Genomic DNA, 45292 nt, shown 5'->3' on the forward strand with positions numbered 1-45292 from the left:
GTATTCCAATGAGATAGAAAAGAACTATTAACTACCCACAACCAACTGCTAATTGCTAAAAGCTAAATGCTAATTGCTAATTAACAACTATTAATTCTACAATTAACAACAAGCCAAAACACAAAGATAAAAATAAAACCGGCGCAACTCTGCAGAGAACAGATAAGAGATCCCTTGTAAAAGGTGTCAATGATGTCGCTTAACATAGTATTAGCTTATCAAAACGATACTGAAAAAGGAGAAACCATGGTTAACAGTGAGAGCGGCAAGGGGCTGTGGTTAACCGGTAAAGAAAAGGAGGCCAAATGGCCTCCTGATTAATATGCGGTACTAGTTACCGAAAGTCTTTACTCAAAGTATTGACCAAAAAGACGACCGGCAGTTAAAGCATATTCTGCACGAGTGACTTTATAATTTCCACCAAAGCTAGCATTCAACTGTGGCGTTAAGTCGTAAGTACCTTGAGTAACATCAAAGTGAACATTCAATAATGAAAGCTGTATAGCAAGTTGCACATAACCTTTCATATCGCTGTCAATGTTGTCTTGATCTGCTAGCACAATAGTCTGACCATTATAGTCAACCGTAATGTCATCTTTGGGATCAAACGCTGTAGCCGTTGATTCAAGTCCTAGAATTTGTACTAAACTGTAAGCTAGGTCTACTTTAGATACACGTCCGTTATGTGCAAACTCACCATTTTGACTAAGCATAACTGGCTGCTGTGTACGTAAGCTATCTTTCAATGCACCACCGACAACCGATACCGATTCAATAAACGCTTGGTAACCATTAGGTACTGTATTAAGGGTTGGCTCTGGCTCGCTGTCTAATGAACGGTATTGACGAACAGCGCCCCCCATGACTAGGTACTTAGCTAAGTCTTTACGTTTTAACTTTGCGTCAGGGTTGAAATTACCTTTATTCAAGCCATCCATTAGTCTTTTGCTTACTGCATATTTTATCGCATTTTCATAACGATGAGCGGCTATATCGTTTACCCCTTCAAAGCCAATTAAGTCTTCAAAATTTATGCTAACGTCGAAATTTTCAGGAGCCATTGGACCATTAGTTAGATTAAGTGGATCTGGATTTACGCCAGACAAAGAGGTTAGTCCGTCAACTCGAACCGTCCACTCACCTGCCATTGCAGGTGCCGTAACACGCATACCAGTTTCAAGCACAGGTAAAGTTAAATTACCAAAGTATTCAGTGCCATCGGGGTCAATTAAAACTAATTTAGCCGTATTAGCCAATGAGCTCGCAGAGCCCTTAACCCACAATGCATCACTATCAACCATAAATGTAAATGAGTTTTGCAGTCCTAGTGGCTCTGTGACGCCATTGGGTGTTGACCAGATAGAACCTTCATAACTTGTGTCACTAATTTCAACTAGCGTATTAGCATTGAAAACTTTACCGCGTAGGTTATTCACCGTGACACTGTGGTTCATATCATAGTTTTTGGCTGCGGCTACTGCTGCACGGGCGTTTACAAATCCAGCACCGACTTCAAAGCGCTCGTAACCTGGCATATTAGTCGCAGATTCTTGTAACAATTTTTTGATGGCCATGTTATCTAAGTCAGGATTAGCTTCTAACATTAGCGCAATAATACCAGAAACATGAGGCGTTGCCATCGACGTACCTGATATCATGGTATAGAAAGGTAAATGAGTAGGGTCCATCGCGTCTACATCAGCTTCGCCACCATTTGCGCCAGCATTAGTAACAGCACGCGTAGAAATAACGTCTACACCAGGAGCTACGATAGTAATTTCATTATTGTAGGTCCACTTTGTACCATCTGGCATATCGAGCTCGCCAGATTCATACTTATAACCACGTGAAGAGAAACCAGCAAGTGTGCCATCTTTTTCTCCTGCGCCAATAGACATGCCCCAAGGAATTTGTGCATAAGGATTGTGCGTATCTTCACCTGAGCCTGAGTTACCTGCTGCAAACACAGATAATATTCCCATTTTATGGGCTTTATATGAAGCTAGAGAAACGGGGCCAGTCGGGTCGAACTTTCCACTTGAACCCCAAGAGTTGCTCATAACGCGCAATGGATTTTCGTAACTATCACCTTTAGTAATGGCATAGTCATAAGCGCCTATAGTATCAAGAATAAGAATAACGCCACCTGAGCCATAGCCTACTAATTTAGCATCTGGCGCTGCGCCTGGGTAAAGGCCATCTGACATAGTACCGTATCCAGCAATAGTGCCAGCAACATGTGTACCATGGCCTGAATTAGTATCTGTGTTAGGTTGGTTCTTAAGTATTAGACCTTCGGTTACACCCGTTATGCTTAATAAACTTGCATGCGTTAGACCTTGCACGTTATCAATCACTTTATCGCCAAAGAATAAATCCTGATGGGTAGCATCAATACCCGAGTCATTAACCATTACAGTTACGCCTTTACCGGTATATTCAATGCCATTTTGTGTTTTAAACTCTTCACCTTGAACCGCATCAACCCCCGTGATCTGACGAGCATCAGAATTAAAGTATTCAAGTTCACGATTTAACCATACCGAGCGCACATCGCTTCGTTGAGCAATGGCTTTAATTTGATCTAAGTTAGCGACTACGCCAATAACAGGAACCGAAGCAAACTGAACAGCCTGACTAATACCTAGTCCAGAAAGATGCTCTAGTTGAGTTGTTGATACCGGCTCTAATTGGTTATAAGTTACTACGGCCATAACCGTTTGAGAACCAACCATAGTCGGTAAAAACTCAGCTAACTGCTCGCCAATGGCAGCGTTAGCGAAAACTTGAGACGGCATAGTTAATGCCATGGTTGCTGCTGCTATTGCACTTAAGGTAAATTTTTTCATTATTTCACTCGTTCTAGTTATTATTAAGGGGTGTATATAATTCACTCAAGCACTCTATCGAGTTAATGGGGGCTGAGTAAATAGGGGGTTCCCCCTATCTAAAGAACTATTAGCTAAATTAAAATCGCTAATACGATCAACTCACTGATACTTTGTTTCTAAAATGATTCACCTTATAGGTTTGCTAATTACGCAGTTATTTATCCAATATTAGGGGTAACCCCCTATTTTCATCTTAGTGGTTTGTCGGGAGACTAAAGGTGATAAAAATATTTTAATAATTAAAAACAATTAGAAATATTTAAGATATTTAACCTACAAGTATGAAACATATTGGAGTTTGAAATAAAATGAAAAAATTTACCTTAAGTGCCTTGGCTGCAGCCTCTTTGGCAATGACATTACCTACGCACGCTTTAGCTGACGCTGCTATTGGCGAGCAACTGGCACAAGTGCTTCCGACGATGACCGGCGAAGAAACAGTTATGGCCGTGGTAACCTTTGAACAAATGAAGCCCATATCAGTGAGTCAAATACGGGCGTTAAAAGCCTTAGGTATAAGTAAGGGTGTGCAGTTTTCTGCCGTACCTATTATGGGTGTTGTTGCTAATGTCGCACAAATCAAAGCGATTGCCGGACGAGATGATGTCCGTTCAGTATGGTTAAACCGTAAGCTTGAATATTTTAATGCTAACTCTCGTGAAATTACCGGTGTTGACAAAGTTCAAGGTACCGAGTTTGCAAACCGCAATGGCGGCACAGAATATACCGGTAAAGGCGTAACCATTATGGTTAATGACTCGGGTATTGATGCAACACACCAAGATTTATTCTTTGGCGACGTAGTGGTTGATAACGTGCAAGCGGCAACACATTCACTCGATCTCGCTGAAACCGGTATCACAGACGGTTTTGTTATTAAAAACCAACCTAATACCGACTTGAATGTCGGCCACGGTACTCACTGTGCTGGCACTATAGCGGGCTCGGGCGCTATGTCTGATGGAAAATATAAAGGCGTTGCACCCGATGCTGATTTAGTCGGTTACGGCTCAGGGTTAGGTTTATTTATTTTAGATGCGGTTGGCGGCTATGACTATGCTATTAACCACGTTTATGACTATGAACATCCTCTGCGTATTATGAGTAACTCTTGGGGTTCAAGCGGTAAATTTGATGCTGATGGCCCTGTAGCCTTGGCGTCATATAAAGCTTACAAATTTGGTATTTTATCGGTATTTGCTGCGGGTAACTCGGGCTCTGGCGAAAATAGCAATAACCCTCATGCTCAGATCCCTTGGGGAATGTCAGTAGGTGCTGGCGATACCAATGGTAATTTAGTCGACTTTTCATCTCGTGGTTTAGAATATGAAAGCGGTGATTTCACCATGCCAGATGGTAATGCATGGACTTACACTAACGAAGTCACAATTGTCGCACCAGGGCGCAACATGGTATCAACGCGTTCATCAACCAATATGGCTGCCAATGGCGGAGATGCTGATTTGGTGCTTGACCCAGCACATATTCCTTTTTATACCCGTATTTCGGGTACATCAATGGCAACACCACACACTGCTGGTGTTGCAGCGCTGATGATGGAAGCTAACCCTTCGCTAAGTATCGATGAAATCAAGCAATTAATGAAAGAATCTGCGACGAATATGCCAGGTTATGAGTCTTGGGAAGTCGGTGCAGGTTATATTAATGCCCATGCTGCAGTAGCTGCAGCTAAAGGGAAAAATGCAGATCATAAAAAATCTGTTAACAACAGCGCTGACTCTCGTTTCACGGCCAGTATCAATATGCAAGCCATGAAAATTGCTGAAGGTGCTTTAGCGTTTGAAACACTAGAGTCGCAAGTAATTGAATTTAAAGTCAATGCCAATGCAAAAACCGTACATGTCGGCTTAACGGCCTTAACAAGTGTTAAAGCTGTACTTGTAGCACCTGATGGGCAACGTTTTGAAGGCGACTCTACCGACCCAGTTTGGGACAGTAACTCGTTTGTAACGGCTCCAGCACAAGCGGGTACTTGGCTCTTATCTATGGAAACTGACGCCTTTGGTTTATCAGTGCCACCTGCTGCTGCAGTTTACGACGAACAGGCACAAACTGAAGAAGCCAGTGATAACCATATCAGTTATTGGGTGTGGCAAGATATTTTAACAAGCATAGAAGGTATGGATGACGTAGCAGGCCATAGTCAGCAAGCAGCAATAGAAACTGCTGTACTTGAACGCCTTATGGATGGTCGTTCAGCGACATCTTTTGCACCTGATGCGATGTTAAATCGTCAGGAATTGGCTAAAGCCTTAGTCATGGGGACATCGGTACGTCAGTATCGCCATTTAGATGGGGAAACAGAAATAAGCCTAAGTGGTGTTAACGCTAGATACCGTATTTTTGCTGAATCAGTTGCTATGTCAGGTGCCGCGTTGAAAGATGCTAAACAACAATTTGGTCCCGTGATGATGGTTGATAATAATGGCGACTTCCACGGAAAATCTGCTGTGACTCGTGCTGACTTAGCTTATAGCCTAATACAAGTTATTGGTAAAACTCAAGAGGCAATAGACTTGGGCGAAGCGCATGAAATCACAGTTAATTACAAGGGTGAATCAATCGTGATTGCTGACCAAAGTGATATTGCTGACGATATGCGCGGTTATGTGCAAATTGCTTTGAACGAAGGTCTGTTAGGTGTTCGCTATAGCCTTGAGCAAGGTCAATTTGATTTACAACCGACAATGGTTGCTACATTTAATCCAGAAGACGGTGTAACTCGTGCTAGCTATGCGATTATCGCTAATCAAATAGATAAAAATTACTTTGTCTCAGGGACAAGTTCGAACGCAGAGTAATAACAGCTAAATGTAGAGCAGAGTACGTATAACATCTACATTCATTAAACGCCCTCCTTGTAGGGCGTTTTTTTGTCTCTAGCAAAGTTCAAATGAGATGAGATAAAATAAACACTATTCAAGAAGACCTGCTTTATTAGCCATTCTTAGTAGTTCTGCCACACTGCCAACCTGCAGCTTTTTATATATTTTGGTGCGATGATTTTCCACCGTTTTTACACTCATATTGAGTAATTCTGCTATTTTCTTACTGGTATTTCCGGCAATTACTGAGAAAAACACTTCTCTTTCTCGCCGAGTTAATACTTCTAATGGGTTGGACGCCGGCTGACAATTATTGGCAGATAAGTTCGGAAAGAAGGTTTTACCGTTATAAACATCTTTAATCGCATGAATAAGAAGATCTGAGGACGACTCTTTGAGGATATAACCTTTAGCACCCGCTTTTTGCATCGCTAAAATATACTCAAGTTCGTCGTGCATGGATAAAACTAATATTTTTGTCGTTGGCCGTTGCGACAATAGTTTGTCAATTGCCACCAGTCCGCTCATATTTGGCATAGAAATATCCATCACCACAACATCAGGATCGGTTTTTAAGGTTTGACTGATTAATTCTATTCCATCTTTACATTCAGCCAAGATAGTAAACTCGTTACCTGCCTTTAAATAGTTTACTAATGCTTGGCGCATAAGCACATGGTCATCAGCAACAACAAGTGAAATACTCATAACGAAAGAGCCATGGTATGAACGCTATCATCTTGAGCATCTTTGACAAACATGCACCTGTACAAGCGTTTTACTAATTGACTTAATTGACTTTTTTCAAGTTTATTCAAATTAGCCTCTGTGTCCGGGTAAAGAAAAAAATAATGCGATACACCACTAATAATAGAAGGATGCATAGTGTTGTTCTGCAACTTTTCATGTTTTCTTAACAAGTAATAAAAGTTATTTACCCTGTTCGCCGTAAATTTGATTATGGCATAATTATAAACTTTAGCATTGTATAAAACATTTAAAAAGCATCAACTTATTCCTCAGCCAAGTAAACCTTGCTGTGGCTAATAATGGCCATAAAGTTTGATCAGTTTGTCAAAGCGGTCGACTAACTGCCGCTAAAAAAGCTAGATACAGAAACTTTATCAGCCGAAAGTCAGCTTAACCATTAACCCAAGCATTTAAATTATCAAGGCTATATATTAAGTGAGCTTTAAAAAGACCTGTTTTAATTGACGAAGTGCGATAATATAATTTACGACTAAATAATCTATACCTTATCCTTGTCACACTTCTTTATGTTATAATTGTAGCCATTAAATTTAATATCACTAGGCTAACGTTACATGTCTGCACACCCTATTATTAATATTTCGGTTGAACCAATCGAGCTTTGTAAATTACTAAAAATTGCCAATATGGTCGGTGGTGGTGGCGAAGCCAAAATAGTGATCAGCGAAGGTTATGTTCTAGTTAACAATGAAGTTGAGTTTCAAAAACGAAAGAAAATTCGTCATGGAGATACCGTTGAATTTGATGGCGAAATTTTTGAAGTTGCCCATACTCCAAAACAAAAGTCATCAACGACTGCACAGCCCAGTGGAGCTGGAACTAAAAGCTCGCTTAAAAAGAGTAAATCAAACACTAAAGAAACCTTTGTTTCTGCAGAGCAAGCAATTGAACCATCATCTTTGCCGGCGAAGAGAAGACCTATTTCCTTCTAATTTCAAACAAATTTGATGATATACCCCCAGAAAAACACTCCTTAAATGGGTGGAAAATCAAGCCACCCTACTTTACTTTAGTAATAAAAAAGCTATGCTTATCGAACAGTTATGGCGCTTATAACAATAAGAGCTGTCATTATTGCTGACAACGGCAACATCTTTTTGGCGTAGTATTTCTTAATAACAATGATATGCTATTGTTTTAGCACTTGTGCCGTAAAATATAATTTTGTCTGCTACAACAACATAATGAAATGGATAATATGAAAGAAAAAATACTTGTCGGTGCTAGAGAAACTATTGATTTACCCGAATTAGAGCTATTTGAGGTTGCAACCCGCATTGATACTGGCGCGCAAACTTCATCGCTCCATGTTGACCATATTTCTGAAAATAAAGTCACTGGCATGTTGGACTTTGAATTTCATCCTGATTCTCACGATGTCACTAAAACGATTAAATGTTCGGCAAAGATAGTCGATAGAAAACGTATAAAATCGTCTAACGGAGAAAAAGAACGTCGCTATATCATCAATACGTTGGCGGTAATGGGCGAATTAACATGGACAGTAAGACTGTCATTAACCGACCGGTCAAGCATGAACCACTTGATGCTATTGGGACGTGAAGCGATGAAAGGTGAAATGTTGGTCGATCCAGAATTTAGTTATCTCGCCTCAGTAGAAAAAATATCACCGAGTGTTGAGTAACGTTGAATAACATTAATAATAGTCAATAATCAATGATCAATAAAGCAAAGGCCTTAATATGACCTTAAGGTTAACATTTTATCATAGATAGTTTTGTAGTAAGCGGAGTAATAAATGCGCATATTAATCGTCGAAGATGACAAGATCATCGGTGATGGTTTAGTTCAATGTCTATTGATGGATAATTACGCCGTTGATTGGGTTGAAACTAAAGAATCCGCTGAAACAGCATTTAGCCTGCCACTAAATTACAGACTAAAAAAATGATGACTCTCTATTCAAAAAATGTCATTACTTGCGCTGAAGATGAAGAAATAACCGACCTTTGTGCCAATACTCTACGAAGTTAGCTTGGGTCTGAAGTCTATCAGACCAGATATCGTTACCACGAAAACCTTTTGATTGAAGATCAACACTGCCATTAAACCATGGACGATATAAATCTTTATCTTTACTTGAAATTCGTATAATTATTTCATCAGCAAGATTAGCGGCTGCCAGTTTAATCCAAATATTTTCTTCCTCAGCGCGAATATCTTTCACTAAGTTTGTATCTTGCACTAGCACGTTGAATATATTTTGCGTTGCGTGAACAGGAGCAACCATGACAATAGCAATCAGTAAAATTAGAGCTTTCATATCTTTCCTTTAAATGTTTTGTATTCTTAATATTGTGATCATAATTTTCCACCTCTATCTAGACTCGTGAAAGTAAAATAAAGTCACATTAACCGTAAACACAAAAAAATCATTGATAATGCAGACAGAGTAAAACCTAAAACCAGTCAGCACATCGCTTATTTTCAGTCTAAATAAAACACCCGAATAAATTTTTAACACTTCGCCTATTATCAATAAATATACTTTGATTACTTGCCCACTATTTGATTAAATTACTTTGTGACTATTTGACTAACAGCCTTGTCTATAAAGGCATTATTATTGCAAAATGAAGAGATAAAAAATGAGAATCTTACTATTTTTGGCCACTAACATTGCCATTATGATGATTTTGAGTATTACCTTTAGCTTATTTGGTATTGAAGGCTTGTTGGCAGAAAATGGCGTCGACCTTAATTTTCAATCATTACTCATTTATGCCACGGTTATTGGCTTTAGTGGTTCGTTTATCTCCTTGTTTATTTCTAAGTTTATGGCGAAAAGAAGTATGGGCGTCGAGGTTATCGTGACGCCGAATAATCAAACCGAGCGCTGGCTACTCAAAACAGTACAAGAACAAGCCCTTAAAGCCAATATTGGCATGCCTGAAGTCGGTATTTTTAATCATCCTTCACCGAACGTTTTTGCAACGGGTTGGAGTAGAAATAATGCTTTAGTCGCGGTAAGTACCGGCTTATTAAGTCACATGAGTCAAAATGAGGTAGAAGCGGTTCTTGCTCATGAAATAAGCCACGTCGCCAATGGCGATATGGTAACAATGACACTTCTGCAAGGGGTTTTAAATACCTTCGTGGTGTTCTTATCACGCATTATCGGTCATGTGGTTGACCGCAATGTATTTAACGTAAAAAGTGGTCACGGACCTGCCTTTTGGATTGTCTCATTAGTTTCTCAACTCGTATTGGGCTTATTAGCGACTATGATAATGATGTGGTTTTCTCGCTATCGAGAATTTAGAGCAGATGAAGATGGTGCAAGCCTTGCGGGCCGACAAAATATGATTTCCGCACTCAGTAAACTAGAGCAACTACAAAACTTGCCCCAGCTACCGACCGAAATGTCAGCTTTTGCCATTAGCTCAAGTAAAATGAGCGCACTCTTTTCGAGTCATCCGCCATTAGCAAAACGCATAGCATCGCTGAGCACTAAATAAATAAGGGAGCTATTGTGTTGTCACGTTTGTATGATTTTATGCCAGGTTTAAACACCTTATTTAACTATGAAAGAAGTTGGTTTGCTGATGATGTTAAAGCGGCATTATCGGTTGCAGCCGTTGCATTACCGGTTGCTATAGCTTATGCACAACTCACCGGAGTTAATGCCGTAGTAGGCTTGTACTCCTGTGTATTACCTATGATGGTATATGCATTATTTGGGACCTCTAAGCAATTAATCGTTGGGCCTGATGCGGCAACTTGTGCAGTTATTGCGGCACTGATCACCCCTTTAGCCGCCGGCGACAGTACTAAGCATTGGCAGTTAGTTATTACCATGACAGCGATGACCGGTTTTTGGTGCATTCTGGCCAGTCGTTTCAAGCTTGGTGTATTGGCTGACTTCTTGTCTAAACCTATTTTAATGGGGCTGTTAAATGGTGTTGCGATAACAGTTATTGTTGGTCAATTTTCTAAAATATTTGGTTTTACCTTTGATGAAAGGTATCTGCTCGAACGTTTGGGCGGTGTGCCTGATTACTTAGCACAAACACATTTCCCAACATTAACTATCGCCTTATTTACCCTGGCTATTTATTTTGGTATGAAACGCCTAAAGCCCACTTGGCCTGCTTCAATGTTTGCCATTGCGTTGGGTGCAGCCTTAGTATGGCTTTTTAAATTAGAGCAGTTTGGTATAAAAACCATTGGCGTTGTCGAGGGGGGCTTACCCTTATTTCAAACACCTGAATTTAATGTCGGTGTTATTCGTGAGCTTGTTATGCCAGCACTTAACTTAGCGATAATAAGTTTTGTTAGCATGATGCTCACCGCTCGCAGCTTTGCCGCAAAAAATGGCTATGATGTTGATGCAGACAAAGAATTTATGGCCTTAGGTATTGCTAATTTAGCGTCGGCTGTATCACAGGGCTTTGCCGTCAGTGGCGCCTCTTCTCGCACCGCAGTCAATGATGCCAATGGCGGAAAAACCCAATTAGTCTCTATTATAGCCGCAGCCATTATTGCAATTATTGCTATTTTCTTTACTGCACCCCTTGAATTTATTCCCAGTGCCGCCTTGGGGGTTGTCTTGATTATTGCTTCTGTACACCTACTAGATCTGAAGATGGTCTGGAAACTCAGACTAAAAGACCGACAAGCATTTTACTTAACCTTAACCACTTTATTGGCGGTGTTATTTATTGGTGTTATTCCCGGTATTACCCTTGCTGTATTACTAGGTTTATTCCAATTTATTAGGACAGTAATGCGCCCCACCGACCATATACTCGGTGTTGATATCAACGGTGTAGTGCGAAGTTTAGATGCCAGTGATAAGGCGAAAGCGGTGGACGGTATTTTTATTTATCGTTTTAATTCGCCTTTAACTTACTTTAACTCTAGTTTCTTTAAACGCCGATTGTTAGAACAATATGCCAGACAAAAAGATGACATTGAGTGTGTAATTATTGATGCGGTGCCATGTTTTACTCATTTAGACTTAAGTGTGATGGCGATGCTATCAGATTTAGAGGTTATTTTTAGAAAGCGCGGTGTTCGCCTTGAGCTTGCTGGCAGAAAAAGACAGTTGTTGGCGTGGTTTGTAAAAGCAGAGATTAAATCAGGTCACGAAGGAATTTATGTGCATTCTGATTTGTATTTAGCCTTGAGAATGAACCAACGTAAACAAATCACCGAAACCGTCAGCAGCGCAGAAGAAATCACGCTTTAGCGTAAAATAATGCTATTCTTTTTATGGTAGTCCTGCAATAAACAGCATCACTCAATATGATAAGTACAAAGCCTGTTTAACAAAGATTAAACAGGCTTTTATTAAGGGTTACGCCATGACTTAGACTTGACCACGTCATCTGACTTCATTACAAAATCAACAGCTAATAATTCATTAATATCAACGAAAGGGCTAGCGTGCATGGTAATAATGTCAGCAACTTTTCTGATTTCAAGTGTTCATAAACGCTTTGATATAGCCATTAAATCAGCCGAGTTAAATGTTGCTGATTTTAAAATTTCTTGTGATGTCATATCGGCTTTATACCTATCATTAAAGGCTCGCGACCAATTCAACACAAACCATTGAATTTGTAGTTTTATAAGGCTAATCCAAAAGAAGACGGTGCTTTATCATCGGTCTACTATATATGCTGTACTTATCAGATGAAATTTCAAATGGTCATATTGACATGCACAATAAAGTTGAGCTTGTTTACCGCCTTTGTCAAAAATCTTTTATTTTTTGTGACTATTTAGTAAACAGTCTAGTCTATAGATTATTGTTCTTTATAAAAACAGGAAATCAAACATGAAAATAGCAATCTTATCTAGAAACAAGAAGTTGTACTCGACTCGTCGCTTAAAAGAAGCGGGTGAAGCGCTGGGTCACCAAGTTGACGTTATCGATACACTGCATTGTTATATGGATATCACTAGTGATAGATCTGTTGTGCGCTACAAAGGTAAAGAGCTGCCACAGTACGACGCTATTATACCGCGTATTGGCGCATCAATTTCTTTCTATGGCACCGCAGTAGTCCGTCAATTTGAAATGACCGGTGCTTTTAGTGTCAATGAATCTGTAGCGATTAGTCGCTCTAGAGACAAGTTACGCTCTATGCAACTCCTGTCAAGAAAAGGCATCGGCTTACCAAGAACAGGCTTTGCTAATCGTCCTGATAATGTAAAAGATTTAATTAAGAACGTCGGTGGCGCACCTTGCGTGATTAAGTTACTTGAGGGTACACAAGGTATTGGAGTCGTACTTGCTGAAACAACTAAATCAGCAGAAGCGATTGTTGAAGCATTTATGGGTTTAAATGCTGATATTTTAATTCAAGAGTTTATCAAAGAAGCCGGTGGTGCTGATATTCGATGTTTTGTTGTTGGAGACCGTGTTGTTGCCGCAATGAAGCGTCAAGGCGCCGAGGGTGAATTTAGATCAAATTTACACCGCGGCGGTTCAGCGGTACTCGTTAAACTTACACCAGAAGAAAGAGCAACGGCCGTATCGGCAGCAAACATTATGGGGCTAAACGTTTGTGGTGTTGACTTACTGCGCGCCGAACGTGGCCCTGTGGTCATGGAAGTTAATTCTTCGCCGGGTTTAGCCGGTATTGAAGCCGCGACTGAAAAGGATGTTGCCACCATGATCTTCAAGTTTATTGAGAAAAAGTTTATTGAAAAGAATGCTAGCGCTAAATCCAATCGAAATCGCACCCAAGGTAAAGGGTGATCTCCACGTTTAATCTCGATAACTTAGGGTCGTGACAGCCGATATTTAGTCTTCACGACCACAACATTATCTGTGTTCACTCAGTACAGGTCAATGCACTGACATACCGCATGACTTTAAAGTAATGATAAGAATATTTACGGTTTTCTGCTTTCAAACCAACGACAAAAGGTGCAGTCGTTGGTTTGTATACATAATCACAAGAATGCTTACTAGCCTATGGATTAGACGTTTTCTATCATTCAAAAACAAGATAAAAAACTATCAATGATATTCATAATAAAATCACTAAAATATATTTTTAAAATAATCACTTTTGCTGTAATAACAACACAGAGCAGTCTAATAAACATTAATATTATGACCAAGCCGCCCTATTAATACGGCTGTTTCTTACGCGATTTTTGCTGTTTTTTTTACGCTCGATATTGGTTTAACTTTTTACACCTAGCAGCTATTTTAATTGAAATATTTTGATTGCCTCTTTCACTTGTTCTTTGTTGATCGGCTTAACCAAATAATCATCCATCCCTGCAGACAAGCATTTTTCTTCATCTCCAACCATCGCATTGGCCGTCATAGCAACGATAGGAATACTTAAATAGCGAGCTCCGGCATTACCTTGCCTAATCGAGGCTGTCGCTTGGTAACCATCCATTTCAGGCATTTGACAGTCCATAAAAATAAAAGTAAATGGCTGGCTCTCATCACTTGCTTTAAGCTTTTCAATGGCATCTTTACCGTTAATGGCAATAACACATTGGGTTATTCCTATTTTTTTCAACACCGCCATAGCAACCATTTGATTAACTCGATTATCTTCTACCAGTAGTAATTTAACCTTTTTTGTCCAGCTACTATCTTCATCAGATAAACGTGCTAATTTAGCCGTAGTCACTTCACTGATGAGCTGTTTTTCAGGTTCAGCTAATAAAGTGTTTAATGCTCGTTGTAAATCGGTGGTAATTACCGGTTTAGGAAAAAAACCATCAATACCACTTGCCGTGCTATCGGCTAAATCATGTTGAATGCTCATTAGCGTCATAAACATAATTTTTAGATTTTTATGCACCGGATTCAAGCGCACTGTTTTAACAAATGCTAAAGCATCTAAATCGGCAAGTTGTTGATTGATGATCAACAAATCATAGTGGTCATTTTCTGTTTGCTTATTAAGAGCTGTGAGCGCAGGTTGTAAGGTCGTTATGATATCAGCTTCTACATGCCAGCAGTTTAATTGGCGCTTAATGACGTTAGCGCAGGATTGATTTTGCTCTATAACCAGCACACGTTTGCCTTGCAAAGCTTTTACAGGTTGAGACAATAAAGAATCCGCTGATTTTTCTAACAATAAATCACAGCTAAAAGTACTACCTTCACCTGGGTTACTATCAACATCGACACTGCCTTGCATACATAAGCAAAGCTTTTTAACGATAGCAAGACCAAGCCCTGTGCCGCCATATTCTCGTGTTGTTGAGGCATCAACTTGACTAAACACTTCAAACAATCCTTGCTGCTTATCTTTTGGTATACCGATACCAGTATCAGATATTTCAGCAATAATTCGCCAATGCGTTGTCGAGTGATTTTGCTGGCAAAGACGAATAACCACCTCGCCTTGTTTGGTAAACTTAATAGCATTAGCTAATAAATTGGTCAATATTTGACGAAGTCGATTAGGATCGCCAACCACTAGCGACTCTTCAATATCAACAAGGTCAACGATTAACTCTAAGCCTTTGTGCTGAGCTTGTTGCGCAAAAGATTCGGCTAAGTCACCAACCATATCACGTATGTTAAAACTAACATTTTCAAGTTCTAACTTATTAGCGTCTATTTTGGAGAAATCTAAAACGTCGTTAATTAACGCTAAAAGCGAGTGAGCACTTTGCTGGGCGATACCGATTCGGTGATTTTGTTCTTGGCTTAACACAGAGTCTTTAACTAAATCCAGCATACCAATAACACCATTCATTGGTGTTCGTATTTCGTGGCTCATACTGGCAAAAAATTCATTTTTAGCAGTTACCGCTACTTCTGCTTGCTCTTTCGCTTTAATAAGCGCGATTTCATTCTCAACGATTGCGCTAACGTCATAGTTCACACCTATCATTGATACCGGTTTTTTATTATTGTCGTAACTGATAATCGCCGCTGCTTTGATATATTTTATTTCGCCATTTGGCCATATAATTCGAAATTGTGTATCGTACTGACCGTGTACTTTAATTGCATTAATGAATTCACGACCGGCCTTCTCGATATCTTCAGGATGTACACCTTTGTCCCAAACATCTTGCGCACTTAAAGCTGGTTGACGGTCGACACCATAAAGCTTAAACATCCAGTCGTCCCACTTTAATTCATTACTGAGCAAGTTAAGTTCCCACACACCGATACCGGCAGAGTCTGTTGCTAATCTCATTCGTTGGTTGTGCAGACTAATACGCTGTTGGCTTATCTTTTTATCAGTAATATCTTGAAATGAGCCATACAAACGCACACATTTTCCATCGGTAAACTCGGAACGACCACGAGCAGACACCCAAATTTCTTTACCTTTGGCAGTGACCAACTGCATATCTTCCTCGTAAGCACTACCGTCATTCATACACTTGGCAATTAACGCTTGTACTTTCTCTCTACTTTCTCCTTCTTTATAAAAATTAATTGCCTGAGATAGTTCTGGTTGATACTCATTGGGCACTTCATGAATGACTTTAGTCATTTTTGACCAGTAAACATTGTTGTTGACTAGGTCAACTTCCCAGACACCAATGCGAGCTTGCTGTGCCATTTCTTCCATTAAAGATTGTTGCCCTAGCAATCTATTTTTATGTTTAACACGTGTTAGCTCTGCACTTATCCAATGAGAAAACAATTGAATTAAATCTAATTCCCTGGTGGTGAAGGGCCTTGCCGAAGGTTCAGGGCCAGAAAAGTTTAATGTGCCAAACAGTTTGCCATCAACAGTCAATGGCACACCAATATAGCTTTCTAAACCAAAAGCTTGATAACACGGGTGATCTTTTATTTCACTTTCACCTGCATGGTAAAAAGAAATAGGCTGGTTTGCATGTAAAGTATGAAAACAATAGGTATTGCCTAAATCAAAAATATCTCCAGGATTAATTTCATTGTTCGGAGTATGACAATAGACAACTCGATATTCTTGATGATGAATTTCACTGATCAACGCAAGCGGCAAATTAAATATTTTTTTTCCAAGCTCTAAAATGTTTTGAATTTTATCAATTAAGCTTTTGTCTATATCCGAGGTTATTTTATGAAGTTTATTAAGAGTCAGTTCAGTTTGCTTAATACCACTAATATCGTTCTGAATAACAATAAAAGATTCTGCCTTATTCTCATTGTTAATCAGTGGCACTATGGTGGTACTTAACCATAGCTCTCGGCCACCTTTAATTTTATTAATGGATTCACCATGCCAATATTCTTTAGCGACCGCTTTTTGTAATATATCTTTATAATCATCTTGGGTATAACTTTCAGCGCATATTTCAACAACACTGTGACCAAGGATCTCTTCTTCACGGTAACGATAGAAATCAAGAAAACGTTGATTAACTTCCGTTAACGTACCCTTTTCATCGACATTGACTCGATAAACAATCGCGTGCTTATTTATCGCCAGCATTAACTCGACACTTTTTTGTTTAGAAAGTGAAAGTTCATGGTGATAATTGCTAATGAGTCGTTGCAGGGGTCTAAAAATGAAGAAGCTTATCGCAAATAATAGGGCCATTGAGACCAGCCATAAAAATGCTTCGAGTCTTTCTATGTTAACTATACGCTGATTAGTATGTTGCTCTATTTTGGAAACGACTAGATCTAAAGAAATCAGTAAATTATTAATAGCCCCTGGATTGAATTTTTCTTTAACTATTGCCTCAGCATTCTTTTTGTTTTGAGTCAGACTAAGCGCGATAGCACTTTCAGCGAAGTAATTGACCCGTTTGTTAAGCTCAGTCGGCGCATTAAAATACCATGAATATAATTCACTAGGCATGCTATTAGATTTGTTAACCACCATCATTGTTAAAAGTTGCTGGTTAGTCGTAAACAATTTGACCGTATCGAAGAGATTTTTTGTCACCTTCTCATCAATTTCAGCCGTAGTTATATTGTGATAATGCTGAATGGCTAGGTAAGCTATTTTTTGTGACAACATTCTTTGGCCGCCAGCAAGATTAATCGTTTCAGCGTCTTTGGCTTGTTGATTAAATAATAGCATCAAACTTAAAAATGACAGGCTAATTAACACAGCAATTAAAGCTATCGCTAATGAGTTACGACGTTTAATTTTCTGTTGTAGGGTTTTAATATTAGTCATATTATTTTGTTTACAATCCTTTAGCGGGCCCAGTGGCGATTTCAGCAATGACCTGACTATCTATAAGACAACGAGGCTAGCTTAACCCATTAATTAATTGTCGGATATTATCTCTGCCCAAGTATAGACCCTATATTCACATTAACTAAATATTAGATCAAATAATCAATAACTTATTCAAGGTCTATTGGTTAAGTTTTATTGATGAATTTCTATATGAAAGTTAAATTATTATAGATATAAAGCGGACTAAAATAATATTATTATGTCTTCTACCGGTTTTTAATAGGTTTTAGTGACGAAAAACTTTTGCCTATAGGATTATTACTGCCCTAATCAAGCTAAAAAATTATTATTACTCAGGTTATAAACTTCAATTCAAACCATACTTTTTTTAACTAATAGCACCGCTGTTTCATGTTGTGCATGAACAAAAAAGTTAATATTAATGCCCGCCAGTGCCTTTTTCTCCTCAAGTGAATTCACTTTAACGACTAAGTTTGCCTTAGGATAGTAATCGAGTACGGCTTGGCAAATTATTTGTTTGTTCTTTAATGTGTTTACCGTAATAATGATACTAGTTGTTTGCTCTACTTTTAATGATTCAAGTACGGGCGTTTTATCTAGGTGACCAAAATAAGCGTTATAGCCACGCTTTCTTGCCAATAATACATGTTGTAAATTATCAGAAATAATTAAAAAGTTGATGCCATTATTTGTCAGTTCTTTCGCTACAATGCGACCTAAAATAGCAAAACCACAAACAATGGTGTGATTAGTCACCTTTACGGTGGTTATTTTATCAGCTTCAAAAAATTCAACGACAAAAAGTGCGGCTAATTTATAAATATTACTGACCATAAAAGGGGTTAATATCATAGATAAAACGGTAACCAATATCAGAAAACTCGCTAAATCTTTTGCTATCAGGTTTTGACTTATTGCCATAGCAAAAATCACAAAAGAAAACTCCCCTACTTGGCATAAGGCAACAGCAGATTTAATTGATTCGCTTTTATTCGATTTTTTTCTCATCAAAAAATAAATAATCGTCGCTTTTATTATCATAACAAGGACGAGTACACTCGCAACCCAATGAAGATGAGTTATAAAATACTCAACGTCTATTTTTGTGCCAATAGAAAAGAAAAAAACACCTAAAAAAAGATCTTTATATGAAGATATATCGGATTCAACTTTCATGTGAAATTTAGTTTCGGCAATAATCATCCCCGCAATGAACGCACCTAAAGAATAAGTAAAACCGAGGTTATGAGCAATAATTGATGCCCCCAATACGATAGTAAATACCGATATTAAAAACAGTTCTTCCATTAGCGCATTCGATGAAAAATGCAGTAACCAAGCAATTATTTTTTTTCCTATAGTGAACATAAAAATAATAATACCACTGGCATACAAAAAAGTTTTTAGCAGCACATCGGTTAGAGACAATTCATTATTTGAGAGAAAACCCATTAAGAGTAAAATAGGGATAACGGCTAAGTCTTGAAAAACCAGTATAGCAACTGATTTTTTACCATAGGGTGTCACTATATCTTTTGATTTTTTCAGGTAAGGTAATACGATAGCCGTTGAAGATAAACTAAATGAAAGCGCAATAATTAATGAGGGTATCGGTTCAATATTAAAAAGATAAAATGCAAGTATAAAAATAACAATAGCGCTAAAGCTAACTTGGATAAAACCATTAAAAAATATCAATTCCTTCATTTTACCTAGCTTCGCAAAAGACATTTCCAAGCCAATCGTAAACATAAGAAAAACAATACCAAATTCACCAATAAGCTCAAGGGAATGAATATTGTCACTGCCATTGAAATCAAAAATATTGCTTACTATGGTGCCGGTAATAATGTAGCCAATAATGTGCGAAATTGAGAACTTGGTTAATACTATATTGATAACGCTAGCAAGTGCTAACGAGACTGCAATAATAACAAGTATAGCGTCCATATTATCCTTTTAATTCATCTGTTGATGTATAGTAAAATTTAACTCATTAACGTCTATGCACATTACAGACCATATAAAATTAAAATTTAACATTTAAATACAATAACTTAAACAATCACTAACACACTGTTTATTTTTAATACTCAATTAATCGCTCCATTTTAAAGCGCAAGCACCATAGCGGTGCAATACCCTCCATGATTCTATTGGTGAACTAGCCGCCATGATAAGCGTTTAATTTAATTCACAGCTAAACCTTTGTCTTCTAAACGCAATTAAACCCTTAAGTCAAACTGACATTGTCTTTGACACCAGCGTAATAAAAAAAGTAAAAACAATAACTTAACAAATAAACAGTCTTTCTTAGATGACATTATTTTTTTAGCCAATCAATCTCGTTATAACACTGAAATAATTAACTTTTATTATTTGGCGTAGTTTGTGCAAAACAGCTTTAGCCATGCACCCTCTTCTACTTTCAGCGAAAGTTAGAATAAAAAGTAGCCCATATAACCATGACAGCTAAGCCAGCCATCAATAATTTCCCCATTAACCCTGCGCCTAAAAATGCATGGTTTGCCAGCTTATCTTTAGAGTTTAGTTTTACATCGACTGGCACTCAACTTACCCGTACTCAACGCAATGGACCATTAAGCGTGCAAAAAGCTTTCTACCCAGAAGGAGGCGACTGTGCACATATTTATCTGTTACACCCACCAGCGGGCATAGTGTCGGGTGATGAATTAAACATTAACATTAAACTCAACAGACAAGCCCACAGTTTAATAACTACGCCTGGTGCTAACCGCTTTTATCGCGCTAGAACAAACCTAACAATTGGTGATCCCAAACAAGTTCAACACCTTGACATTATTATTAACCATCAGGCGAAGTGTGAAAATTTCCCCTTAGAAACGATCGTTTATGAGGGGGCTGATGGATTTAATACTGTTGATGTTCACTTTAAAAGTGATAGCGCTTATTTAGGTTGGGATATTACCTGTTTGGGCTTACCCCTTTCAAATCAACCCTTTAAATATGGCAGTTATAGCCAATTAAACCGTGTTTATTGTGAAAACACTTTAATTTATCACGATAGAATTTCGATAAAACCTAGCAGTGGAGTACATCAACACATCGCAGGTTTAAATAGCCACAGTGTTTTTGCCACTTTTTTAGCTTATGCCCCAGCAGGTCTACTTAGCGATGCTGACAATAAAGCACTCGTAGCGCAATTACGCGACTGTATGGTTGAAGAAAACGCCGAAGAAAAAGTGAGTATCAGCCAAATACGCCAGTTATTAGTGATACGTTATTTAGGTGAGCATAGTGAAGAATGCAAAGCACTTTTTATTAAATTATGGCAAAAAATCAGACCGGTATACCTAGAAAAACCAGCGAACATTCCGCGTATTTGGCATACCTGATCAGACACTTAATGACCCCCCTTACTATTAAATAAATAAACAAAGGTGCACAGCATGGACTTATTACCAAGAGAGAAAGATAAATTACTGCTCTTTACTGCCGCATTGTTAGCAGAACGACGCTTAAAGCGTGGTGTGAAATTAAATTATCCTGAAGCTATGGCTTATATTTCAATGGAGATTATTGAAGGGGCCAGAGATGGTAACACTGTCGCTCAAATGATGGATTATGGCCGCACGTTGTTAACCCGTGATCAAGTCATGGAAGGAGTTGCAGAATTAATTCCTGATGTACAAGTAGAAGCTACATTTCCTGATGGCACCAAACTTGTCACCGTTCATAATCCTATTATTTAACTAGATCTCTACTGAACGTCACATAAGACCTAGTTAGACATTAAACACAAGAGAAGCAAAGATGATCCCAGGTGAAATAAAAACAGACCAAGGCGAACGCGAACTCAACGTCGGTCGCCAACGATTGAAAATTACGGTGGCTAATTCTGGCGATAGACCCATTCAAGTTGGCTCTCATTATCATTTTTTTGAAGTAAATCCTGCCTTGCATTTTAATCGAGAACACGCCAAAGGTTATCGTTTAGATATCACCTCAGGTACCGCCGTTCGTTTTGAACCTGGGCAAGAACGCCAAGTAACCCTGGTTGCCTTTCAAGGCAAACGCAGGATCTTTGGTTTTCGCGGTGAAATACAAGGAAACTTATAATCATGGCCAGTATTGATAAAAACGCCTACGCACATATGTTTGGACCAACAGTCGGTGACCGAGTTCGTTTAGCCGACACAGATTTATGGTTAGAGGTTGAAAAAGACTTCACACAATATGGTGAAGAAGTAAAATTTGGCGGGGGAAAGGTTATTAGAGATGGCATGGGACAAAGCCAAGCGTCATGCTTTGACACCGTTGACTTAGTGATTACCAACGCCGTTATTCTTGATCACTGGGGGATTATTAAAGCTGATGTTGGTATTAAAGAGGGTCGTATCGCTATTATAGGCAAAGCAGGCAACCCTGATATTCAAGACAATATCGATATTGAAGTGGGTCCCGGTACGGAGGTTATAGCCGGTGAAGGACAAATACTAACCGCAGGCGGTATCGACGCCCATATACATTTTATTTGTCCACAACAAATAGATGAAGCACTCATGTCGGGTGTTACGACTATGATTGGTGGAGGTACAGGCCCAGCAACAGGTACTAAGGCGACAACTTGCACACCAGGTCCTTGGTATATACATAAAATGTTGCAAGCAACAAATGATTTCCCAATGAATTTTGGTTTCTTAGGCAAAGGTAATGCAAGTTTACCACTTGCCCTAGAAGAGCAAATTGAAGCGGGTGTTTGTGGTTTAAAGCTTCATGAAGATTGGGGAACAACCCCCGCGGCGATTGATAATTGTTTATCGGTTGCCGAGCGTTACGATGTTCAAATAGCGATTCATACCGATACTTTAAATGAGTCTGGTTTTGTTGAGGACACCTTAGGAGCATTTAAAGGTCGTACTATTCATACCTATCACACTGAAGGGGCTGGTGGTGGGCATTCACCTGATATTATTAAAGCATGTGGTGAGGCTAATGTTTTACCGTCTTCCACTAACCCTACACGCCCTTATACCATTAATACTATTGATGAACATTTGGATATGTTAATGGTTTGCCATCACTTAGACCCGTCTATCCCTGAAGATATTGCTTTTGCTGATTCACGTATTCGCAAGGAAAGTATTGCCGCCGAAGATATTATGCATGATTTAGGCGCTATTAGTATGATCGCTTCTGATTCACAAGCCATGGGACGAGTCGGTGAAATGATCACTCGTACTTGGCAAACCGCACATAAAATGAAACAACAACGAGGACCATTAGCTCCCGATACTGAACGAAATGATAACTTTCGTATAAAACGCTATATCGCTAAATATACTATAAACCCTGCAATTAGCCACGGCATTAGCCATGAGGTTGGCTCTATTGAGGTCGGGAAACTAGCTGATTTAGTGCTATGGAAACCGGCATTTTTTGGTATAAAACCTGCGTTAATTTTAAAATCCGGCATGATAGCAGCAGCGCCAATGGGCGATGCAAATGCGTCTATTCCAACACCGCAACCTGTCTACTTCCGCCCAATGTTTGCAGCCTATGGCAGTGCCTCAGCCAAAACCTCAATGACTTTTATGTCACAAGCATCTATTGACGCTAATGTACCTGAAAAAATAGGCATGACACGGATGATTGGTGTCTGTAAAAACACTCGAAACATTGGTAAAAACGACATGATTCATAATAGTTGGCAGCCCAAAATAGATGTTGATGCTCAAACGTATGAAGTACGTGCCAATGGCGAATTATTAACCTGTGAGCCTGCGGTAACCTTGCCACTTGCACAACTTTACAGCCTATTTTAAACAAGAAATAAGTTATTCAATAAAATTAAAAGATTAGGAAATTACATGCTACAAGCACATCAGCGTTTTGACCATACTCACCATAATATAGCTGACTCAATAACTTTAGATCAAGACACCCGTAAAAAAGCACGTATTAAAGGTAAAACGGATGGTGGTTTAGACATAGGTATTTTTATGGCGCGTGGACAGCCATTATTAGTCGGTGAAGTACTAAAAACAGACTGTGGATTATTCATTGAAATAAAAGGTCAAGCGGAGCCTGTATCAACCGCCATTGCAACTGACTGGTTAACCTTTTGTAAAGTTTGTTATCACTTAGGTAATCGCCACACCTCACTGCAAATAGGCGAGTTATGGGTACGTTTTAAACCCGATCACGTATTAGAAGAACTTGCACAGAAATATGGTTTAACGATTGATAATACCCCAACAATATTTGAACCTGAAAATGGTGCTTATGGCGTTAGTAGCCACGGCCACGCCCATGCCCACTAAACCTGCAGTGAACCCTGTGTCACTAGTACCAGCAGAAATAACACTCGCCGAGCCGATTAAGCTTAATCGATTATTACAGTTATGCAGCGCAAACCTACCCGTGGGCGGTTTTGCGTTTTCACAAGCTTTAGAGTATGGCGTTGAAATGGGTTGGTTAACATCATCAGAAACGACCGCAAGTTGGATAAAGATTAATTTAGAGGAGTCTATAGCACAAACCGATTTAGCCATTTTAAAACGATTATTTAACGCCTTATCAATAAATGATTTTGACGATTTTAACGACTGGAATAACCATTTAATTGCTTGTCGAGAAAGTCATGAATTATTATTGGCTGATTTAGCAATGGGCAAAGCCTTAATAAGATTAATAAAACAGCTAAACAACCTTAATTTAGCCGCTTATCAAGCAATAATAACGCTTAAAGAAATCAGCTTTGTTAGTGCTTTTGCGCTTTGCGCTTATGTCTTTAAGTTAGATTTAATTTCAGCACAAAGTGGTTACTGCTGGACATACATCGACAACCAAGTCGCAGCAGCGACAAAACTAGTGCCTCTTGGGCAAACTCAGGCACAAAACCTCCTATTTGAATTATCTGAACAGACGCCATTAATTATTGAAAAATCAAACGGTATTTCAGATAACGATATTGGTGCCAGTCTGCCGCACTTAGCCATGGCAAGTGCTTGGCATGAAACACAATATTCACGACTTTTTCGTTCTTAATATATTAAGTTGATTAATAACATGCTTTATAAAAATAAAAAGAGAAATAAAAAATGATAAAACAAGTTTTACGCATTGGTGTTGGCGGCCCGGTAGGCTCAGGAAAAACCGCATTATTACGACAGCTATGCTTAGCGCTACGTAATAAATATGATATGGCAGTGGTCACCAACGACATTTATACGCGTGAAGATGCTGAATTTTTGACTAAAAATGACGCTCTCGCAGCAGACAGAATTATCGGCGTTGAAACCGGTGGCTGTCCTCATACGGCGATTCGTGAAGATGCCTCAATGAACCTAGCAGCCATTGACGAACTACAAGAACTTCACCCTACTCTAGACTTTGTATTAATTGAAAGTGGCGGTGACAACTTAAGCGCAACGTTTAGCCCTGAACTTTCCGATTTAACCCTTTATGTTATTGATGTTTCAGCCGGAGATAAAATCCCACGTAAAGGAGGTCCTGGTATCACTAAGTCTGATTTATTAATTATTAATAAAATAGATGTTGCTGATTTAGTCGGCGCATCACTTGAGGTGATGGATAGAGATACTAAAAAAATGCGCGGTGATAAACCCTTTGTTTTCTCAAATATGAAAACACAACAAGGTTTGGCCGAGATCATAGCCTTTATCGAAAAAGAAGGCATGTTGCAGATGTAATTTTTGCGATAACGACTTCATTATCTATAGCTAGTAAACATTAAACATTAAACATTAAACATTAAACATTAAAAAAAGGATTAACCATGAAATTTATAACGCTACTTGTCAGTTTTATTTATCTCTTTTCGGCGCAAGCATTCGCCCATGATGATCACGGTTTGGGTGAAGGCTCTTTTCATGCATTTTATCATGCTATTTTTTGGACTATATTTGTCCTAGTTGTCTATAAAGCTGCGGTATGGTTTAACCATAAGCGCTCACAAAAAAACTAATCTCCTTTAAGTATGAATAGGACACCACAGATAAATATAGTTATTTGTGGTGATAATATGATGCCCTCAAGCAGGCATAAACATATATTAATGAACATTGAAGACAGTATATTTAAAAATACGCTGTTAACCGCTCAAATAATTAGGCATATTGGCATTATCAATAAAAAATAATGATGGTTAAATGACAGGTAAAGCTGTGCAACATCCAAGCATAATAATTAAACCTATCGCTAAACATAACGGTATCTCTCTTGTTATTTTTGGCGTGTTACTTTTACTTACTACGCTTTTATTCGCTCAACATTATTGGCAATCATATAGATTCGCCTACATTTTTATGATCCTTCTCTGTCTGGTTATTACTTTGGTAGGTGCAGTTAAACTTTTTGAACCTGCCATTAGCCTCTATTTGACGCCTGATAAAATAACCTTTAATCATCGTTATGGTCACTGGCAATTAGCATGGCAAGATATACAAAATATTAATATTGTTGCTGAAGTTGTTGGTATAGAACGTGAAACATTACCTTATATCGGTATACGATTGGTTCATATCGATAATATTGCTAAAAACATTTCCGTTAGATTAGCGAATAGGTTAATCCATCAACAACAAGGATTAATTATTTATGGGGTATTGCATCAGCTAATGACAATGGAACAAGCTCAAATGAATTTTGAGCCCTTTATTCTATCAAACGGAGAGCCTGTAAAAGGACCCATTGCGGCATTTCTCCATCAAAGTGAACGATTATCTTCTGCTTTTGGTTACCATTTATTCTTACCTGCTGACAGTTTTGACCGCGGCATTAACGAGTTCAGCCAACTACTAAAACAATGTAAAATGGCAAGTTCAACTTATCAAGTAAATTAATGGCTGCCCGTTGACGTTTTTTTAAGCTGCTTTAATTGTTTTTTTAATTGTCTTTGGTAGCGATTCATTTCGATTAAGCACTGCTCTTTTTCCTGGGGGGATAATGCTTGATACATGAGTGCCTCAAAGCATTGGGTATAGCCAATGAAGTTTTTCGATAACATAGGAAATCGTTCAATAACTAGCCTTGAAAATTGACTCGCGGGCATAGTGTCAGGCTTTATTAAGCCTTTAGCTTTTAATCGCATTATTATTTGCTGATACTGAGCTAACCATTTTACCGGCGGTTTATCTTTACCACTCTTTAAATTAACTAACCACAACACAGCCATCATTAACATTAATGATCCACCAATAACTGCCGCTATTTTCCAAGCCCGAAGCTCACCAAACCATTGTTTAAGTAAATCATATTGTTTTTTTGATGAATAACCTAAAACCAATCTTGTCCATTGATAATCTAGCGCATCTAGCTGTAAGCGCAGACTATTGATCCAAGCGAGGTGTTTGTATCGATGTAAATTTAGCAAGTCGTTATTGAACAGGGCATCTTGCTGTAACATTTGTGAAAGCCCACTTTCTACTCGTTCTGGGTTAACCGCCGCCGTGGGATCTACCCTTACCCAACCTTGGCCATTAACCCAAATTTCAGCCCATGCATGGGCATCATATTGGTAGATGCTAAGATGACCACTTTGTTTATTATACTCGCCACCTAAATAGCCAGTGACCAAGCGAGCAGGAACACCAGACGCTCTCATCATAAAAGTAAAGACACTGGCATAATGAACACAAAAGCCTTTTTTAGTTTGATAGAAAAACTGGTCTAATTCATGCCCTAATTTAGCCCCATTTAATAAAGGCGGCGTTAGCGTGTAATAGAAGTCTTGTTCTCTAATCATATCCAAAATAGCTTGTGCACGTTCAATTTCATCTGGGTAGTTTAACTTAAGTTGTTGGCCTTGCGCTTTCAGTTTAGGGTTACTGTCGGTGGGTAGTTGTAAACTTGTTAGCCATTGGTAGTCACTTAACGGCGCATCAAGCAACGATTGAGTATAACTACTGATTTGATAACTGGTTGTTTGACTAACAGGCTTACTATTTATAATGGTGTAATTGGGTAATGGCTTAATGGTCACTTGATTATTAGTCAAACTTTTAGGGTCAACCACGGCTAAAGAAAAAAGCCAACGTTGATAACTCGGCTCAACCATGACTTGATAACGGGTTTGTGCTCCGCTTAATGTCGCACGGCTAAGGCTAAGTGAACTTGCCTGCTCCTCAATATTTGCCCAACTATTTTTGCTCTGTTGCCATGTCCGCCCATCAAAAACATCCATAACCATTGCTCGCCAATACAATTGGTTGTATTGCGGGATATCGGTAAAAAACTTCACTCGAAAGGCCAATGCTGAAGATCTGGCTAAATTGGCTATATCTCCCGGTGTAACACTTTCTGCTAAACCTGTTTGGGCAGACTTTGCTGATGGTACTTGCCAAAAAGGCGCAACTCGAGGAAAAACGATAAATAAAACCACAGCAAGCGGAATACTCTTCAACACGGTTATTGCACTTTGAGAAAGATTATTTTTAATGTTCAGTGACGCTGAAAAATAGGCTAACAGCAGGCTTAAATTTAACACTAGTAAGCAAAAGACGAAAAGCGACAAAAATAAGGATTGAGAAAAAATAAGCACCGATGCCAGTATAAAAATACCCAGTAGAACAATTTGATAAAAATCTTTGCGGCTAGTTAACTCTAAACTTTTTAAAGCATAAGCAAAGCAAAGCAAATGTAACATGCTTAATAAGACCCCTAATTCTCGACCACTTAGTGCTATAGCAATAGAACCAGAGCAAGCCAGCAATAAGATAATGAGTCGCTGTGGTTTTATTGCTGGCTTAATAAGCGTTAAGCCACGCCAGCATAGACAAACAGCAATAATGAACAACATCCAGAGGGTTAATTCACTAACAAGTAAAGCTAAATTAAGGCACTGACAAACAAGCAACACCCAGGCATGTTGAGGTAATAAGCTAAATTTTTCACCTGTTACTGTATTATTTATCATCGTAGCGACTTAGGATAAATGGCTAGCGCCATTAAACATTCTTTAAAATGAAATTCACCTTGGCTAGGCTGTATTTTTTCTGCTACTAAATCCAAACCAAATACTTGCTCGCTACGGTGGTATTCACTGACTAGAAAACACAGGTATGCGAGTTGCTTCTCCAGTCCGTGATTGGGCATATCGTTAAGCTTTAGCCAACACCTTGTTCCTTGTTGTTCGTGATAATGCTTAGTTAACCGACCTTGACCGCGCGCGAATTGTTTCCATGCAAGACGAGAAAGTGGCTCTCCCGGAAGATAGGCTTTAAGTTCAAAAAAATCATCGACACCCGGTTTACTGCTTTGTGAAAATACATTTTCTTGCTCTGCATCGCCAAAATCACTTTGTCGATAACTTAAAGACATGGCTTGAGGATAAACAATACATTGCTGGTCAAAATCGATTCTTGTCCAGGTGATAAATAAACCTAACGAATATTCACTCGACACTTTCAACCGACCCGGAGTATATACTCCTCGGTTTGGGTAGGAGCAGCAAACATAAACAGTTTGTTCGCCTGGCTCACTTTGAGGGAGATGAAGAACAGCTTGGTCATCAAAGCAAAAGTTAATCGCAAGACGTTTATTAGCTGAAGATATCTTAATAGGAAAGTGTATATTTTGATTTGCATACCCTAGGGCGGTTTTATCTGCAGATATTGCCAAACCCGATAAGTTAAAAAAACTATGCATCATAGTGGTAATGAACACACTCGCCATTAAGTAACTTAATAACATGATGACATTATTTTGATAGTTGGTTGCTAAAAGGAATAACAACACCACGAAAAAGAGATAAACAACACCAAATCGGCTTGGCATAATAAAAATATTATGATTTGATAATTTATGCTTTCTTGCAGGCGGTATCCGACGCTTTAGCCAACGATTAAATTGCTTATTAGCAAAGCGACTAAGATAATTTTTTATCGGTATTGCCAGTTTTTTCACTGTTGTCTCTATTATTGAGCTAACGCTATTTATAGTTAACGTCATTGATATACATTATGAATTCAGTGGGTTTAAAACATTAACTTGTGCAATAACCTGCGCTGAAATTTTATCTTGTTGCTCACCAAAGCCAAGCGTGGTCAACTCAAGTCTATGTTGACATACCGAACTAAAGACGGTTTGAATATCTTCGGGGATGACATAGGTCCTCTCATCGATAAAGGCCCATGCTTTCGCTGCAGCCACCAGTGCTTGTCCAGCTCTTGGTGATAAAGGTCTACCAGCAAACCCTTGTTGACGACTGACATGATTTAAGGCGATAACATAGTCAATAATATTATCTGATACCGTCACTTGTGATACAGCAGCTTGCATGGCGATAAGTTTGTCGGTATCAACACAAGGTAATAGCTTTTTATAGCTCGCGTGGCTACTTTCACTCTGTAAAATTTTTTTTTCTGCCGCTATATCAGGAAATCCCAGAGATATACGCATCATAAATCGATCGAGTTGTGACTCAGGTAAAGGGTATGTGCCCGCATGTATTAAAGGATTTTGTGTGGCGATAACAAAAAAGGGTTGTGGCAGTGGGTAGGTTGTCCCATCAATACTAACCTGATGCTCTTCCATTGCTTCAAGTAAAGCGCTTTGTGTTTTAGGACTTGCTCTGTTGATTTCGTCACTTAACACCACCTGATTAAAAATCGGTCCTCGATGGAGCTCAAACTTTTTAGTGTCAGGATTAAATATTGAGATACCAATAACATCCGCCGGTAACAAGTCACTGGTAAACTGCGTTCGTTGATAACTAAGTCCAAGCGTTTGTGCTAACACCTGCGCTAACGTGGTTTTACCCATGCCTGGTAAATCTTCTATTAAAAGATGACCTTTTGCTAATAGACACGCCAGAGCTAGACGTATTTCGTTAGGCTTACCTAAAACAACCGAGCCGACCTGAGCTAAAATTGCCGTAACTAAAACTTGCATAAAGTGATCACCACGCCATTTAAAAGAGTTGTTGTCATTAAATATACCTGCCGATAAAGTAACAGAACTGCCAAAATAATATCAACAATTACTTAAGATAAACACCCGCAATTAATACCAAAGGGCGATCATTTTACCTAGCCTTGATACGAAGATGAGCTCAAGTAATTAAAATGTACACTGGCACTTAATGGTTAGACTTTATTTTATTTAATTAAATAACCCGTGCAGATAGCTAAAACTGACTCTTTAATGCGTTAAACTTTATTCATCTGAGTTTATATTTTCCTTTTGCCCATCGCCCCGCCCTGCTAGAATAACCGACAATTATATACTTGATATTTTACGGAACCTTTAGTCAATGCGTACTACTCAATACCTACTTTCTACCTTGAAAGAAACTCCAGCCAGCGCCGAAGTGATCAGTCACCAATTAATGTTACGTGCCGGACTTGTTCGAAATGTTGCTTCGGGTTTATATACTTGGTTACCCACCGGTCTCAAAGTATTAAGAAAAGTTGAAAATATTGTTCGTGAAGAAATGGAGCGAGCAGGCGCTATTGAAGTATTAATGCCTATGGTTCAACCTGCTGATTTATGGGAAGAGTCTGGACGTTTAAATGATTATGGCCCTGAGCTACTGCGCATAAATGACCGTCATGACCGTGCCTTCGTTTTAGGTCCAACGCACGAAGAAGTCATTACAAAACTAGTCGCTAATGAAATAAATAGTTATAAACAATTACCGCTGAATATATTTCAAATTCAAACAAAATTTCGCGATGAAATACGCCCTCGATTTGGTGTGATGCGTGGTCGTGAATTTTTAATGAAAGACGCCTACTCTTTCCATTTAGGCGAAGAATGTTTAAAGAAAACTTACCAAATTATGTTTGACGCCTATTGCCGTATTTTCGACCGTTTAGGTTTGGATTACCGCCCAGTCATTGCTGATACAGGTTCTATTGGTGGTGAAGCTTCACATGAATTTCATGTTTTAGCTGACTCTGGCGAAGACGATATTGCCTTTAGTGACGGTAGCGATTTTGCAGCAAACGTTGAGAAAGCTGAAGCTATTGCGCCGCTAGGCGAACGAGCAGAGCCAACTCAGGAATTGACTAAGGTAGAATTAAAGCTTGAACGTTTAATAAAAACCTCAAACATAGATTTAAAAACTACGGTTAAAACACTATTAGTGCTTGGCTCTAGTGCTAAAGGTGAGCCAGAAAAATTCATTGCTCTAGTGCTTCGTGGCGATCATCAACTAAATGAAGTTAAAGTTGAAAATTTATCTGCTATCGCTTCACCTTTAACATTTGCAACTGATGAACAAATATCTGCAATTGCTAACTGCCATATCACCTCATTAGGCCCTAAAGGCTTACCTGTTGACGTTATTGTAGATCGCAGTGCTGCTCATCTAAGCGACTTTGTCTGTGGTGCCAACGTAAACGGTCAATCTTATACTGGGGTTAACTGGAAACGTGATTGTGATGAAATCAACGTTCAAGATATCCGTAACATCGTCGAAGGCGATCCTAGCCCTTGTGGTCTTGGTAATATTGTCATTAAGCGCGGTATTGAAGTGGGCCATATTTTCCAGTTAGGCGAAAAATACGCACAAGCAATGAATTGTGGCGTATTAACAGAAAATGGTAAAAATCAAACGTTAACTATGGGCTGTTATGGCATAGGCGTTTCACGTATTGTTGCTGCGGCTATTGAACAAAATCATGATGAAAATGGCATAAAATGGCCAGCAGCTATTGCACCATTTCAAGTAGCGATTGTTCCAATGAATATGGCAAAGTCTGCTCGTGTTAAAGAAACCGCAGAAGCTTTATACACACAATTACAGCAAGCTGGCATTGAAGTTATCTTCGATGACCGTAAAGAACGTCCGGGTGTGATGTTTGCCGACCATGAATTAATTGGTACGCCAATATTATTAATTGTTGGTGAACGTAATCTTGATGAACAGAACGTTGAAGTGAAAAACCGTATTAGTGGTGAAAAATCGTTAATGGCAATCAGTGATGTCATGTCTTTATTTAGCTAAACATCACATTGATTAACGGTGAGATGCAAGGATTCAGTAATAATGACTTGAGAGTTGATGGTATTTGAGAAAAACCATCTTCGGCTCTGGCATCCAGGCAGTTGTGAATATAACCCCTCATATTGAACATAAAAACGCGACCTTAAGGTCGCGTTTTTTATTGCTGGCTAGCGCTTTAGTTAATCTTGATAAACAGGAATTTTACGTAAACGCTCATCAATGCTTTGCAGCATGCTACGATAAACTAACGAATCAATATCACGATAATATTGTTCGAATTTTTGTTGGGATAGACCTTCGGGTAAACCCGTCAATTTAGGTAAAATCAAGCTTTCATTAATGATATCAGCCAAGTGTTCTTGCACTTTTAAGGCGCTTTCATCCGAGGTTGTCGCCAGCATTGCCAGGCGAGTTCCAGCCCGATCGGCCATCAAGTCGGCAAAACTAAAACCACTACCACCACTGTTTGAGTCTAAAAATTCTTTTAGCTCGCCAATGGCATTACTTGCGGTACTGGTGCCAAATAGCTGCAAAGCAACGGAGTAAATAAAATGCTTTTGAATATCCACTCTTTCGCGTAACGTAACCCTTGCTCGGCGTATTGTTCGCTGTTGTATTTGCTCCGCTGACAGCTTAGAAATATCCCCGACTAAGAGCTCAAACTTATCGGTACCAAAATAAAGCACTAAGGCCATTAAAGCCGCTCGATTCTCTTTTGCCGGTGAATCAGTTATTGCGGCTAAATTACGTTGTTTTACTAAACCAAAAGTAAAACCAACATATTGAGCAAACGAAAGCTTAAGCGTTTTTGACTGCTCAATCGTGTCAACAAGGCTTTGATAATAAAACCGTATCACCTCAACATCACCATATAACGCAAGTTGGTCACGTAAAGCAAAAAGACTATTTTTATTGCTTAATGGCTCATTTTTTAAATCATCTGAAAGCACAATATCTACAGAAATTTTCTCTGCACTAATATCAACGCTTTTGATCATGCTTAATAGCGTGCTGCCAAATTCTTCTTTTACATATAGGTTAGTAAACCATTCAGCCAATTTAAGCAATCCATTACCCGGGAGCGCAACATTACCAATATAAACAGTGCCCAAATCAAGACCTTCCTTTGAAGAAACAAGCATCATCTCCACATTAAGGTATTTTATAAACGTGGGTAAAGGCAAGGCTATAGAAAAGTTAATTAAAGCACTGTCTTTAAATAAAACCACATCAGAGCTTAGTTGTGGAATGGCACGGTGACCAAAAGCACTGAGTCCATGAAGTTCAGCCTGAGTAGCTTGCAATTTAATCGGTTGCTGATCACTCTTTAAGGACTGAATTAAACGCTGAGCAATACGTTTATTTTCTGTCGCCGAATTAGCATCAATTTGATGTGTTCTTTGCAACTGCGGCGTTGACTGTAAAGCCATAAAAATGACAATGATAGCAAAGCAAAACAGTGAAACGAACAAGAGTAAAATTCTTTTTAACCAAAGTTTCAAAAGTAAACCTTCATTGTACACAATATTATTGAGCTATATTCTGATTGCCTTACCGATAAAAGTATAGTGATAAATACCACTAATTTATCTAGTTAACTGATCAGCAATCACAAATATCCCAATAAATTTTCCGATCGTATAATCTCGCTAAGCGAATATTAAGCGCCTTAAACGTTGTTAAATTCTTATCATGGGGTTTAAAACATTGCCAAATAAATTGGTGACAGTTATTTTCTATCATATGATAATCTCGGTATTGAAAAATTTGTTGCTGAGCACGTTGCCCGGCAAGTTCACTGGCAAAAGGTTTTGCTGTTGAATCACAAGCAATAAAAATATGTTTTCCTGAGCGCTCCTTAGTAAAGCGTTGCACCGAAATAGCTTTAATTAAACCATTACCATCGAGTTCAACAATCGTATTGTCACCAACCCAAATACCGGTGTGATCAAGTATACCGCCAACGCCACAACAAACAATTGCGCCAATTTCTGGTTTCACTTTTTCCGTGGTAGTAAACAAATCGGTTGGATACTGGACAACTGGAGATTCATGTTCATTAAACCGACCGAGACATTGTACATCACGATAATAAAAGCGTTTTCTTTGCTGTTTCTTACGGTCGTCGGCTAACTCTTTTACCGCGAATGCAGATATTGCAGCAGCCCCTAACCATAATAAAGGTAATGGCATTATTGACCTCCGTGCTTAAATTTCACTCAATTAATAACAAGATGACGCTTTTATTTCATTAATGCTATAAGAAACTTGCAAGTAACTGTTTCAAAGCGGTTGATTATTAGTAACAATGAGGGATACATAATCAACCACAATATGAAAAATATTCTATGAGACGCCGCTAATGAAAAACATCAAAAAATCATCAAAATTGAATAATGTTTGTTATGAAATTAGAGGACAGATCGCCGCCGAAGCCCGAAAGTTAGAAGATGAAGGTCATAAAATATTAAAGCTTAATATCGGTAACCCTGCCCCGTTTGGTTTTGCTGCCCCCGATGATATTTTAAAAGATGTTATTCGCAACCTACCGACAGCTCAAGGGTATTGCGAATCTAAAGGTATTTATTCAGCACGTGTTGCCGTGATGCAGTATTTTCAGCAACAAGGTATATTAGATGTTAGCGTTGAAGATATTTTTATCGGTAATGGTGTCAGTGAATTAATTGTGATGGCGATGCAAGCGTTATTAAATAATGACGATGAAGTCTTGATACCCGCACCCGATTACCCCTTGTGGACAGCATCTGTAGCGCTATCGGGTGGCAAAGCTATTCATTATCGCTGTGACGAAGAAAACCAATGGTTTCCTGACCTAGTAGATATGGCGAACAAGATCACCGATAAAACCAAAGCTATTGTGCTAATTAACCCCAATAACCCAACGGGCGCTGTTTACAGTGAAGCGCTGTTAAAGGGCATTATTGAACTAGCACGTAAGCACGACTTAATTATTTTCAGTGACGAAATTTATGACAAAATTTTGTATGACGAAGCTACCCATATACCTACCGCGAGTTTGGCACAAGATGTTTTAATTATTACCATGGGCGGTTTATCAAAAAATTACCGTATCGCTGGCTTTCGCGCTGGGTGGATGGTAATTAGTGGTCCTAAATTTCATGCGGAAGATTACTTAGAAGGCTTGAATATTCTTGCTTCAATGCGCTTATGTGCCAACGTGCCTTGTCAACATGCTATTCAAACAGCATTAGGTGGCTATCAAAGTATTAATGAATTGATAAAGGATGATGGCCGTTTAATCAAGCAGCGAAATCTAGCGCATAAAATGATCAACGAAATTGATGGTTTATCTTGTAACCCTGCGATGGGGGCCTTGTATTTGTTTGTTAAAGTTGACCAAGAAAAATTTAACATTCTTGATGATGAGAAAATGATTTTAGATTTACTCAGACAAGAAAAAATTCTTTTGGTTCATGGCGGTGCGTTTAACATTCAGGAGAAAAATTATTTTCGTTTAGTTTTTCTACCCCATGTTGACGAATTAGTGCCGGCAATGGCCAAACTTAAGAATTTTTTCAGTACCTATAGCCAATAACTACTTATATTAAGGAAATAACCATGCAGAGTACTTTTTTAGCTTGGATGTTCAGAATGCCGTTAATCAAACGTTGGGCGCTAATGTTTTGTGTGAAGCCAGAAAACGTTGCCGAGCACTCCCATCAAGTTGCGATTGTCGCTCACTTGCTAGCGGTCATTAAAAATAAGAAATTTGGCGGTAACATCAATGCTGACCGTGTCGCCACTATAGCTTTATATCATGAGGCAAGTGAAACTCGCTATGGCGATATTGTTAGCCCAACTAAATATGCTAATAAAGAAATTGCAAGAGAATTCAAGAAGATAGAGTACCTAGCAGAAAAAGAATGTTTAGCGTCTTTACCGGAAGAATTTCAGGAACTTTTTTCGGATATTATTGTTCAAGATAACGTTGAAGTCCATTATAAAGCAATAGTAAAAGCGGCGGACATTTTAGTCGCTTATATCAAGGCACTCGATGAGCTCAATCACCACAACCCTGAGTTTTTACACGTTAAAGAGCGATTAGAAATAAAACTAGACGGGTTAAAAAAAGAAATGCCTGAAGTTGAATATTTTATGGATATATTCCTTGAAGCTTGTTCAGCCACGGTCGATAAGATAAGCCAAAATTAAGTTTATGTTAACCTGAAAGTAGAACATTGATAAAAATGTTCTACTCTTCGTCTAATTGACAAGAACAACCTCGGCTGCTTACAGAGTTTTACAATGGAGATTCACCTGGATTTAACACTCTAATTTGGCAAAACTCATCATAGTTTTCTATAAACACATCAATCATTTTTGCTTCAAACTTTTTGCCGCTTTGTTCAATTAAGAAGGTTTTTATCTCAGTATCAGACCATTTATCTTTATAACAACTTTCAGAGCCCAAGGTATCGAAAACGTCTGCAATAGCCATAATACGTGCCTCAAGCGGAATTTCTTCACCACTTAAGCCATCGGGGTAACCACTGCCATCCCAATTTTCATGATGGTAATGTGCTAACCTTGCACCTAGCTTTGAAACACTCGTTTTAGATTTTGACAACAATTGAAACCCTGCGTCGGCATGAGTTTTCATAATTTCCCATTCGTTGTTATCAAGCTTGCCCGGTTTATGGAGTAAATTAACGGGAATAACCACCTTGCCAATATCATGTAGTGGTGCAGCTAAGCGAATAGCATTAACAAAGGCATCACTTAGTTGTAATTTTTTCGCTAACAGTTCACAAATAAGTGCAACTCGATGAACGTGAGCCCCAGTATCTTTACTACGCGTTTCAATGGCTTCTCCAACGATATAGAGCAGTTCTTTCTGAGTTTTTTCTAGCTCATGTTGTTTGGATAAACTATCAAGGATAAGGGCAACATTAGTGGCAAACAACTCGGCTAAACTGGCTTTAAAATGCTCTGCGTCATCTTCGAATTCAATATAAAGTACTGAGACTGAATTGCCTGATGTTTCATAATATCCAACAAATATTTCATCGGTGAAATAATGCTTTTTATTTTCGAACGCTTTCTGGATTAAATGTTTAACATCACTAGAAATATCTGACGCTTCAAGACTATCTGACTCACTCACATACTTACCGGTACAGGCAATAATCAGATTTGAGCTAGTTTCATCATATTCTAATTGGCTTCGGGCAATATAAAGCGCAGAGCTGTCAACATCCATTAAAGTCAATAAGTGTTCTAAAGCAGCAGAGCCAAAAGGCTTGAATTGATTAATTTTCAAAAGATCATGAGTGGCTTTTATTAACTGTTTAAAAGCATCTAAACTACGCTGTATCGTCATTATGTCACGATAAGCGCGAATACTTGCGTAGACAGTTGTAGTCATTTTACCGGCAGTAAAATCAGTTTTTTCTTTATAGTCATTAATATCAAATTCTTTAATCACTTTAGCTTCAGGAGCTGAACCTGCCTGACCCGTTCTTAGGATAAGACGTATTGCTTGGTTTTTTAAGGTATTACGGATCCATTCAACAAGCTCCAAACCTGCATGATCAGTTTCCATAACAACATCAACAAAGGCCATGCAAAAGGTATCATCTTTTAATAATATCTCACGTGCTTCAATAGAAGAATAAGCCGAAACAATTTCCAAGCTTCTGTGTTCAATAGTAGCATCCGCTAAAACCAGTCTAGTGACTTGATGCACAGATTCATCATCATCAATGACAAGTATCCGCCAGACCTTGTGCTTCTTTGGTTTTAACGTTAAAGACTCGCCTGCAGATTCTTCTTTAAAGAGAAAGTTTGACATTATTAATTCGTATTATTGTTATAGTTAACCCTAAGTGTAATAAATATATAGAATATTTCCTGCTATTTATGTAAATAATTGGTAAATATAATAAATAAAGCCTTAAAATAATGGGCAATATAAACTAAAACACCTATAGACAAAGCAAAGTGGCTATTCTTCACTGATAAACTTTTACTAATAAAACACAACGAATAGTCATAGATGGCGAGAGAGTTTTCCGTGAAGTTTGTTGAGGATTTTTTGAAAACTTTTGGATTTTTAAGATACTGAACTGGGCAAGTAAGATCGGTCACAGTTTTGTCGTTTAGCCAGTACTTTCGCTCTAACTCATTTGGGCTTGGTCTCAGTATGATTCTCAGTTATATTATGGCTACATTTACGATTATTTAATGAACTTTTATGAATATTCGCTCTAAACTAACGTTGAGCTTTGCTGCTACGGTTATTTTACCAATTATTGCCATTGCAATTGTCAGTATATCAATGACGATTTCTATATCTTCAACAAGCTTTGTGGAACGCACTCAGGATGAATTAAGGCAAGTAGACAACGGCTTTCAATTGTTCTTCCAACAAATCAAAGCTAACGTAAAATTTTTAGCTCAAAATAAATTGACAACCCAACTTCCTGATAATACTCATACTTATATTGACTCTGATCATATGATGGAGCCAAAAAATGATTCTGTCGAAGAATTAAATTTATATAAGCTATATGAAGATTTTGGTTCATCACACCCTGATTTACTATACGTATACACAGGCACCAAAGAAGGTGGCTTTGTTCAATATCCGTTAGAAGTGCTTGGAGGTTATGATCCAAGACAACGTCCTTGGTACAAACAGGCGCTAGCCTCTCCAAACGCTCCAATTATTACTGAAGCATATCAAGATGTCATAGGAAAACCTGTAGTAACTTCTGCATTAGTGGTCAAAAATAAGCAAGGCGACATCATAGGTGTACAAGGTCTAGATGTTACCCTTTCAACATTAACGGATATATTAAGTAATACAAAACTAGGTGAAAGCGGCTATCTCATTCTTATTGATGAGTCAGGAACCGTATTAGCTGATGCCAAAACACCCGAGAATAACTTCAAAAATATTAAAGATCTTTCATCATCATCATTATTTTCCATATTACAAAAAAGTCCAAATCAAGATCATTTTTCTACCGAGCATTTAGGTGAAGATGTTGACGTTGCCAGTTATTATTCAAAAGAACTAAAGTGGCGATTTGTTGGCGTCATCCATAGCGATGAAATTTTAGCGCCTGCATATAATATGAGTCAGACCATTACCGTGATTGCCTTTATCATGGTTACATTATTTATTGCCATAGGATTTTGGTTAGCCAATCGTATTGTTCAACCCATTAACCGTGTGGCTGAAGGTTTGCGTGATATTGCACAAGGTGATGGAAATTTAACTAAGCGACTAGAGATTATTGGTCAAGATGAAGTCAGTGAATTGGCTCAATGGTTTAATCAATTCTTAGACTCGATTCATCAGCTTGTTGTTGATATTAAAACCTGTGCATCAACATTAAATGTGGTGGCTAATCAATCGGGTATACAAATCGCTGATGTAAAAGCAGTAAGCCATAAACAAGAACAATCAATAGATAATGTGAATAACCTTATCGCAACGATGACAGATATAGCACATCAAACATCAAACGACTGCCAAGAAAGTTCAACGACTATTATGAAAACTGAAGAGTACTCCAAAAAGGGTATTTCGTTAATTTCTGTCACGGTAAGTGAAGTGAGTTCGTTAAATCAATCGTTAAGTGAATCATCTCAATCGATGAAGTCACTTGAACTGGAAAGTGAGAATATTACTAAAATATTAGATGTTATCAGAAGCATTGCTGAACAAACCAATCTGTTAGCACTTAATGCGGCTATTGAAGCGGCAAGAGCTGGCGAGCAAGGGCGAGGCTTTGCTGTGGTCGCAGATGAAGTGAGAACATTAGCGCAACGCTCGCGAGGCGCTACCGAAGAAATTGATGCTGTATTAATGAACTTGCTGGATAAAACACGTGTTGTTTCTCAACAAATGGGCGTGAATGTCGAACAATCGAAACAGGCTATCAATAAAATTGAACAAGCGAACCAATCATTTAACGAAATCAGTACTTTGGTTGGACAAATGAAGGTAAATATCTCGCGTATTACTCAAGCCGCAGATCAACAGTGCAGTTCATCGGACTTAATCAATGACGATATTAGTGGCATTAATCAATCGGCAAAAGGTATTGTTAATACTGCTGATACATTGGCCGATGGATCGAATGACTTACTTGTTTTATCTAAAGATTTAACAAATTTAGTCGGTCGCTTTAAAGTCAATAATTAACACCAATATTAGTATTAAGTAACGAAACACTATACTTTAACTATTTATAGCAACCTGTAACAGATTTTGTTACAGGTTCTAGCCCACTTGTTTGCCCTACTTAAACGCCTTATTCTTGCTTAGTAAAGATTATAAGTAATGCGCCCCATAGACCAAAAATACCGGTGAGGGCATTTAATAAAGATTCCTTAGTAACCAAACACCTTATTAGTATGCATTTCGATTTAAACTGTCGACCTATCGAGCTGATTAATTCACGCACAACATTTTATATAATAGATTTAGTAAGTGACCAGCAAGCTTATCTGTATTGAGTGTCTTTTATAAATAAAAGTAACGAGCTATGTGTTATTCGATCCCAAAAATGGCACGTTATGTATATACTCAAAACAGTATAAATCCATAAAAAATAAATGGTTGATAATTTAATTGAGATAAGCGCGTCTAAATTCCTGTATTACATAAACGTGCCAAATTTATCATTCAGTTATTAATTTAGTAGCAAAATAGATTCATTAGAAAATATACTAAAAATTTTTCTATGTTAATTTCAGTAAATTTCACCAAAAAGACCTTGGCAGTAGAACATTAAAATGGTCGGTAAATTAATTATCTAAGGCTCACTAATACCACTTTGTTGACCTTAAATAGAAACAAAAATCAGCCATTTTAAGACTGCTTAGTGCCATATTAGCGGACGGTAGGATGTCTGAGCTATTTACTATTTTCTTTTGCTATTCTTTTTAGGTAGTTCTTTTTCCTTTCATTTAAACCATTGATAAATTGTTGAGATTTATACCCATTTACTTTCGCTTTTTCAAGCCATGAATGTGCAAGGTTAAATTCATAATCCCCTCTGTTATCACTCCACCGATGAGCATACATCTTACCTAGCCAGTACATTGCTTCAATATCGCCACTTTCAGACACTTTACTTAAAAAATCCTCTGCTTTAGGTGAAAATGTATCAACCATGAAAAGAAATAGTCCATAGTATTTAAATACTATTAAAGACTTATCTGTAATTGATTTTTCAAACCAATATATAGCTAGTTTCTCATTATCATTTTTTTCTTTTTCATCTGTTGCATCTATAGCTTTAATAGAATAAATCCATCCTACAAAAACTTGTGCATTTCTATGGTCTTTCTTAGCTGCCTCTAGAAGCCACCCCAGAGCAACATCACTATTTTTTTCGAGTAAATCCCCAGTTTGATACATAGAGCCAATAGTAAACTGTGCTTCGGTGTGTCCTGCATCACCAGCTTTAATCATAAATTTGAATGCTTCAGTAAGATATTCATTTAGAGTCGGTTTATTACTGCTGACAAGATGGAATATGTCATATTGGCTATTAATATCACCATCGAAAGCTTTAGTTTTAAGGTTATTGTATGAAGTGAGTAATTCAGAATTACTTGGTGATTTAATATCTTTGGAGGCTGCGCCCATGCTTAATAGTAAAAAGGTGACGTACAATATAGCTTTCATAACTTCCTAATATTCAAACTTCCTCTTTTCGCTCTAAGAAGACATTAATTTTTTCAATTCGTTATGTCAACTAACCGCACTTTGTTGTCTTTACAATATTAATGAATAGTACATTTATTTACAGAACTCAAAGAAATAGATTTGAAAAACTTTATTCTTACATATTATATTTTATTGCTCTGTTACTCTTCTGAGAGTTTGCAAATCAAACAAATTACGCTTTAATCCAAGTAATATTATGATCAAAATCCGCAAAAACTAGCTGATACATTTAAATCTAACTAGCCCCGATACAGACACCAGATTGTGATTCCGATTGTCGAGGGTTCAAGTCCCTTTAGCCCCCCATTATTCTGCTTTATTTTTTAGCTTTAATTAACTAATATTTATATTTATTCTAAGGCAGTAACCCAGCGTCCCAGAACTCCTGTTCTGTTGAGCCAACAGTCATGCCTGAAGTAAATACGAAGTTGATAGCGGCCAGTTCAGAGTCGCTAAATCGCGGAATAACGCCTGTTGAACCACCCGCTGAAGCCATAGTCCCTTCAGGAAAGACTTGCTGATTTACATGACAAAGACCAATACCGTGACCAACTTCATGAACATCGAAAATACCTCTATCAACCGGATAGAAAGACGTTCCATTTTTAATAATATAATCTCCTCCCTTCTGAAAATCCATATCTATGCAACCACCTCCTACTTCCGTACCACAGTATTTTTTCATTCCAGCACGATCAACAAAGTTAAAGGTTATTTGATTTTCTTGTGGGTTAGTAAGGTCACTTTTTTCACTTCGTACGACCATAGTCGTGAAGTAACCCGCAACAGCAGTATTAATCTTATCCATTTCTTCAACAACGAATTGATAGTCATCATCAGTCGTTTCTGTAGGAATTATTACCTCAAGTAGGCTGCCCACAGGAAATGATACCCAACGTCCACGCGAGCCAGGACAGCCAGGGTCATTGCCAGGCGCAGAGTATGGACCAGTGCCAAAAAATAGCGCTTTTATATGATTCGACTGACGCTCATGCGAAACATTATTAGTCAAACCTGTTTCGTCAGACGAGCTTCCACCACAGCCGTATAATAAAGCTAATAAGAAGTAGACCATGACCGATGATAATATTGATTTTTTTATATACACGGGTAATACCTTTAAACGTTGTAAGTAGCCGCTACCCTGCCATAGTTGTTAACATTTTCTGTCTTTCCCGATAACAAAGGACAGATTAATTTGATTTTATATTCACGATTATCCCAATAAAGCTAGGTAGTGCATGTTTTTAATCTGCGCTGTTTTTTATACTGACTGGGAGTTAATTGTGTATGCTTTTTAAAAGCATTATAAAAAGACGAACGAGAATTAAAACCTGCTGCGACCGAAACTTCCAAAACATTCATTTTATGTTCGCGATGCAATAAAGATTGTGCATACTCTACACGTAGATAATTAATGAAATCAAAAAATGTTTTATTGGCGCATTGATTAATAGCTTGCGACAAATGATGTTTAGAAAAACCACTTTGCAGTGCAAGTTGCGAGAGTGATAATTCAGAGTCTAAATACAAATTATCTTGATTAATAAAACGAGTGATTTCATCAAATACTTTGGCTGATAACTCTTCTGTTAAAGAAGAGTTTTGGTATTTCTCATCTCTAATCATAAGCTGCTCTTTCGTCTCTGTAATACTTTCTATTTTTTTCTCATCACTAAGATCAATGATATTTTTACTATCATTAGTGATTCTGTTTACAGTAAATATTACAGGCTGTTTTAATCCATAAATACTGATCAAGTAAAAACAAATAACCAGACCATATTCGGCTAATCTCCTCAAACCAATAACAATCGACTCCAGTTCCCCACAAGAAATGCCCATTACACTCTCTGAACAAGGTTCTACATAAATCTCGATGGTTTCACTAAATACCCAAAACAAAAACAACAAAACAATCGTACTGAATAGCCTCATCAACCAGGTTAGGCTTATTTTTTCAATATTTGAAAAATCATCAGCTATATCAGTTCGATATTGAATTAATCGCTGATAAACACAGACTATATATAAGGCTAATATAACTAATTTTAATGGAATGAAAATCATATCAAAAATAGTTAAATACCAAAGTCCAAGTAAAGTTGTAGGCGTATCAGTAAACCAAGCAAGTTTAAATTCAGCACTTTGCCAGTAAAACGGCAGTGATATTACTACTGCTAATATAAAAGGCAAAAAGTGTAAAATGTTCACTTTATAAAATGATGGCGAGGTCAATTTGTTCACGTACAGAAACAGTAATGGTCCAAACAAAAAGGCAATAGGAGCATCTAGTTCGATTAAATGTGGACTAAGGTTAAGAAATCCAGCAACATCTAACACCATGAATGACAGTCTTAAAGCCAAAACAAAAACAAATAGAGCTAGTAGTAAATTGGCATTGTTTTCTTTGTTGTTCTTGGTTAGCAGCGCAAAAGATAAATAAAATCCATGAGCACTACCTAAAAGCAGTAAAATAAATTCAATCATAAAAAGTCAGATAATGTATACAGAATGTTGCATGATATGAATAAATTGGTGAACGCGCAACTAAGCAGAGACTATCTCGCTAATGAAAGAATTAATTGTTTTTCCTATTTTTTTCTCATTAAATGGAATGAATCTTAACATTTCCCATTAAGCCACCCATAATAACTTGTTTGTTTTTTCAACCATTTCCCATTAAGCCACCCATAACATTTCCCATTAAGCCACCCATAATAACTTGTTTGTTTTTTCAACCATTTCCCATTAAGCCACCCATAATAAACCGTTCAATTTTCCAACAACAAACTACACTTAGTTTACCCTCTTATAAGTGTGGTGATTGTCATGCCTAAGCCTCGTTCACAACAAATCAGTTTATCTGATACGCCGTATTATCATATTTGCAGTCAAACCGTTCGAAAAGCCTTTTTATGTGGTGTTGATAAAGAAACCGGTGTCAGTTACGAGCACAGGCGTCATTGGATTGAACAGCGCAT

General features: G+C 38.1%; 35 protein-coding genes and 1 pseudogene. 22 read left to right on the forward strand and 14 right to left on the reverse strand.

From position 1 onward, the window contains the following. Nucleotides 1-192 precede the first annotated feature (192 nt). The gene (locus H4J56_RS19810; RefSeq protein WP_259368202.1) at nucleotides 193-321 is read left to right on the forward strand and encodes a hypothetical protein; all 129 of its coding nucleotides are present in this window, start codon (nucleotides 193-195) and stop codon (nucleotides 319-321) included. 26 nt (nucleotides 322-347) lie between these two features. Here the strand turns inward: H4J56_RS19810 and H4J56_RS17150 are convergent, their stop codons facing one another. Continuing rightward, the gene (locus tag H4J56_RS17150; protein WP_182259645.1) at nucleotides 348-2849 is read right to left on the reverse strand and encodes a S8 family serine peptidase; all 2502 of its coding nucleotides are present in this window, start codon (nucleotides 2847-2849) and stop codon (nucleotides 348-350) included. A gap of 350 nt (nucleotides 2850-3199) precedes the next feature. Here H4J56_RS17150 and H4J56_RS17155 point away from each other — a divergent pair, with 350 nt between their 5' ends. Further along, nucleotides 3200-5713 carry a S8 family serine peptidase gene (locus H4J56_RS17155; protein WP_182259646.1) on the forward strand — a complete coding sequence of 838 codons (2514 nt, stop codon included), beginning with the start codon at nucleotides 3200-3202 and terminating at the stop codon, nucleotides 5711-5713. Nucleotides 5714-5827: 114 nt separating this feature from the next. Here H4J56_RS17155 and H4J56_RS17160 read toward each other — a convergent pair whose 3' ends face one another. Continuing rightward, complete coding sequence (locus H4J56_RS17160) at nucleotides 5828-6445, reverse strand: response regulator transcription factor (RefSeq protein WP_070373951.1); 618 nt, start codon at nucleotides 6443-6445, stop codon at nucleotides 5828-5830. 617 nt (nucleotides 6446-7062) lie between these two features. On the opposite strand from H4J56_RS17160, the gene H4J56_RS17165 reads away from it, so the two are divergent. The 3 genes from H4J56_RS17165 to H4J56_RS17175 all read left to right on the forward strand — a co-directional run bounded on the left by H4J56_RS17165 (nucleotide 7063) and on the right by H4J56_RS17175 (nucleotide 8420). Beyond that, entirely contained in the window at nucleotides 7063-7440 is a 378-nt protein-coding gene (locus H4J56_RS17165; RefSeq protein WP_070373952.1) for an RNA-binding S4 domain-containing protein, read from the forward strand. 266 nt (nucleotides 7441-7706) lie between these two features. Next, nucleotides 7707-8153, forward strand: a complete 447-nt coding sequence (locus tag H4J56_RS17170; RefSeq protein WP_083277877.1) for a RimK/LysX family protein — start codon at nucleotides 7707-7709, stop codon at nucleotides 8151-8153. Between the two features lie 114 nt (nucleotides 8154-8267). After that, nucleotides 8268-8420: a hypothetical protein gene (locus tag H4J56_RS17175; RefSeq protein WP_182222781.1), complete on the forward strand. Its 153-nt coding sequence runs from the start codon at nucleotides 8268-8270 to the stop codon at nucleotides 8418-8420. Between the two features lie 24 nt (nucleotides 8421-8444). On the opposite strand, the gene H4J56_RS17180 is transcribed toward H4J56_RS17175, so the two are convergent. Then, nucleotides 8445-8792 carry a hypothetical protein gene (locus tag H4J56_RS17180; protein ID WP_182259647.1) on the reverse strand — a complete coding sequence of 116 codons (348 nt, stop codon included), beginning with the start codon at nucleotides 8790-8792 and terminating at the stop codon, nucleotides 8445-8447. Between the two features lie 325 nt (nucleotides 8793-9117). Between H4J56_RS17180 and htpX the strand changes: the two genes are divergently transcribed. The 3 genes from htpX (at nucleotide 9118) to rimK (ending at nucleotide 13238) form a co-directional block, all read left to right on the forward strand. Continuing rightward, entirely contained in the window at nucleotides 9118-9987 is an 870-nt protein-coding gene (htpX, locus tag H4J56_RS17185; protein ID WP_182259648.1) for a protease HtpX, read from the forward strand. A gap of 14 nt (nucleotides 9988-10001) precedes the next feature. Beyond that, nucleotides 10002-11720, forward strand: coding sequence for a SulP family inorganic anion transporter (locus H4J56_RS17190; RefSeq protein WP_182222782.1), 1719 nt, complete (start codon nucleotides 10002-10004; stop codon nucleotides 11718-11720). Between the two features lie 591 nt (nucleotides 11721-12311). After that, on the forward strand, nucleotides 12312-13238 hold the full coding sequence (rimK, locus tag H4J56_RS17195) for a 30S ribosomal protein S6--L-glutamate ligase (protein ID WP_070373965.1): 927 nt from the start codon (nucleotides 12312-12314) through the stop codon (nucleotides 13236-13238). A 454-nt stretch (nucleotides 13239-13692) separates the two neighbouring features. Here the strand turns inward: rimK and H4J56_RS17200 are convergent, their stop codons facing one another. Together H4J56_RS17200 and H4J56_RS17205 are read right to left on the reverse strand one after the other, a co-directional pair. Beyond that, nucleotides 13693-17595, reverse strand: coding sequence for a response regulator (locus tag H4J56_RS17200; RefSeq protein WP_182259649.1), 3903 nt, complete (start codon nucleotides 17593-17595; stop codon nucleotides 13693-13695). Between the two features lie 378 nt (nucleotides 17596-17973). Then, nucleotides 17974-19572, reverse strand: coding sequence for a cation:proton antiporter (locus tag H4J56_RS17205; protein WP_182259650.1), 1599 nt, complete (start codon nucleotides 19570-19572; stop codon nucleotides 17974-17976). A gap of 515 nt (nucleotides 19573-20087) precedes the next feature. Between H4J56_RS17205 and H4J56_RS17210 the strand changes: the two genes are divergently transcribed. The 9 genes from H4J56_RS17210 (at nucleotide 20088) to H4J56_RS17250 (ending at nucleotide 26471) form a co-directional block, all read left to right on the forward strand. After that, a complete protein-coding gene (locus H4J56_RS17210; RefSeq protein ID WP_182217017.1) occupies nucleotides 20088-20999 on the forward strand; it encodes an urease accessory protein UreD in 912 nt (303 codons plus the stop codon). Nucleotides 21000-21053: 54 nt separating this feature from the next. Beyond that, nucleotides 21054-21356: an urease subunit gamma gene (locus H4J56_RS17215; protein ID WP_182217019.1), complete on the forward strand. Its 303-nt coding sequence runs from the start codon at nucleotides 21054-21056 to the stop codon at nucleotides 21354-21356. Between the two features lie 61 nt (nucleotides 21357-21417). Then, nucleotides 21418-21723 (forward strand): urease subunit beta, encoded by a 306-nt coding sequence (locus tag H4J56_RS17220; protein WP_182259651.1) that lies wholly within the window; start codon nucleotides 21418-21420, stop codon nucleotides 21721-21723. 2 nt (nucleotides 21724-21725) lie between these two features. Next, nucleotides 21726-23429 carry an urease subunit alpha gene (gene ureC, locus H4J56_RS17225; protein WP_182259652.1) on the forward strand — a complete coding sequence of 568 codons (1704 nt, stop codon included), beginning with the start codon at nucleotides 21726-21728 and terminating at the stop codon, nucleotides 23427-23429. A 45-nt stretch (nucleotides 23430-23474) separates the two neighbouring features. Next, nucleotides 23475-23927, forward strand: a complete 453-nt coding sequence (locus tag H4J56_RS17230; protein WP_182222879.1) for an urease accessory protein UreE — start codon at nucleotides 23475-23477, stop codon at nucleotides 23925-23927. Further along, nucleotides 23917-24654, forward strand: a complete 738-nt coding sequence (locus H4J56_RS17235; protein ID WP_182222878.1) for an urease accessory protein UreF — start codon at nucleotides 23917-23919, stop codon at nucleotides 24652-24654. Before H4J56_RS17230 ends, H4J56_RS17235 begins: the two co-directional genes overlap by 11 nt. Nucleotides 24655-24707: 53 nt before the next feature. Then, nucleotides 24708-25319 carry an urease accessory protein UreG gene (gene ureG, locus H4J56_RS17240; RefSeq protein WP_182172872.1) on the forward strand — a complete coding sequence of 204 codons (612 nt, stop codon included), beginning with the start codon at nucleotides 24708-24710 and terminating at the stop codon, nucleotides 25317-25319. A gap of 86 nt (nucleotides 25320-25405) precedes the next feature. After that, nucleotides 25406-25594 carry a hypothetical protein gene (locus H4J56_RS17245; RefSeq protein ID WP_182217028.1) on the forward strand — a complete coding sequence of 63 codons (189 nt, stop codon included), beginning with the start codon at nucleotides 25406-25408 and terminating at the stop codon, nucleotides 25592-25594. Between the two features lie 184 nt (nucleotides 25595-25778). Next, a complete protein-coding gene (locus H4J56_RS17250; protein ID WP_182251773.1) occupies nucleotides 25779-26471 on the forward strand; it encodes a DUF2982 domain-containing protein in 693 nt (230 codons plus the stop codon). Here the strand turns inward: H4J56_RS17250 and H4J56_RS17255 are convergent. The 3 genes from H4J56_RS17255 to H4J56_RS17265 are packed head-to-tail and all read right to left on the reverse strand — an operon-like array spanning nucleotide 26468 to nucleotide 30519. Beyond that, complete coding sequence (locus tag H4J56_RS17255; protein WP_182259653.1) at nucleotides 26468-28543, reverse strand: DUF3488 and transglutaminase-like domain-containing protein; 2076 nt, start codon at nucleotides 28541-28543, stop codon at nucleotides 26468-26470. The genes H4J56_RS17250 and H4J56_RS17255 overlap by 4 nt on opposite strands. Further along, the gene (locus H4J56_RS17260; protein ID WP_182259654.1) at nucleotides 28540-29577 is read right to left on the reverse strand and encodes a DUF58 domain-containing protein; all 1038 of its coding nucleotides are present in this window, start codon (nucleotides 29575-29577) and stop codon (nucleotides 28540-28542) included. Before H4J56_RS17260 ends, H4J56_RS17255 begins: the two co-directional genes overlap by 4 nt. 9 nt (nucleotides 29578-29586) lie before the next feature. Beyond that, nucleotides 29587-30519 (reverse strand): MoxR family ATPase, encoded by a 933-nt coding sequence (locus tag H4J56_RS17265; RefSeq protein ID WP_182259655.1) that lies wholly within the window; start codon nucleotides 30517-30519, stop codon nucleotides 29587-29589. A 361-nt stretch (nucleotides 30520-30880) separates the two neighbouring features. Between H4J56_RS17265 and H4J56_RS17270 the strand changes: the two genes are divergently transcribed. Continuing rightward, nucleotides 30881-32578, forward strand: coding sequence for a proline--tRNA ligase (locus H4J56_RS17270; RefSeq protein WP_182244418.1), 1698 nt, complete (start codon nucleotides 30881-30883; stop codon nucleotides 32576-32578). A gap of 179 nt (nucleotides 32579-32757) precedes the next feature. Here H4J56_RS17270 and H4J56_RS17275 read toward each other — a convergent pair whose 3' ends face one another. Both H4J56_RS17275 and H4J56_RS17280 read right to left on the reverse strand, forming a co-directional pair. Beyond that, a complete protein-coding gene (locus H4J56_RS17275; RefSeq protein ID WP_182259656.1) occupies nucleotides 32758-34080 on the reverse strand; it encodes a hypothetical protein in 1323 nt (440 codons plus the stop codon). A 100-nt stretch (nucleotides 34081-34180) separates the two neighbouring features. After that, on the reverse strand, nucleotides 34181-34771 hold the full coding sequence (locus H4J56_RS17280) for a hypothetical protein (protein WP_182259657.1): 591 nt from the start codon (nucleotides 34769-34771) through the stop codon (nucleotides 34181-34183). Between the two features lie 169 nt (nucleotides 34772-34940). Here H4J56_RS17280 and H4J56_RS17285 point away from each other — a divergent pair, with 169 nt between their 5' ends. Together H4J56_RS17285 and yfbR are read left to right on the forward strand one after the other, a co-directional pair. After that, on the forward strand, nucleotides 34941-36155 hold the full coding sequence (locus H4J56_RS17285) for a pyridoxal phosphate-dependent aminotransferase (RefSeq protein WP_070373985.1): 1215 nt from the start codon (nucleotides 34941-34943) through the stop codon (nucleotides 36153-36155). Between the two features lie 23 nt (nucleotides 36156-36178). Further along, entirely contained in the window at nucleotides 36179-36772 is a 594-nt protein-coding gene (yfbR, locus tag H4J56_RS17290; RefSeq protein ID WP_070373986.1) for a 5'-deoxynucleotidase, read from the forward strand. Nucleotides 36773-36860: 88 nt separating this feature from the next. On the opposite strand, the gene H4J56_RS17295 is transcribed toward yfbR, so the two are convergent. Beyond that, nucleotides 36861-38411, reverse strand: coding sequence for an HD domain-containing phosphohydrolase (locus tag H4J56_RS17295; RefSeq protein WP_182259658.1), 1551 nt, complete (start codon nucleotides 38409-38411; stop codon nucleotides 36861-36863). A 402-nt stretch (nucleotides 38412-38813) separates the two neighbouring features. Between H4J56_RS17295 and H4J56_RS17300 the strand changes: the two genes are divergently transcribed. Continuing rightward, nucleotides 38814-40775, forward strand: a complete 1962-nt coding sequence (locus H4J56_RS17300) for a methyl-accepting chemotaxis protein (RefSeq protein ID WP_182222871.1) — start codon at nucleotides 38814-38816, stop codon at nucleotides 40773-40775. A gap of 714 nt (nucleotides 40776-41489) precedes the next feature. Here the strand turns inward: H4J56_RS17300 and H4J56_RS17305 are convergent. From H4J56_RS17305 to H4J56_RS17315, 3 genes are all read right to left on the reverse strand, one after another. Beyond that, nucleotides 41490-42266: a tetratricopeptide repeat protein gene (locus H4J56_RS17305; RefSeq protein ID WP_182259659.1), complete on the reverse strand. Its 777-nt coding sequence runs from the start codon at nucleotides 42264-42266 to the stop codon at nucleotides 41490-41492. Nucleotides 42267-42663: 397 nt separating this feature from the next. Then, complete coding sequence (locus tag H4J56_RS17310; RefSeq protein ID WP_182222869.1) at nucleotides 42664-43416, reverse strand: hypothetical protein; 753 nt, start codon at nucleotides 43414-43416, stop codon at nucleotides 42664-42666. A gap of 122 nt (nucleotides 43417-43538) precedes the next feature. Then, complete coding sequence (locus H4J56_RS17315; protein WP_182259660.1) at nucleotides 43539-44798, reverse strand: AraC family transcriptional regulator; 1260 nt, start codon at nucleotides 44796-44798, stop codon at nucleotides 43539-43541. A gap of 342 nt (nucleotides 44799-45140) precedes the next feature. Between H4J56_RS17315 and H4J56_RS19815 the strand changes: the two are divergent. Then, nucleotides 45141-45292, forward strand: a pseudogene (locus H4J56_RS19815) (transposase); the annotation flags it as partial.

The sequence above is a fragment of the Colwellia sp. BRX8-4 genome (assembly GCF_014077345.1).
Lineage (GTDB): Bacteria > Pseudomonadota > Gammaproteobacteria > Enterobacterales > Alteromonadaceae > Colwellia_A.

Coding starts and splice junctions, on each gene's coding strand:
- H4J56_RS19810 (WP_259368202.1), top strand. CDS start 193: ATGTCGCTTAACATAGTATTAGCTTATCAAAACGATACTGAAAAAGGA.
- H4J56_RS17150 (WP_182259645.1), bottom strand. CDS start 2,849: ATGAAAAAATTTACCTTAAGTGCAATAGCAGCAGCAACCATGGCATTA.
- H4J56_RS17155 (WP_182259646.1), top strand. CDS start 3,200: ATGAAAAAATTTACCTTAAGTGCCTTGGCTGCAGCCTCTTTGGCAATG.
- H4J56_RS17160 (WP_070373951.1), bottom strand. CDS start 6,445: ATGAGTATTTCACTTGTTGTTGCTGATGACCATGTGCTTATGCGCCAA.
- H4J56_RS17165 (WP_070373952.1), top strand. CDS start 7,063: ATGTCTGCACACCCTATTATTAATATTTCGGTTGAACCAATCGAGCTT.
- H4J56_RS17170 (WP_083277877.1), top strand. CDS start 7,707: ATGAAAGAAAAAATACTTGTCGGTGCTAGAGAAACTATTGATTTACCC.
- H4J56_RS17175 (WP_182222781.1), top strand. CDS start 8,268: ATGCGCATATTAATCGTCGAAGATGACAAGATCATCGGTGATGGTTTA.
- H4J56_RS17180 (WP_182259647.1), bottom strand. CDS start 8,792: ATGAAAGCTCTAATTTTACTGATTGCTATTGTCATGGTTGCTCCTGTT.
- htpX (WP_182259648.1), top strand. CDS start 9,118: ATGAGAATCTTACTATTTTTGGCCACTAACATTGCCATTATGATGATT.
- rimK (WP_070373965.1), top strand. CDS start 12,312: ATGAAAATAGCAATCTTATCTAGAAACAAGAAGTTGTACTCGACTCGT.
- H4J56_RS17200 (WP_182259649.1), bottom strand. CDS start 17,595: ATGACTAATATTAAAACCCTACAACAGAAAATTAAACGTCGTAACTCA.
- H4J56_RS17205 (WP_182259650.1), bottom strand. CDS start 19,572: ATGGACGCTATACTTGTTATTATTGCAGTCTCGTTAGCACTTGCTAGC.
- H4J56_RS17210 (WP_182217017.1), top strand. CDS start 20,088: ATGACAGCTAAGCCAGCCATCAATAATTTCCCCATTAACCCTGCGCCT.
- H4J56_RS17215 (WP_182217019.1), top strand. CDS start 21,054: ATGGACTTATTACCAAGAGAGAAAGATAAATTACTGCTCTTTACTGCC.
- H4J56_RS17220 (WP_182259651.1), top strand. CDS start 21,418: ATGATCCCAGGTGAAATAAAAACAGACCAAGGCGAACGCGAACTCAAC.
- ureC (WP_182259652.1), top strand. CDS start 21,726: ATGGCCAGTATTGATAAAAACGCCTACGCACATATGTTTGGACCAACA.
- H4J56_RS17230 (WP_182222879.1), top strand. CDS start 23,475: ATGCTACAAGCACATCAGCGTTTTGACCATACTCACCATAATATAGCT.
- H4J56_RS17235 (WP_182222878.1), top strand. CDS start 23,917: ATGCCCACTAAACCTGCAGTGAACCCTGTGTCACTAGTACCAGCAGAA.
- ureG (WP_182172872.1), top strand. CDS start 24,708: ATGATAAAACAAGTTTTACGCATTGGTGTTGGCGGCCCGGTAGGCTCA.
- H4J56_RS17245 (WP_182217028.1), top strand. CDS start 25,406: ATGAAATTTATAACGCTACTTGTCAGTTTTATTTATCTCTTTTCGGCG.
- H4J56_RS17250 (WP_182251773.1), top strand. CDS start 25,779: ATGACAGGTAAAGCTGTGCAACATCCAAGCATAATAATTAAACCTATC.
- H4J56_RS17255 (WP_182259653.1), bottom strand. CDS start 28,543: ATGATAAATAATACAGTAACAGGTGAAAAATTTAGCTTATTACCTCAA.
- H4J56_RS17260 (WP_182259654.1), bottom strand. CDS start 29,577: ATGACGTTAACTATAAATAGCGTTAGCTCAATAATAGAGACAACAGTG.
- H4J56_RS17265 (WP_182259655.1), bottom strand. CDS start 30,519: ATGCAAGTTTTAGTTACGGCAATTTTAGCTCAGGTCGGCTCGGTTGTT.
- H4J56_RS17270 (WP_182244418.1), top strand. CDS start 30,881: ATGCGTACTACTCAATACCTACTTTCTACCTTGAAAGAAACTCCAGCC.
- H4J56_RS17280 (WP_182259657.1), bottom strand. CDS start 34,771: ATGCCATTACCTTTATTATGGTTAGGGGCTGCTGCAATATCTGCATTC.
- H4J56_RS17285 (WP_070373985.1), top strand. CDS start 34,941: ATGAAAAACATCAAAAAATCATCAAAATTGAATAATGTTTGTTATGAA.
- yfbR (WP_070373986.1), top strand. CDS start 36,179: ATGCAGAGTACTTTTTTAGCTTGGATGTTCAGAATGCCGTTAATCAAA.
- H4J56_RS17295 (WP_182259658.1), bottom strand. CDS start 38,411: ATGTCAAACTTTCTCTTTAAAGAAGAATCTGCAGGCGAGTCTTTAACG.
- H4J56_RS17300 (WP_182222871.1), top strand. CDS start 38,814: ATGAATATTCGCTCTAAACTAACGTTGAGCTTTGCTGCTACGGTTATT.
- H4J56_RS17305 (WP_182259659.1), bottom strand. CDS start 42,266: ATGAAAGCTATATTGTACGTCACCTTTTTACTATTAAGCATGGGCGCA.
- H4J56_RS17315 (WP_182259660.1), bottom strand. CDS start 44,798: ATGATTGAATTTATTTTACTGCTTTTAGGTAGTGCTCATGGATTTTAT.